This is a genomic window from Neoroseomonas lacus (genome assembly GCF_014644535.1).
GTDB classification, from domain to species: domain Bacteria; phylum Pseudomonadota; class Alphaproteobacteria; order Acetobacterales; family Acetobacteraceae; genus Neoroseomonas; species Neoroseomonas lacus.
Genome location: NZ_BMKW01000005.1, coordinates 279,836 through 333,753, shown reverse-complemented (window position 1 = coordinate 333,753; position 53,918 = coordinate 279,836). Strand labels below are relative to the sequence as shown.

Genomic DNA, 53,918 nt, shown 5'->3' with positions numbered 1-53,918 from the left:
CGGATCGAGCGGATCATCTCCGGCCCGAAGCGCTCATAATCGCCAATTACCCGCAGACGGATGCCTTCCTTGACGAGGCTCGCCACCTCGGAACGCAGGTACAGGCGCAGCAGCCCGGTCAGGGCCGAGACCTCCTCGAGCGGCCGGCGCCAGTTCTCGGAGGAAAATGCGAAGAGGGTGAGCCAGGTGATGCCCTGGTCGGCCGCCGCCTCGATGGTGCGGCGCGCCGCTTCGGCGCCGGCCTTGTGGCCAAGCGCGGCCGGCAGACCCCGTGCCTGCGCCCAGCGGCGGTTGCCGTCCATGATGATGGCGACATGGGCAGGCGTCTCGGCCGGCCCGGTGGCCGCGCGCAGAGGTCCCGAGGCAGCGCTCACGCCCGCCCTTCCCTATGGCGACGGGCCTTGACGGGGCTCAACCGCACTTCGCCTCCCTTCAGACGCTTGCTCGCGACGATCCTCACACCGTGCGGATGTCTTTTTCCTTCTCGACCAGCGAGGCATCAACCTGCTTCACATACTGGTCGGTCAGCTTCTGGATCTCTTCCTCGGCCCGCTTGGCATCATCCTCGCTGACCTCGTGCTTCTTGTCCCAGCCCTTGACCTGCTCCATGCCGTCGCGGCGCACGCCGCGGATGGCGACGCGGGTGCCTTCGGCATAACGCGCGGCTGCCTTGGCGAGTTCGTTGCGGCGCTCGGTGGTCAGCGGCGGCAGCGGCACGCGGATGACCTGGCCTTCGGCCTGCGGATTGAGGCCGAGATTGGCCTCGCGGATCGCCGATTCGACAGCCTTGGCGAGGCCCTTGTCCCATACCTGGACCGAGAGCAGGCCCGGCCCGGCCACGGAGATATTGGCCACCTGGTTCAGCGGCGTGACCGAGCCATACGCCTCGACGCGCACGGGTTCGAGCAGGGCGGGGCTGGCCCGGCCGGTCCGCAGGCCCTGGAATTCCTTCCTCAGCGTCTCGATCGCGCCATCCATGCGGCGCGTCAGGTCCTGCTTCAGGGCGTTGAAGTCAGCAGCCATGGGCCCGTCTCCTCAGGTCTGATGCTCATGCACGGTGGTGAAGCGGCCCTCGCCCTTCATCACCGCGGTGAAGGCGCTGGGCTCGTGGATGTTGAAGACGATGATCGGCAGGTGGTTCTCGCGCGCCAGGCTGATCGCCGCCGCGTCCATCACGGCGAGGTCCCGAGCCAGCATGTCGAGATAGGTCAGCGAGACGTAGCGCTCCGCCTTCGGGTTCTTGCGCGGGTCGGCGGAATAGACGCCATCGACCTGCGTGCCCTTGAGCAGCGCGTCGCAGCCCATTTCGGCCGCCCGCAGCGCGGCAGCGGTGTCGGTCGTGAAGAACGGGTTGCCGGTGCCGGCGGCGAAGATCACCACGCGGCCCTTCTCCATGTGCCGCACGGCGCGGCGGCGGATGAAGGGTTCGCAGACCGACTGCATCGGGATGGCGGACTGCACCCGGGTCTCGACCCCGGCCTTCTCCAGCGCGGACTGCATGGCGAGAGCATTCATCACGGTGGCCAGCATGCCGATCGAATCGGCCTGGGCGCGGTCCATCCCGCTCGCCGCGCCGGCGACACCGCGGAAGATGTTGCCGCCGCCGATCACCAGGCACACCTCGACGCCAAGTTCGATCACGCCGCGGACATCCTCGGCGATGCGCCGGCAGACGGCGGTGTCGAGGCCATAATCCCGGTCGCCCATCAGGGCTTCACCGGACACCTTGAGCAGGACGCGCTTGTAGCTTGGCTTGTCGCTCATGATGCGGGATTCGACGTTCCGGTGAATGTGGACGGGCGCGGCATCATACTCGCCGCGCCGGGGAGGCAACAATATGGCGCCGGGCGGGGCCGAGACCCCGCCGCGACAGGCTTCAGCCCTGGCCGGCCGCGGCCGCGACCTCGGCCGCAAAGTCGGAGGACTGCTTCTCGATGCCTTCCCCAAGCTGGAAGCGTGCGAAGCCGGCCAGCGTCATGCCGGCCTTCTTCACCACTTCCTTCACGCGGCTCTCACCGTCATGCACCCAGACCTGCTCGAGCAGCACCACTTCCTCGTAGTACTTGCGGATGCGGCCCTCGACCATCTTCTGGATCACGGCCTCGGGCTTGCCCGACGCCATGGCCTGCTCGGTCAGTACTGCCTTCTCGCGCTCGAGCGCGGAGGGCTCGACGAAGGAGACGTCCAGCGCCTCGGGGCGCGTGGCGGCGACATGCATGCCGATCTGGCGGCCGAGCGATTCCATCACGGTCTGCTCGGAGACGCCTTCCAGCGCCACCAGCACGCCGATCTTGCCCATGCCCGGCTTCACCGCCGAGTGGACATAGGTCGCGACGGTGCCGTCCGACACATGCAAGCGCTTGGCGCGGCGGATCGACATGTTCTCGCCGATCGTGGCGATCAGATGCGTCAGCTGCTCGCCCACCGTGCGGAAGGACTGGCCGCCCTCGACGAGGTCCACCGAGCCTGGCCAGCGCGCGGCCTTGATCGCCTCGATGTCGTCGCCGACCGTCAGCACCAGCTCCGCCACCGTGGCGACGAAGGTCTGAAAATGCTCGTTGCGGGCAACGAAATCGGTCTCGGCATTGACCTCGACCATCGCGGCGGTGCGCGGGGCGGAGGCAACGCCGACCAGCCCTTCGGCGGCGACGCGGCCGGACTTCTTGGCCGCAGCCGAGAGGCCCTTCTTGCGCAGCCAGTCGACCGCGGCCTCCATGTCGCCGTCGGCTTCGACCAGCGCCTTCTTGCAGTCCATCATACCAGCGCCGGTCTTTTCGCGCAGATCGCGCACCATCGCCGCAGTGATCTCGGCCATCGGAATGCTCCGTGGTTGCCAGGTGGAAGAGAAGGAACCGGGGCCACTGGGGCCCCGGAAAGTCAGAGTCAGGCCTGCGGCTGCGCCTCGGCAGGCGCTTCGGGCGCGGCTTCCGCCAGCACCTCGGGGATCGTCTCGGCCAGGGCTTCGGGCAGATCCTCGGGGGCGAGGTCCTCGGCACCGCCGATATCGACGCCCGACGCCTGCATCTCGGCCGAGATGCCATCCAGAACCGCGGAAGCGATCATGTCGCAATACAGGGTGATCGCGCGGATCGCGTCGTCATTGCCCGGGATCGGGTAGGTCACGCCCTCGGGGTCGGCGTTGGAGTCGACCACGGCGATGACCGGGATGCCGAGCTTGTTGGCCTCCTCGATCGCCAGCTTCTCCTTCACGGTGTCGATCACGAAGATGATGTCGGGCAGGCCGCCCATCTCCTTGATGCCGCCCAGCGCACGCTCGAGCTTTTCCTTGTCGCGCGTCAGCATGAGGACTTCTTTTTTCGTCAGGCCGCTGGTGTCGTTGCCCAGACGGTCGTCCATCTGCTTCAGGCGCTTGATCGAGCCCGTGATGGTCTTCCAGTTGGTCAGCATGCCGCCGAGCCAACGATGGTTGACGTAGTACTGGCCGCAACGCGCGGCGGATTCGGCGACGTAGTCGGCCGCGGCCTTCTTGGTGCCGACGAACAGCACGCGGCCACCGGCGGCGACGGTGTCGCGCACTGCCTTCAGGGCGCGCTCCATCATCGGGACGGTCTGCTGCAGGTCCAGGATGTGGACCTGGTTGCGGATGCCGAAAATATACGGCGCCATCCGCGGGTTCCAGCGCCGCGTGTGGTGGCCGAAATGAACGCCTGCTTCGAGCAGGGCGCGCAGAGAAACTTCGCGCATCGCCATGGGGCGAGCCTCCTTCATAAGTCCGGTTGAGCCTCCGCGGTGCATCCCCCGTTGCCGGGGACCGGACCCTGCCTGGTATGGGAAGGGCGCGCCGCGTGCGGATTTGCCGGGCGGGGCGAACCCCGTCCGGCGCGCAGGGATATGGCCGAAACCTCCGCCCGCGGCAAGCCCCGGCGCCTATTCAGGCCGGATGCCGGCGCGTTCGGCGGTGGCCTTGATCGCCGCCCTTTCCTGCGTCAGCCAGGCCGCGAAGCCCTCCGGGGTCTGTTCGGTGGCGGCGACGATCTCGGCCCCGAGCTCGGCCTGCCGGGCGCGGTAGCCCGGGTCGGCGAGGCCATGCCGCGCCGCTTCCGCCAGCGCGGCGACCGCCGAAGCGGGGGTGCCGGCCGCGGCCACCAGCCCCGCCCAGGACCCGCCGGTCATGTTCAGCCCGCTTTCGATCAGCGTCGCTACCTCCGGGGCGATCGGCATGCGCGCGGCCGAGGACATGGCGAGGATGCGCACCCGCCCGCCTCGCCAGATCGGCAGCACGGTCGAAATCTCGGCCATCACCAGGGGGATGTTGCCGGCGATCACGTCCGGCACCGACATCGACGACCCGCGATAGGGCACATGGTTCATCTGGATTCCGGCCGCGGCCATGACCTGCTCGATCAGGAAATGCGTGGCGCTGCCCTGCCCGGACGAGCCGATCGCGATGGTCCCCGGCCGTGCCCGCGCGGCTGCCAGCACATCGGCGACGGTCTGCCACGGGCTGTCGGCACCCACGGTCAGCGTGAGTGGGCTGCGGCTCAGCATCGCGACCGGCGCGAAATCCTTCGCCGGGTCGTAGGCGAGGCGCGCCTGCAGCACCGGGGCATTGGTCAGCGGCCCGTTCGAGCCGAGCAGCAGCGTGTGGCCGTCGGGCGGCGATTTCGCCACTACGTCGGCGCCGAGGGTGCCGCCCGCCCCTGCCCGGTTCTCGACGACCACCGGCTGGCCGAGCACAGGGGCCATGCGCTCTCCGATCATGCGCGCCTGGAGGTCGGACGAGGTCCCGGCGGCGAAGGGCACAACGATGCGTACCGGGCGTTCGGGGAAGGCGGCGCGGGCGGCGCGCGGGGCGAACAGCACGGCAGGCGCGGCGAGCGCCGCGCGGCGGGTGGCTTTCATGGCTTCGTTCCTCCGTCAGGACGGCCAGTGTGGGCAGGTTGTGCCGGTCCCTGGAAGTCCGGGATTGACCGCTCTCCGCGCCCGGGCTTCATCTGCGATCGCCGCGACGGATCGCCCGTAGCAGGCAGGGACATGCCTCATGGACAGCGTCGCTCGAGACATCCTCGACCTGTCGCGCCGGGGGCTGTTGCGCGGGGCGGCGGGGCTGGCGGCGCTCGGCGCCATCGCGCCGGGCATGGCCTCCGGCCAAGTGACGGCGGCCTTTCGCGCCGATCCCTTCACGCTGGGCGTGGCGAGCGGCGACCCGGCGCCGGATGGCTTCGTGATCTGGACGCGGCTCGCACTGGAACCCCTCGCCCCCGATGGCGGCATGCCACGCGCCGCCATGATCGTGAGTTGGGAGGTCGCCGAGGATGAGCGCTTCACGCGCATCGCGGCGAGCGGGACCGCCATCGCCCGGCCGGAACTGGCCCATGCCGTTCATGTCGAGGTCGGCGGCCTCTCCCCCGGACGCCCCTTCTTCTACCGATTTCGCGCCGGAGCGGCGGTAAGCCGCAGCGGCCGTGCACGCACCGCCCCGGCACCTGGCGCCACCCCGGCGCGGCTGCGCTTCGCCTTCGCCGGCTGCCAGCATTACGAACACGGGTATTTCACCGCCTGGGCCCACATCGCACAGGAGCCGGATCTCGACTTCGTCTTCCATTATGGCGACTACATCTACGAGTATCGCGGCCGGGCGCCGGGCCAGCCTGGCTGGGGCCCGCTGGTGCGCCCCCATCTGGGCGAGGAGATCATGACGCTGACGGAGTACCGCCAGCGCTACGCCCAATACCGCACCGATGCCGATTTGCAGGCGGCGCATGCCGCCCACCCCTTCCTGCCGAGCTATGACGACCACGAGGTCGACAACAACTGGGCCGGCACGCATAGCGAGGAGGATGGCGGCCGCCACTATCCCATCGCCGTGCCGCCGGAGGTCTTCGCCCTGCGCAAGGCTGCCGCCTTCCAGGCCTGGTACGAACACATGCCGGTGCGCGCCGCCGCCCTGCCGCGCGGGCCGGACATCACCGCGTATCGACGGCTCGATTTCGGCACGATGGCGCGGGTGCATGTGCTCGATACTCGCCAGTTCCGCGACGACCAGCCCTGTAGCGACCGCAACGGCCGGCCCTGCGCCGAGGTGTCGCGCGCCGACGCGCAGATGCTCGGCCCAGTGCAGGAGCGCTGGCTGCTCGACGGGCTGACGCAGTCGCCCGGGCAATGGAACATCCTCGCCCAGCAGGTGCCGATGATGCGTCGGCTGCTGAGCCATGGCGGCATCGCCATGGACAAATGGGACGCCTACCCGGCGGCGCGTCAGCGCATCCTCGATGGCATCGTCGAGCGAGGCACGCGCAACCCGGTGGTGCTGTCGGGGGATGTGCATGTGGCACTCGCGGCGACGATCGGGCAGTGGCCGGAGGACCCCGAGAGCAAGCCGCTCGCCGTGGAATTCACGGCGACGTCGGCGACCAGCGAAGGGGACGGCGTGGCAACCAGACCGGCAGGCGACGCGCTGCTGCAACGCAATCCACAGATCGCGCTGTATCACGCCCAGCGCGGCTATTGCGTGAGCGAGGCGACGGCCACGCGGATGACGACGGAATTCGTGTCGATGCCCTTCGTGACGCGGGAGCGTGCGCCACGGGAGAGTGCCGCACGGTTGGTGGTGGAAGACGGGCGTGCGGCGATAGAGCGTGGTTAGAGCATCCTCGGCGCTGTCGCCTGAACAAGGATCGCGACGTGATCAGGATGGCGGCGTCCGTCGCCTGACACGAAAAGGCGCAGTCCGCGGATGGTCAGGCCGGGTTGGCCTCCTCGCCCTCGGCGATCGCCGCCACTTCCGAGACGCCAATTCCCGATTTACATTGAAACAGAAACAGGCTCCCGGCCGATTGGATCGGCTCAAGAAAATTGAACAATTTCTGGTACCCGACACGCTCGGCCACGATGTCGTGCACCAATATTCTGGCGCCGCCGCCTCGCGATTTTCGCATGAAGAACTCGGCAGCACGCGCTGCACAGGCGACCCGAAACCGACCATCGACCAACACCAGATCCGGGTCGCATTGAAGGCTTTCCCATAGAGGCCACGGGGCTCTGGCGTAGGTGCACCATTGGTCAAATTTCTCGCGCGTCGCCGGGTAACCCCAGGGCTTAACCGGCCCGAGATCGACATGCTGCAGGTGAAGACGCCCCGCTTCGAGCGCTGCCAGCACATCGGGGTCGGAACGCATCAACTCGATCCATGCCTGGTCGGTCTCCACCGACACGAGTTTCTCGACGCCGGACCTCAGGAACAATGCGGTCGAACCGCCTATGCCAAATTCCGAGACACGCCGGCTGACACGAACGACGTCCCGCAAGAGCGCAATCTCATCTCGGCTCATGCGAGGAAGGCGACGACGGCCATCTCGAGCCACAGCTTTGGTGCTGTCGGTTTCAGCCACTTGAATCTCTGCCCTTTCCCGCACATTCCTGCCAATTCACACGGAATGCGAGCCGATTGCCGTATTTGGGATTGCCTCCTGTGGCGCATTCCCAAACAGACACTCGGGCCAAAGCAGCACCATACCATCGCACATCACGCGCCGGCACGACCCGATGCCGTGACCGCTCTAACCTCTTGTTTGAGCGAGCCTCTTTATGCGCCTGACTGAGCACAGTCAGGCGCGATCTGCTCTAGGACCCCACCTTCAGGGTGCTCGTCAGCCCGCGAAGACACGCCACGATCGACAGCGGCGTGATCTTGCCGGTGCGGGGGTTTTCCTCACTCGGCACATTCTCGATCGTCATGGTCAGCCGTGCGGCGGCGGCTTCCACGCGGATGGTGTGGGTGTTGCGGGTCACGCCGGGGTCGGCCCAGATCTCGACCATGGTGCGCTCCGGCCCGATGCCGGCCAGCGCCAGGGCGGCGGCGACATTCACATTGGCCGGGAAGCCCTGCGCCGCGTCGAAGGCATTGCCCTTGAAGACGAGGGTCGCGGTGGTGATGGCCGACACGTCGATGGCGTGCAACTTCAGATAGGGCGCACCTTCGAGACCGCGCGGCGGCTTGCGGGTTTCGATGGTGACGCTCTCGACATCACCCTCGGCGGCGGCGCGGACGGCATCGAGGCCAAGCAGTGCGCCGGTCGGCACGATGATGCGCGCGCCGGTCTGCCGGGCGCGCTCGACGAGGTGCATGCGCGGCAGCAGCGCGCCGACGGAGGAGGGGACGAAGATCCTGCCGGCCTCGATGGCTGCGGTGGCGATCTCCTCGAAGGCGATGGCGGGGGCGGCTTCCACGACGATGTCGCAGGCGGCGAGTTCGGCATTGGCCACGACCATCGGCGGCGTGGCGAAGCCCTCGATCAGTCGGCGCGCCTTGTTGAGGTCGCGGGCGGACACGGCGGCGAGGCGCAGCCCCTGCACGCCGGCATCCAGCGCCCGCGCCAGATGGAGGCCGATCGCACCCAGTCCCGCGATGCCGACCGTCAATTGCTGCGCCATGTGACCCTCCGTGACCAAGGGCAGCGCGTTAGCACGGCTCGCAGCGAGCCCGAAGGGGTGGTGATCCTGCCGCCGGATCGCGAGGCGTCAGCGCTGGGCCGTTTCGTCAGGCGCCGCCTTCCCAGCCCCGGCGTGGAAGAGCCGCGTCCCACAAGGCATCCCGGCCGGTCGGGCCTGGATCGCCTCGTTCTGCGCCTCGCCAAGACAGCGCGCCAGGTTTCCGCCGATGCCGCACAGGCGACGCTTGCCCCGGCACGGCTGCATCGGCGACAAACCGCCCCGCATGTCCGATACCGCACCGCTCGCCCCGCGCGACAGCCTCCCCGACCGCATCCGCGACCTCGCGCCCAACGAGATCGCCGAGGTCGCCTATCTCGGCTTCGAGGATCCGGAGGTCATCAAGCTCTGGGTGGGTGAAGGCGACCTGCCGACACCGGCCTTCATCACCGAGGCCGCGCACAAGGCGATGGTGGAGGGGCACACGCGCTACACTTGGTCCACCGGCCTGCCGCGGCTGCGCCAGGCGCTCGCCGACTACCACCGTCGCCATTGGGGCGTGGAGGTGGCGCCCGACCGCTTCACCGTGACCGCCGGCGGCATCAATGCGCTGATGCAGGCGATGCAGGCGATCCTCAGCCCGGGCGAGGAGGTGATCTATCCCGCGCCGCATTGGCCGAACCTCGATGCCATCATCCGGCTGCTCGGCGGTGTGCCGGTGCCGGTGCCGCTGCATATGCGGGCGGATGGGCGCTTCGAGCTCGACCTCGATGAGGTGGCGGCGGCGATCACGCCGCGCACGCGGGCGATCGCCATCAACTCGCCCTCCAACCCCACTGGCTGGGTGATGCCGCGGGCGCAGATGACGGCGCTGCGCGACCTGGTGCGGGCGCGCGGGCTGTGGCTGGTCTCCGACGAAGTCTACAACCACTTCACCTACGGCAATGCGATCGCGCCCTCTTTCCTTGAGGTGTGCGAGCCGTCCGACCGACTGCTGGTGGCGAACACCTTCTCGAAGAACTGGGCGATGACGGGCTGGCGCGCCGGCTGGCTGATCTTCCCCGAGGGGTTGGCGCAGGTCTTCGACAATCTCGGGCAGTACAACACCACCTCGATCCCGACTTTCCTGCAGCATGCCTGCATCGCGGCACTCGACCAGGGCGACGATTTCATCCGCACCATGGTCACGCGCTGCCGCGCGGCGCGGGACATCTTCGTCGAGGGGCTGTCGGCCATCCCCGGCATCCGCATCGCGGCACCGGAAGGGTCGTTCTACCTGTTCCTGTCGGTGGAGGGGGAGACCGACGCCAAGGCGCTGGCGATCCGCATCCTGCGGCAGGCGAAGGTCGGCCTCGCGCCCGGGACGGCTTTCGGCCCGGATGGACAGGGCCATCTGCGGCTGTGCTTCGCGGTGGATACAGCGCTGGCGCGTGAGGCGACGCGGCGGCTGCAGGCGTTCTTCGCGCGCTGAAGCGCCGTGCGTCAGGTCGGGCAACTCGGCGCGGGGATGGTCGGGTTGGGGGCGTAGTCCTGCACGACGCCGTCGGGGCCCCACAGCATCACGTGCCCCTCGAAATCGTCGATCTGCAGGGGCGGGATGCGGGCAAGCCGCCAGTTCCAGTCGAAGGCGAATTCCCGGTCCGCCCCGCCGACGCTCTGCGGGTCAGAACTCGCCACCACCTCGGCGCCCGTCACCACGGCAAGGGACTGGCAGAAGCGCTGGCCGTCCAGCGTGTCGGCCACCTGACAGGCACACATCCAGATGCGTTCGATCAGCCCGTGGACGGCGCCCCAAAGATGCACATTGCCCAGATGCAGGCCGGTGCCGAGCGCGACGCCGTCGGGTCCCGCCATGCCATGGGCATTGATGATGACGGCGTGGAGCCTGCCTGAGCGCGCCGCCGCGCTGACCATGTCGACGATGGCCTCCGGGCGGATGATGCGCCGGACCAACACCTCATGCTCCATCGTGTAGTGGCTGGAGGTAGGGAAGTCGCTGGAGTTCAACGCAAGGGCCGGTTGCGGGATCGGGATCATGGCGGAGTTCCTCCTGCTCGGGGATCCCCACCATGACGCGGCCACCGTCGCGAGGAACCGTTTCACATCCGGTCCATCGTGTCCGGGGTCATACCAGCGGCCGAATGCTTCGACCGCCGGTATTCGATTTTTCGCGCCCTCGGATGGCGAGCGCAAACCTCCGGTTGTCTTGGCTTCGAGCCGGAGGCACGCCTCCGGCGTCACGCAGGTCTTCCGGCGGGCCGCATTCGCGGCCTCGGTATGAGGCAAAGACTCATGCCATTCGCATCACACCACCGGCGAGGACCCGCCATCCACATTGATCGCCGTGCCGGTCACATACCCGCCCATGTCGGAGGCGAGCAGCAGCGCCATGGCCGCGAATTCCTCCGCCTTGCCGATGCGCCCGAGCGGGACGGGCTTGCCCTGCTCGGCCTTCCATTCCTCCCAGGTGATGTTGCGCTTGTCGGCGGCATGGCGGCGGACCCACTGGTCGCTCTCGATGATGCCGACGAGCATGGCGTTCACCAGCACGTTGTGGGGCGCGAATTCGTTGGCCAGCGCCTTGGTCAGCGCCATGCCCGCGGCGCGCGAGACGGAGGTCGGCGTGCTGGTCGCCTTGGGCGCCTTCGCCCCGATGTTCAGCACGTTGATGATGCGGCCCCACTGGCGGTCCTTCATCCCCGGCAGCACCAGGCGGGACAGGCGGATCGCGGCGAACAGCTTGAGGTCGAGGTCGTCTTGCCACAGCGCGTCGCTGACCTCGAGGAATGGCCCGCGCTGCGAGGTGCCGGCATTGTTGACCAGGATGTCCACCTGGCCGAGTGCACGGACAGCACCGGCATAGGCCTGCTCGCAGCCTTCCACCGTGCGGATGTCGCAGGCAATCGAGGTGATCCTGGCGGTCGGCGCGGCGTCGCGCAGTTCGGCCTCGGCACTGGCCAGGGCATCCGCCCCGCGCGCCACCAGCGCGACATGGCCACCGGCCTCGACAAACGCCTTGGCCATCGCAAGTCCGAGACCCTTCGAGCCACCCGTGACGATGGCCGCGCGTCCGTTCAATGAAAGCTGCATGGAAATTCCCCCTTCGGTTGCCGGCATCCTGACCGGAACCGCGCGACACGCAAGCGAGGGGGGGGTGGGGCGACCAACGGGACTCGAACCCGTGACATCCAAGACCACAACCTGGCGCTCTACCAACTGAGCTATGGCCGCCACCGAGGGGGCGGGAGATACGGCCGCAGCCCCTGTCCCGTCAACCGGGCGTGTGATCGGCGCGCATCGGGGCCCGAGTTCGCGGCTCCTATCGCGCGCCGCCCGCTTGCCGCAACCCCACCGGACAGGCCATACCGCCAGTCCCGCGCCGGAAGGAGCATGCCTATGCGACATATTGCCCGCTGCCTGATCCTCGCCGCCCCGCTGCTCGCCACCAGCGCGGTGGCGCAACGGGCCCCGGCGCCTGCCCAGCCGCCCGCCACGGCCGCGGCGCCGGCCCCTGCGCAATCCGCAACGCCGCATGAATGGCTGTTCGGATCGTGGACCGGCGGGCTGTACCCGCCCGGCGAGACCGAAGGGTCGCGCTGCTTTGCACAGCCCACCGTGATCTTCACGCGCGAAGTGGTGATGCGCAGCGGTATCCTGGACCCCGCCTATCGCCAGCGTTTCCTGGAGACGGCGGCGACGCGGCCGGGCGCGACCAGCTTCCGCTTCATCCCCGCGGCCCCGGCCGGCAGCCGCCTGCCGCCCGAGATCGGCTTCGGCTGCCCCGGCGGCCCCGATACGCTTGAGGTGGAGCAGGTCGGGCCGGATGAGATCGTCTTCCCGAACTGCCGTGAAATGCCCTCCCCGCTGCGCCGCTGCGGGAGCCCGAATCGGTGAGCCAGCCGAAGCGCATCGCGCTGATCCACGCGCTGCGGCACTCGCCGCCCCCGATCGAGGCGGCTTTCGCGCGGCTCTGGCCCGGCCAGATCCTGATGAACCTGCTGGATGACAGCCTCTCGGCCGACCTGGCGCGGGAGGGGGCGCTGACGCCGCGCATGACCGAGCGTTTCCTGGCCCTGGGGCGCTACGCCGCCGGGACCGGGGCGGATGCCATCTTGTTCACCTGCTCCGCCTTCGGTCCCTGCATCGAGGCCGTCGCGGCCGACCTCGCGCCCCTGCCGGTGCTCAAGCCGAATGAGGCGATGATCGAGGAAGCGGTGACCATGGGGCGCCGCATCGGTCTGCTGGTGACCTTCCAGGGCACCATCCCGTCGATGACACCGGAGTTCCCGGCCAGCATCACCGTAGTGCCGAAGGTGGCCGAGGGCGGGCTGGCGGCGCTCGATGCCGGCGATACCGCCACGCATGACCGGCTGGCCGCCGAGGCATCGAAGGCGCTGGCCGATTGCGACGCCATCGCCCTCGGGCAGTTCAGCCTGGCGCGGGCGAAGGCCATGGTGGAGCAGGCGACCGGCAAGCCGGTGCTGACCACGCCCGACAGTGCCGTACTGAAGCTGAAGCGGTTGCTCGGGGCCTGAAGCGGACATCGTTCGGCCCGGCTCCCGGGCTCCGCCTGGGAGCGTTTTCGGACCAGGCGGCAGCGGCCCGCATCCCCATCCGGTCCAGTTCTTCCACCCGGGCGGGATATGCCTTGAGCGTCACGCGTACCGCGGCGCAGCGCGAGAACACCGTCCGGTGAGCCGGGTTCAGGGCGGCCGGCGCCGGCCCCATATGCCTCCCTGGCCGCGACCCAGCGACCGCACAGGAAGGAGGCTCGCATGAGCAAAGTCCTTTATTGCGGCTCGGTATTCCCGGGCTGCCCGCATGTGATCCACGCCGATGGCGAGGATGAATTGATGGCCAAGGCCATGTCACATGCCCGCGCCGAGCACGAGGCGACGATCATCTCGGACAGGCTGAAGGCCCGCATCCGCCTAGCGATGCGAGAAGATCAACCAGCAACGGCGGCTGGCGCCTGACGGCCACGGCGCGGTCAGCGCGGCTCCCAGGGCGACCGGCTACCGCGATCGCCCTGCGCTGGCCCCTGCCACCACGGTGACACGGCGGGCGCGACGCGGACCGTCTCATCTGTCGCATCCTGTTGGGCCCAGGCGGGCGTCTGCAGGTCCGCGACGGCCGCGGTTTCGATCGGCCCGGGATCGCGCCCACCGGCGAACTTCACCAGCGCCGCGACGCGATCGCCGATCGGCGGGTGGGTCGCCATTAGCGAGGAGAGCGCGTTGTCCGACGCATCCTCGAGGAACAGGGCGCGCACCTGAGGCGATACCTCGGGCATGGCGGCATGGCCTTCGACCTTGCGCAGGGCGGTGATCATCGCATCCGGGTCCGCAGTCAGTTCCACCGCTCCCGCATCGGCGAGGAATTCGCGGTTGCGCGACAACGCCATGCGCAACGCTGTCGCCAGCAGCCAAGCGAGCGAGATCATCAACACGCCAATCACTGCGGCCCAGCCGGCGTTGCGCGAATTGCCCTCGACCCGCCATCCGCCGCGACGCTCGGCCCGGGCGACACGGCTGGAGCGGGTCATCATGTCGAAGCCGAGCGAGATGACACCGACGAAGACCGCCGCGATCAGCCCCAGCCGCGCATCGCCATTGCGGATATGGCTGAGTTCGTGCGCCAGCACCGCCGCCAGTTCCCGGTCGTCCAGCGCATCGATCAGCCCGCGCGTGACGGTAACCGCCCCGGTCTCGCGGGACAGCCCGGCGGCGTAGGCGTTCAGCATCGCCGTCTCGATCACCGCCAGGCGCGGCATGCGCATGCCGCGCGAGATGCACAGATTCTCGAGAAGATTCCACAGCCGCGGTTCCTCGGCGCGGGTGACCGGATGCGCACCGGTCGCCCAGTCGAGGATGCGGTTATGCGCCGCCCAGGCGATGGCGAACCAGATGATCGCCACGCCGCAACACGCCACATAGATGCCGGGCAGGTTGCGCAGGGCGTTGGCGAGGGCGCGGCCGAGATCGCGTTGCTCGCCGCCGAAGATCATGCCGAGGCCGAGCGCGACCACCGCCAACAGCAGCGGGAAGCCGGCCAGCAGCAGCATCGACCGCCAAGCGGTGTTCCAGGCGTGGGTGCGCAGGCCGAAGGCCTGCATGGCGGCCTCCTAGAACTTCACCTGGGGCGCCGCCTGGACGACGGCGCGCTCGGCCTCGGGAACCTCAAAGAAGCCGCGTTGCTGGAAACCCATGGAACGGGCGAAAAACACGGCCGGAACACTCTCGGTCATCGCATTGTATTCGGCGACGGATGAATTGTAGAAGCGGCGCGAGGCCGCGATCTTGTTCTCGACATCCGAGAGTTCGGATTGCAGCGACAGGAAGTTCTGGTTGGCCTTGAGGTCCGGATAGGCCTCCGACAGGGCGAACAACCTTCCCAGGGCGGCACCAAGGGCGCCTTCGGCCGGCCCCGCCGCGGCCGGGCCCTGCGCCTGGGCCGAGACGGCGGCGTTGCGCGCCTGGATCACCGCATCGAGCGTCGTCTTCTCGTGCGCGGCATAGCCTTTCACCGTCTCGACTAGGTTGGGGATCAGGTCGTGCCGCTGCTTGAGCTGGACGTCGACATCCGACCAGGACTGGCCGGTCACCTGCCGCAGCGTGACAAGCCGATTATAGACGATCACCAGCCACATGATGATGACGGCGATGATGCCGAGGACAATCCAGCCCATGCCTTGCGGCTCCTTCCTCTGCGGCGCCGGGGCCGCCCGGGGGAACCCTGCCGGCGCCGGCGCATCCTGGCCAGAGGCTATTCGCCCCGCGCGCCAATGCCAGCCGCATGGCGTTACCTGACGCACAGCGTCGCCAAGTGTTCAAATGTTTGTGTTTACTTGAAACGGATCATTTATTGGAATTTACGTCATGTTATCAAATTAACAAAACATCCCTCTCTCGTCGAACCCAAAACGGCCCTGTCATCATGTTCGCCGAAGGCCTGATCAACCGACCGCCCATCCGCGGAAGGATTGTCCGTCGCTTCTGCAAGCCGCTCGGCCGCCGCGGGGTGGCGGCCACCGAATTCGCGCTGATTTCGATCCCGTTCTTCATCATTGTCATCGGCTGCATGGAAGTGGCCTGGCAGTTGGCGACCGGGGCCGCGCTCGACCACGCGGCGCTGCGGGCGAGCCGCTATGGCATCACCGGCAGCAACACGCCGCCATCGTGGCAGACCACCGGGCAGGAGAACGTGCCCACCTGCCGGTCGCAGAACATCATCTGGCTGGTGACGCAGTCCACCGGCGGCATGCTGAAGGTTGCCAATCTCACGGTCACCACCGCGGCCTGGCCGAATGTCTCAGGCGCCGGCACCGGGACCGGGACACAGGGCGCCGGGTCGGGCGGCCAAATCATCGCCTATACCCTCACCTACCGGCAGCCCTTCATCACTGGCTTGGTCGCGGCCTCCTTGTTCGGTGGCGATTCCTTCACGCACCAAGCCTTCCTGATGGTCAAGAACGAGCCCTTCGAAAATGCTGCCTGCTAGAGCGTTATCCGGCCTGCCGGATGCGGGCCGGTGCCGGCCGGTTGGACGGCGCGCCAGCCGCCGCACGCTCCACCGCGAGGGGCTCGTAGCCTCGGAATTCGCGCTGCTCGTGCCGTTCTTCTTCCTGATCGCTCTGGCCGGCGCGGATCTGATCCGCGTCTTCCGCGCCCAACTGAGGACGGAGACGATCGCCGTGCAGATCGGCCAGATCGTGTCCCAGTGCCGGGCCATCACCACCCCCGGCGACCGCGACAATTTCTGGGCTCAGGCGCAGCGTATCGCCGGCAGCGTCATCGACGTGAACAGCGGTACCGGCGGTTCCGTGACGATCAGTGCCGTGCGCCGCAATACCGCCGGCACGGGCAACGTGTTGTCCTGGCAGATGCGCACGGGCAGCACCTCGCAGGTCAGCCGCCTGGGCACGACGGTGGGCGGAACCGCGTCCGTTTCCAACAGCTTCGTCGTCCCGGCCAACCAGACGCTGTTGGTCACCGAGGTCTATGCCATCGTCCAGCCCTTCGCGCTGAGTGCGGGCCTGATCGGCCCGGTGCTGCCATCGGTCATCTATGGGACGACCCTGTTCCTCTCGCGTGCGCCAGACGCCACCACGCTGCAAACCGCGCCCACGACCAGCGCAACTCCGGATTGCACAGCATGAAAGCCAAGATCGACCGCCGCGGTGCCATCGCGGCCGTCAGTGCGGTCGTCATGGTGCCCGTCATCGGCTGTGCCGGGCTGGCCATCGACCTGACCCGGATCTGGCTGCTGAACGCCCGGCTCAAGACCGCGGTCGATGCCGCGAGCCTCGTCGCCGCGCGCACCATGACGACGACGGTCGACGAAGCCGCCACGCGGGCGCTGTTCTGGGCCAATTTCAACCAGAATGGCCGATCACCGAGCTACCTCGGCTCAACCGTGGCGACCACGCCGGTCCAGCCGGTGATCGCTCGGATCAGCGATACGCAGGTGCGGGTGACCGCAACCGCCACCATCGGTACGACGCTGTTCAGCATCATCGACCGGTCGAACACCTCGGTCCAGGAGACGACTCTCGCCCAGCGCGAAGCCTCAGGGCTTGAACTGGCGATCGTGCTCGACCAGACCTCGTCGATGCGCGGCGCCAAGCTCGCGGCGGCGCAGGCGGCCGTACGCACCATGCTCGACACGCTCTACGGCACTGCCGACACCAAACGGAACTTCTATGTATCGGTGGTGCCCTTCGCGCGAACCATCAACGTCGGCCCGGGCAACAGCAACTTCCTGAACACCGCGAACATGCCGCCGGGTTGGGACCTGGCGCGCTGGAATGGCTGCGTCGAAGCGCGGCGCGGTGGCCAGGACATCACGGATATCAGCCCGGCGACCACCGCCGGCCAGTTCCGGCCCTACTTCTACGCCAGCACCTTCCGCCAGGTGGGTTGGGCGCGGACCACCACGGGCAACGGCCGCAATGTGGTCCAGACCTCACCGACCGATGCCATCGTGCAGCTGGCGCGCAATGCGACGGCCTGGCAGATGGCGACCGGCACCCTGCCCTATGCCGGCGACGCCAATCTCTGCACGACGGCAAATGCGTATGGCTCGATCACGGTCAACATGTACGATTCGGCGAGCGCGACCACGACCACCGCCTATCCCGTGCGCTTCTGCCGCGGCGACAATGACTGGAACTCGGTCGTCGGCGCTGCGTTGGTCACGACCCCCACCAGCAACGCCAACTACAATGCCGAATACGCCACCCGCATCAGCAACGGCCTGACCGCGGGCATGAGCAATGATTCGACCGAGGCTGCGGCCGGGCGCAACACCCTGTGCGCACAGAGCCCCATCCTGCCGCTCACGGCCAGCCGCGCGACGGTCCAGAGCGCCGTCGATGCCATCACCGCCCCGGTCAAGAGCGGCGGCACCACCATCGTGACCGGCCTGCAGGGTGCCTGGTACACGCTAAGCCCGAACTGGCAGACCTGGTGGCCGAACAGCCCGACAAGCGAAGAATTCGGCACGCTGCCGCTCGCCTACAATACGCGCAACATGGTCAAGGCGGTGGTCATCCTGACTGACGGCGACAACAACTGGCAGGCACCCTATGCCGGCGCCTCCGTCCGCGCATCGCCGACAGCGACCGACCTCCTCTACAACGCCTATGGCCGCGTCACGAACAACGCGATGCCGCCCCATGACGTCACGAACTGGAACACCGACTTCACCGGCGTGACGGCGATGACGAGCGCGACGCAGACCACCGCCGATACACGCCTGGACACCCGCCTTGCCGATGTCTGCGCGGCGATGAAGAATCCAACGCGCTCCGTTGCCGACAGCAACACGCCGGCGAGCCACCGCATCAGGATCTATGTGATCGGCTTCGAAGTTGGCAGTACCGCCCAGCAGACCATGCTGCAGAATTGCGCGAGCACGCCGCAATCGCCCTACTACCTGGAGGCTCCATCCGCCTCGGATCTGCAGGGTGCGTTCAGCGAAATCGCCAATTCCCTGAGCAGCCTGCGCCTGGTCGAATAGTCGGGGCGGGGCGGCAGGCAGCCTGGGCGGAGGAAACCACCCCCAGCGGGTATCGGGCCGCGCCCGTTCAGCCGGAGTCAACTGAACGGATTTCGGTATGCCAGATACGGCATCGGCAGCGGCTCATCGCCGCTGAGCGGACCCGAACGGCGGTTCCACGCGAACTGACGCGGCTTTACGCCAGCCCCTTCCCTCGCACGTTGCGCCGCACCTGCTTGCGCGCCGGGCGCAGGGCGGCCGCCATCACAACCTCCGGCGAGGCGCCGCTCACGGCGGCCAAGCCGGCCGCCGCAACGCCCTCGGAGAAGGCGATGTGCTTCTCCACCGCCATCATCATTAATGCCGGGCCAGCCTGATGGGGCTCCGCCGCCAGCAGCGCCAAGCTGCGGCGGAGCATCACTGTGTGCGCTTCGGTCATGAAGCGCCAGGCGTCGAACGGGTTCAAAGCACCGCCAGCACGGCCTCGGCCTTGCTCACCTCGAAGGCGCCAGGGGCTTCGATGGCGATGTGGGTCACCTTGCCGTCCTTCGCCACCAAGGCGAAGCGCTGCGCGCGCACGCCCAGGCCACGGGCCGTCAGGTCGAATTCCAGGCCCATCGCCTTGGTGAAGGCGGCCGAACCGTCGGCGATCATCGCCACCTGGTCGGTGATGCCCTGGTCCTTGGCCCAGGCGCCCATGACGAAGGCGTCGTTCACCGCCATGCAGGCGATCACGTCCACGCCCTTGGCCTTCAAGGCGTCCGCCTGCTGGACGAAGCCCGGCAGGTGCTTGGCCGAACAGGTCGGCGTGAAGGCGCCGGGCACGCCGAACAGCGCGACGGTGCGGCCCTTGAAGAATTCGCCGGTATCCACTTCCTTGGGGCCCTCGGCCGTGGCCTGCATCACCTTCACGGCCGGAATCGCATCACCCACGCTGATCGGCATGTCGTCCTCCTCGTTACCGCATCGGATGTAGCCCGGCGCGGGCGGGCTGTCATCGGGCGACAAAGCCTTGCGCCATCGGCCGGTGCGCGCCAGATGAGATTTATGGCTTCCTTCTCCGGACCGTCGGCCGGCACCGATGGCACTTATCTGACCGGGCACCTGCTGATCGCGATGCCGGGTATGCAGGACCCGCGCTTCGACCATTCGGTCGTGTGCCTGTGCGCCCATTCGGCCGATGGCGCGATGGGGCTGGTGGTCAATCGCCCGCTGCCCGGCATGGTGTTCGATGACCTGCTGCGGCAGCTGGCCGTGGAACCGCTGCCGCCACTGCGGCGCATCCGCATGCTCGATGGCGGCCCGGTCGAGAATGGCCGCGGCTTCGTGCTGCACACGGATGACTGGTCGACCGATGGCAGCATGGCCGTGGTGACGGGGCTGATGCTCACCGCCAACGTCGATATCCTCAAGGCGGTCGCCGAGGGTGGCGGGCCGAAGGATTGCGTCCTTGCCCTCGGCTATGCCGGCTGGGCACCCGGCCAGCTGGAGGACGAGATCCAGCGCAATGCCTGGCTCAATGTCCCGGCCGATGGGTCCCTGGTGTTCCGCGACGATACGAGCGAAACCTGGGATGCCGCGCTCGCCAAGCTGCGCGTCGACCCCGCTTTATTGTCCGGCACCGCCGGTCACGCCTGAGGACCCTGCCCGATGCAGATGGCCGCCATCCCCTTCGACACCACCGACTGGTCGGCGGTGGAGCCGACCCGCCATGCCGGTGAAACCGGCGAGGCCCTGTGGCGCACCCGCCATGTCGGCCCGGCCGAGAACCCCATCCGCGTCCGTATCGTCGAATATTCGCCGGGCTATGTCTCAGACCACTGGTGCCAGAAGGGCCATGTGCTGCTGGTGCTGGAGGGCGAGTTGGAAACCACGCTCGCCGATGGCCGCGTCTTCACCCTGAAGCCGGGCATGTCCTACCAGGTGGCGGATGGCGCCGAGGCGCATCGGTCGCGCACCGAGGCCGGCGCGAAGCTGTTCATCGTCGACTGAGAGTCTTTTTGGTGCCTCAGGCGCCGGCGCACGCTTCCGCGTGCTTGGCTTGCGCGCCGTGCGCTCGCGGCCCGAGGCACCGCCTCGGACCGATAGGGGCGATGGGTTGGCGCTATTCCAATGCCTCAGGCGCCGGCGCAAGCATCCGCGTGCTTGGCTTGCGCGCCGTGCCCTGTTGCTCTCGCGGCTGCTGTCGGTCTGGGCGCGGTCGCGCTGTGTGCTCGCGGCCCGAGGCACCGCCTCGGGCCGATAGGGGCGATGGGTTGGCGCTTTTCCAATGCCTCAGGCGCCGACGCACACATCCGCGTGCCTGGCTTGCGCGCCCTGCACTGGTGCTCTCGCGGCTGCTGTCGGTCTGGGCGCGGTCGCGCTGTGCGCTCGCGGCCCGAGGCACCGCCTCGGGCCGATAGGGGCGATGGATTGGCGTCAGGCGGACGGCGCGTCGTCTTCCGGTAGCGTCGCGGCCAGCCGCTTGCCCGCTGTCATGCGCCAGGACCGGCGAACCAGCGCCGCCACTTCGTCCCAATCGACCCGCCCGGTCAGAAGCAGCCCGATCCAGCCCTTCGGCCCGACATAGGGCGGGCGGAAGAAGCGCTTCGGGTCGGCTTCCACCAGCATCTCCTGCACGCCGCGCGGTGCCTTGCACCACAGCGCGGCCGAGCCGTCATCCATCGGTCGCCACATGCAGAAGATGCGGCCGCGCAGCCGCCAGGTCGGGTGGTCCCAGGTCTCCTGCTCGGCAGCTTCCGGCAGGGCAAGGCAAATGGCGCGCAGACGGGTCTGCGCGCGGGCGCTCACCAGCGCAGGCTCCTGACCGCGGCGATCGGGCGGACGCCTTCCTCATGCGCGACGGCGGCGAGGTGTTCCGGGGACGGGTCGTCGCCATGCGCCTCGGCGGCGAGGCCGGTCAATGCCCACAACGCGTCGAGCCCGGCCGCCTGCGCACCGGCGAGGTCGGTATGCGGCGTGTCGCCGATCGCCACCACCCGATGCCGCGGCGGGTTGCCGAGCAATTCCAGCACCGGCTCATAGACCGCGGGGTCCGGCTTGCCGATCTCGCGCACCGCCCCACCGAGGTCGAGATAGATGTCGGCCAGCGCCCCGGCGCAGATCACCTTGCGCCCGGCCACCATCACCGCGCGGTCCGGGTTCACGCAGACCATCGGCAGTTTCGCGGCGGCGCAGGCTTCCAGCATCGGTCGATAGGGTTCCGCGCTGGTCGGCCCACGCTGGTCGTCCGGGCCGGTATTGAGCAGGAAATCGGCCTGCTTCGGGTCGCTGACGATCTCCGCGGCACCTTCCTCGACCACCGAGAGGTCGCGTTCCGGCCCGATATGCACGCAGCGACGCCCGAGTGCGGCGAACCAGGGGTCGCGCCGATCCGTCAGCAGCCGCCAGGACGCCTCGCCGGAGGACATGATCCCGTCATACAGCGCGCGATCGAGCCCCATGCGATCGAGCATCCCCGCCACCACCCAGGCGCGGCGCGGGGCGTTGGTCAGGAAGCAGATCGCCTTGCCGCGCGCCTTGAGTTCGGCGAGCGCCTCCGGCACGCCGGGATAGGGCTTGCGCCCGTCATGCACCACGCCCCAGAGGTCAAGCACATAGCCATCATAGCGGTCGGCGATCGTGCCGATGCCGTCGAGGATTTCCATCACGCATCCTTGCCGACGGCGTCGGCGACTGAAGTGAAACCGTCGCGCCTGAGCAGCGCGGCCAGGCCATCGGCGATACGCCGCGGCAGCACCGGCCCGGCATAGGCGAAGCCGGTATACATCTGCACCAGCGAGGCGCCGGCGCGGATCTTCGCATAGGCCTGCTCGGGCGTGGCGATGCCACCGACGCCGACCAGCGTCAGCCGCCCGCGCGCGATACGGTACACCTTGCGCAGCACCTCGGTGGAGGGTGCGAAGAGCGGCGCACCGGACAGCCCGCCGGCTTCCGTCGCATGTGCCGAACGCAGCGGCGGCCGCGCGATGGTGGTGTTGGAGATGATCAGCCCCGCCACGCCGCGCGTCAGGCAGGCCTGCACGATCGGCCCCAGCGCGTCATCGGCCAGGTCGGGCGCGATCTTCACCAGCAGCGGCGGCGTGCGCGGCAGGCCGGCGCGCGTCACGGCGATGGCATCGAGGATGGCCGCGAGCCGTTCCTCACCCTGCAGGTCGCGCAGCCCCGGCGTGTTCGGGGACGAGACATTCACCGTGACGTAGTCGGCAAACGGCGCGACGGCGGCGTAGAGCGCGGGGTAATCGCGCTCGGGATCCGCGCCTTCCTTGTTGATGCCGATATTGGCGCCGAACACGGCCGGCAGCGGCCTGGGCAGCGCGCGCAGCCGCGCGACATAGCCATCCAGGCCGCCATTGTTGAAGCCCATGCGGTTGATCACCGCCGCGTCCTCGGTCAGGCGGAACAGCCGCGGGCGCGGATTGCCCGGCTGCGGGCGCGGCGTGACCGTGCCGGCCTCGACGAAGCCGAAGCCGAGCCGCATCAGTGGCACCACCGCCACCGCATCCTTGTCGAAGCCGGCGGCGAGGCCGATCGGGTTGCGCAGGCGCAGGCCGAAGGCTTCGGTTGCCAGCGCCGGGTCTTCGCGGCCGGTATCGCGCCCCGCCAGCCCGGCGGCCAGCGCCTTGAGCGCCAATCCATGCGCGGTTTCGGCGTCGAGGCCGCGCATCAGCGGCATGAGGGCGGAGGCGATGGCTGGGGTCATGTCGAGGCGTCTTGTGCCCCGGTCCGCCGCCCGGGGAAAGCCCGGTTGACGCCTCACCTGCTGGCCGGCCAGAAGCGGTCGGTCACACGAAGAAAGTCCGCCGGTGCTGCCAGCGCCCATCGCCATGGACCTTCGGTCCGATGCCCCGCATCGGGCCGGGAGCGCGCAGCGCGACCGCGCCCGGACGGTCCGACGCCCTCCATGCGACAGTGCGCGGCACACAAGCCAAGCCACCGGACGGCGGCGCCGGCGCCTGAGGCACACATGAAGGGCCCGGTCTTCATCATCGCGGCGATGGCACTGTTTTCGCTGCTCGACGCCAATTCAAAACTGCTGTCGGGGCGTTATGCGGCGGAGCAGGTCATCGTCCTGCGCTACGCGACGCTGTTGCTGGCACTGTTCGCCGGCCGCGCCGTGGTGCCTGGCCTTGGCGGCCGCCTGACCACCGCGCATCCCTGGCTGCACCTCACGCGCGCGGCGATGATGATCGGTTCGGGATTCGGCTTCTTCCTGGCCTTGCGGGATATCCCGATGGCTGAGGCCTACCTCGTCTACTTCACCGCACCTTTCATGACGCTGGGCCTATCGGCGCTGGTGCTGAAGGAACGCACAGGGCCGGCGGTCTGGGGGTGGTCGCTGCTCGGCTTCGCCGGGGTGATGCTGGCGATGTGGCCGGGCCTCGCCGCCGGCGGGCCGGTGCGCGCCTATCTCTGGGCGTTTTTCGCGACGGTCTGCTACGCCTGGGTGCTGACCATCAACCGGCTGTTGCGGCACGAAACCGGCGCGGCGGTGCTGATCCTGTGGTCATCCCTGCCCGGGCTTATCCTGGTCGCCCCCTTCGCGGCGCTGTCCTGGGTGGCACCCTCCCCGCTCGACCTCGCGGCGCTGGCGGTGAACGGGCTGCTGGCGGGGTCGGCGACGCTCTGCCTGGCCATCGCCTTCCGCCATGATTCGGCGTCGCGCCTCGCACCGTTGGAATTCAGCGCCCTGGTCTTCGCCATCGGCTTCGACCTCGCCATCTGGCATGTCTGGCCGAGCGCCTGGACCATGGGCGGGGCGGTCATCGTGGTCTTCGCCTGCCTGATGAGCCAGCAGGCGGCAAGCCGCCATCAGGCGAAGCCGTCGGGAAAGACGTGACGGCCATCCGCATCGAGCGACAGCGCCACCGCGCGCGTCACCGCCGATAGCGGCAACGCGCCATACAGATGCGGGAACAGGCCGGGCCGCGTGCCGCCCGCCGCGGGTTCCCAACGGAGCGCCGCGCCGAGCGCCGCCGCATCGGCCTCGACCATCACCAGGTCCGGCACGCCGGCACGATGCTTCGCGGCGCTCGCGCGCAGTTGCGCCGCGGTCGAGAAATGCAGGAAGCCGTCGCGCGCATCGTCGGCACTGCCGGCATAGGTGCCCGCCGCCTTCGCCAAACGCCACTCGGCGTCCCGCACCAGGGTGTAGATGAATGCGTCCATGGCGCGCGGTGTAGCGCGCCTGGCCAGGTTCAGGCGAGGTCCTCGGCGCGGTAGAAGCACAGCCCACCGATCTCGACCATCGCCGGCCGGCCGATCGCCCAGCCCGGCAGCGCCACGGCGTCGTGGAAATGCGTCGCGCCCTGGGTCGGGTCAGGCATGCCGCCGGCGATCGCCCGCGCCGCGATCCGCCGGCAGATGGCCAGCGCGCCATCACCCGGCGACACCTCCCGCAGCGCGGCGTGACGCGGATGGTTGCGGTTCCAGCACGGGAACTGGAATGGTGCGCGGCACACCGCAGCAACACCCCGCCCCCAATGCGCCGGCCCGCCCGGGATCGCCGCTTGGCGCGCGCGGTTCACCACCAGCGCGGCCAGCGCCTCGATGGCGCGCACGGGCCGGCCAGCCGCCTCGCCCCACAAGGTCAGGGCGAGAATCTCCGCGGCCGCTTCGCGCGGCCGATTCAGGCCTCCGCGCCCTTCGGCGCTACGCTCATCGGACGCGCTCATTCCCGTTCCTCCATCCGTCGAGCGGCCTGCGCGACGGCAATGCCGGCCCGCGAGACCTCCTCCAACTTCTCTTCGATACGGATCAGGTGATCGGAGATCCGCCGATCGAGATCGCGGATCAGCGACAGCGGCACATAGGTCCGCGCCACCTCGATCTTGAACTGCGCCAACTCGTCCCGCGTGCGCGTCAGCGCATCGGAATCGCGCTGGTCGCCACGCTCGATGCGCTCCTGCATGTCGCGCCGCAGGCCGTGGATCATCCAGAACAGCGCCGTGACGACAGGCGCCTCCACGGCCGTAATCCACCATAAGGGTTCGATCTGGATCGGCATTCTCTCGCCTGCCTTCTGCTTGAACCTTGAACGGGAAGCGGCGCCGGCCCACCCTTGAGGGGAAGACCCGCAAGGAAGATCCGACGCCGCGATGTGGAACGAGCCCTATCTCGAGACCTGCTGCCGCTCGGCACTCCACCGGCTGACACTGGTGGGGCCGCACGGCCGCCCGCCCGGTCTCAAGGACGGGCCCTGCCTCAACCGGCTGACCGGCATGGGGCTTGCCCAGCCGCGCGCGGATGGGCGCTTCGAGATCACCGATGCCGGGCGGGCCCGGCATGAACTCGAAATTCTGAAGCGGCGCGCGGCCTGAGGAAGGCCGGGGGAGCGAACTTCCCCGGTCCCCCTCCTTTTTTTGTCTGTCACCAAGGCGCTAGGACGCGGCGGTTGTGACCCAGCTACCCACGCCAGTCGGGGCGCGGCCTGGGGCGCGTGCCGTGAACAAGGCGGACGGGCTCGGACAACAGGCAGCCGGACACCGCATCCAACGCATCGTCGCGCGCCCCGGCAGCGCCTGGTCGCCATTCCGACATCTCGCCGGGAAACGACGTGCGGAACACGCTCTCATGCGCGTGCAGGCGACGTGCGGCCAAGGCAGGTTCCAGCGCACCGAGAATGCGGTCCGCCTTCGCCCGCGTGCTGGCATGTTCGACCACCGCGCAGGCCACACCGGCCCGCGCCAATTCCCGCCGCAGCAACGCAGGCAGGAAACGACCCAGGCCATTCGTCTCCACCCGCACCGACGGCAGCAGCAACTCCCCGGCAATCGCCGCAACAACACGGCATTGCTGCGTCGCCGGATCGTCCGCCGCCTCCGGGTCATGCGTCAGATAGGCGAGGCGATGAAGGAAGTGATGCCCCTCCCCATCACCATACGTGCAGGCCAGCACCGACGCATCGCCCGTCCCCGGCCGCCCATAGGCTGGATCCCAGAAGGCGCCGCCCGACACCAACCGGCGCCCCAACAGGGTCAACACACCCCTGCCCTGCGCCTCCCGATACTCGGGCTCCTCGGCGTATCGCACCATCGCCAGGGGATCGAGCCGCACGGCACTCGACGCCACCGGCTGCAACATCATCTGACGCTGGAACTGCAGAGGTCCCACACGCTCACGCAACGCCGTCACCGCCTCGCGCGAGAACCGCTCGGGCCAGGCCGACGCGCCCGCCGCATTCATCACCGGCACGGCTAGCCGGCGATAGCCCCGCAGAAAGGCGCCTTCCTCCATCGGCGAACGATAGAGGCTGTCCTCGCAATGCGGCGTACCGACGAACAGGATCGTGCCATCAGGCACCAGGATGAACTCGGCCTCCGCCAGGCGTTCGCGCAACTCCGCGCGCTTGCCCGGCGTGTCGCAATTGCCGGCGACCTCGACGTCATCGCAGATGATCACCTCGGCACGACTGCCGGTGACGTTGCCGCCAATTCCCTGCGCCATCATCGACGGATCGCGCAGCGCGCCGTCACGCGCCACGGTGAAGCGATCCGACGCCCAGACCTCCGCCGTATCCGGTAACAGATGCCGGCACAGCGGATGCCGTTCGATGATCCGCCGCACACTGGCGACCATCTTCACCGCCAATGACGCATCGGCGGCGAGCACCAGGATGCGCGTCCGCGGCCGGCGCGCGAGCAGCCAGGCGCACCACAGGCCAACCAGCGTGGATTTGCCGCAGCCACGAAACGCCATCAGCAGTAGGCGACGTTCCCCGGCCACCTCGCGTGCCTCGAGCCAGCGCGCGATGCGGCGATGGACCGACGGCGTGTCGTTGTGCAGCCGCCGGTTCCACACCCAGGTGAATTCGAGGAAGCCTGCGTCAGCAATACTCCTCCTCGCCATGCAGATCCTCCTCCTCGAAAGCCGAAAGCGCCTGGCGGGCCTCGACGAGGAAGGTCGTCACTTCCTCGATGCCGCTATTCGGTTCGCCCATGCTGCGCGCGAGCTTGGCCAGGTGCTCGAGATGCGCGAGCGCGGCCCGGCACGCCGCGTGATGCGCGGTGAATGCCTTGGTGTCGTCACCCGTACCTGGGTCCGGCCCGTCATGCAGGAAGCGGAGATACTCCTCCGTCACGACGTCCATGGCTGCGCGCAGATCAGGCCCGCGCGGCGCGACCTCGCGAGGGCCGCTCACGCCTTCACCACCCGCGCCCGCACCGTGCCGGCGTTCAGGTCGATCGCCGCCGCGCTGCGGTTCCACGCGGTGACGCTCACCACATCCGTGGCTCCGACCTGCGCCATGAAGACGACGCCCGAGGTCGACAGCGAGAAGGCGGCGGAGGCGAAATCCCCCGGTCGCGCACCCACCAGCGGCACGTTGATCTGCGCCGAGCCGCCGGCGGCGATCGAAGCCGGATCCCAGCTCGCTTCCGCCACAAGTTCGCGCGCGCCATGCGGCAGGCCAGGCAGGCCGAACAGCAGCGGCGGGCTGAACAGCGGGTCGCAGCCGAGGCGCATCGCGCGCACCTCGTAATCCACGCCGATGCGCACCAGACCGATGATGGCGTAGGCCACCTGCGGTTCGAGGTGCACGACCTGCGGGCGCGTCAGCGTCGCATCCGCCATGTCGGCCGAACCTTGCCACCATCGCGCCGCCGCATTCCACGCCAGCGACTGGCCCGACGCGCGCACCAGCGGCGTGCCCGTGTCGGAAAGCAGGTTCCGATTGGCGTCGAAGCACATTACCGCAAGCCGCGGCGCGTCTGCCTCGACGGCCATGGCAAAGTCCCGACATGTCCGCGCATCGACGACGAAGCCGAGGCCCCGGCCGCCAGTCAGGATCACCCCGCTGTCGCTGAAGCCGTAGGAATCGAGCGCGGGGAAGGCGAAGTCCGCGAGCGTCGAGGGCGAGCCCACCACGTTGGAGGACAGGCAGGCGAGCTTCTCGAATCCCCATTCCGTATTCGACCAGCGGATGCGGGCAGCACGCAGATTGCCGACGCCGCCGACCTCACGCGTGGACTCGCGAAACGCCGCCGCCTGGTGATAGGCGCGCACCACCGCGCCGGTGCGCGTCGCCGTCGCCGTATAATCCACGCCGACGAGATAGGCTTGGCTCGCCCAGGCCACTTCGTAGATGTGGTCCTGCGCGCCGCCGGTGTGGCGTGCGACGAAGGGGCTGCACCCCTCCATGCGCATGCCGCGCACCCAGATGGACCGGCTGTTCACCTCGCACAGCACCGGAATGCCGCTGATCGCCGGCCGGCTTTCCGCCTGCAGCTCGAAGCCGGGCCCGTCGAACAGATGCCGGTTATGCGCGACATAGGCGCCAGGTGCCGCGGAGAGGCGGATGCCGAAGCGATCCTTGTCCGGATAGACGCTGCTGCCGATGGCGAAGTGGCCGCCATAATAGCGCACGGAGGTGTTCCACGCGCCCGCCGTCTCGGTCCGCACATCGAGACCGATCTTGTTGTTCACGATGCGCCCGAGGATCAGCGTCGTATCCTCGAAGCCGCGTTCGACGCCCTGCGTGCGGATGCCGATGGTGAAGCCCTCGACTTGGCGTATCTCGACCAGCGAGGCATCGAGATTACGCATGACGATGCCGATATCGGCCTCGTTCTCCCAATCCGACAGCGTTGCGCGCACCACGCGCAGCCCTTCGTAGTGCTTGGCCGCATTGCGCACCGCGGCACCATCGCCGAGCGTCAGCGCCGCCTGTCCGGCGGGGCCGGCATAGAGGATTGAACCCCGCATGCTCAGCCCCGCCGCGCCACCACCAAGCAACAATGGCTGCGTGGTGCGGTAGGTGCCCTCGCCGATCTCGAGCAGATGGCCCGAGGCGGCGGCGGCAGCCATGGCGGCGGCAAGCGCCGGCCCGTCATCGTTCACGCCGTCGCCGGTCGCGCCGAAGTCGCGCGCGGTCAGCCGCTCGGCGAGCTTGTCCTCGACGCTGCGCGGCACGCTGCCGACATAGGGCACGCCAAGCAGCCCGGTGTCGCGGTCGAACAACGCGAGGTCGCCCGATCCGTCGAAGCCGAGCACGCGATTGGCCCGCGCGCCACGCAGCGGCAGCACGACATTGCCGGCATCGGTGGGGTCGAGCCGCACGCTGCCGGCGACATCATCCGCCACCTGCTGGATGGCCGCGACCTGGTAGTCGAGCTCGTCATTCAGGCTACGCGCGCGCAGGATTCCGTTGTCCTGGAAATCCGTCGCACGGGCGATCTTGAGCCGGCGGCGCAGCGTGATGCGCGTGCCATTCGCCGGCGTTTCGGTGAAGCTCACCGTGCCGCCATTCGAAGCGCCGGCGCCGGTGATGGTCACGCCACCCGTCAGCACTGCGCCATCGAGGCGGATGTCGAGATCCGCTTCCTCGAAAATCGGGAAGGGATAGGTGAAGTCGGCCAGCACGCCGTCCGCGACATACTGCACGCGCGGCGCGACATCGCCGATCGTGATGTGTTCGGCCATGGGTGGTCCTCGGTGTCCTGGGGGTGGGGCGGTGGTCGGCAGTTCAGCCCAGCAGGCTGCGCACGGCACCGCCGAGGGTCTGGCCGGCACGCAGGTAGCTGTTCAGGCTGCCGTCGGCGGCAAGCAACGAACGTCGTCCGGCAGCCAGCCGGGCCGACATCACCGATGCATCCGAGGCACTGTCCTTCGCCGCATCGCTGCGCAGGCCAGTGGTCAGCGCGGCGGCCGAACCGTCATCGGGTGCGATGCCACTGGCGGCCGCGCGCGCCCGGGCGGAGGCGATCGTGCGCGCCAGCTTGTCCTGCCGGTCGGCTTCACTCACCGCGGATTGCACCGCGGCCTGGTCCTGCTGGGCGGCCTGTTGCTGGCGCAGATTCTCCGCCTGCGCCTGGTTCGTCGCCTTCTGTTGCTGCCCCTGACGGACCTGGCCGTAGACGGCGAGACCGGTGCCGGCGAGCGAGGCAATGGTAGCGAGCTGAGCCATCAGTCGGTCATCCTGATCTCGGTGGTGACGGAAAGCAGCGTCATCGGCAGCGGCGCGTCGCCTTCGATGCGCCAGATCGGGCGCAGCCGGTCGCGTCGCCAGCCAAGCCCGCGCAGCGTGACGTCGCCGGTGAAGCGTGGCGGTGCCGCATCCAGCAGCGCAGTATCGAGCCGGCGGAACGGCACCGGTTCGGCGCCACGGCCGAGATCCACCGACAGCGCCGCGGTCTCGAGCAGCCGGAAGGTGACCGCGACCAGACGCAGCGGGCCGGTCGCCGCGCCGCCGGCGGCAATGAGGTCAGGCGGCAGCGGTTCGACCTCGTGGCGGAACACCAGGCCGATCTGCACCGTCGCAGCCGCTGGGTCGAGCACTACCTTGCCGCCGGACACCGTCTCGGCGGCGCGCGGCGCACCATCGGCCAGCACGCCAACCTCGCGGCCTTCAAGATGACCAAGCCCGACCCATTCATCCTGCGGCGTGGCGGCTTCGCCCGTCAGCGCCGCATCAAGCGCAAGTCCCGGTTCGAAGCGTTCCAGCGCGAAGCCGCCATTGCGTTCAACGACGGCCCAGATGGTGCCTTCAGTCTCCGCCACAGCACGAAATGCGCCGATGGTTTCCTGCCGCGTCCAAGCCGTCACCTGCTCGGCGCGATAAATCGTCAGCGTGCCGAGCGAACCATCGGCCATCGCCATGTGCAGCAACCGCGTATTCTGGTCGTAGGCCATCGAGACCGGCGTATCGACGAGGTGCCGCGCGACGATGGCGAGGTCGTTGGCCTGATAGATCTGGCTGACATCAGTGTAGGTGAACTCATACACGCCCTGCCCGTTGCGCGAGACGAAGACGGTCGACCCGTCGACATCCACTGGCGGCACCAGCCGATCGACCGGCGAGCCAACGCGAGTCTGCCGATTGAGCTGGATATTTGCCGGCGTCAGCGGATCCCCCGTCACCATCCATTCGGCGCCCGAGGTGAAGACCTGCAGATGACGTCCCGAGAACATGCCGCGGATCGCGTTCACCTGGTCGGACACCAGGCCGAATTCGATCGCCTGGTCATCGAGCCCGGTGCCGGCGTCGAAGTTGAACAGATCCCCGGTGCGCGACAGCCAGAGCCGATTCGGCAGGTCGCGCGACCCGCCGATCACCAGGCGATCCTGATGGAAGCAGCTGGTCACCGGCCAGCCATGCGCACCGCTGAAGGCGGATTCATCCCAATCCGTCGTCGCCGCGGTGCCCGACAGTGTCTCCTCCACCGCCGCGGCTACCTGTGCGCCGTTGATGACGGTGCCGATGACCAGCTTCTTGCCGCCGATGCGCAGCCGCGCGCCCTCATGCCCCGAGGCAAAGACCAGCGCATTCGCGGTGACAACGACATTGCTCGTCGTCCCGCTCGTCATCAGCGTCACCGAGGCATCGGCGAAGCGGAAGAACGGCTCGTTCACGAAGGCCCAGGGGGCGATGGTCCAACCGCTCGCGGTGCGTGTGACGCGTTGCGGCCGCATCTCGGGATGCGTCAGCAGCAACGTGTCGGCATTCTGGGTGAAGCCGATCTGCGGCAGCATCCAGTCGCCCCACGGCCCGCCAAGCACCGCCACCTCGGCATCGCCCTGATAGACGCGCAGCAACCCCGCGGTCAGCACGACGAGGTAGGTCTGCTCGGTGTTGAACTCGAAGGGGATCAGCCGCGCCGGCCCTGACAGCGGTGTCACATGGCGCAGCCCGGGCCGGCGCGTCACGCCGCCGGTCGGCTGGATGAACACGTTGCGCAGGCGCCGCGCCCCGTTCTCGAAGGCGCGCAGGTCGCCGCGCCCGAGCAGTTCGGGTGCGAGTTCACCCGCGGCGAAACTCGTCTTGGCTCGCTTGACGGCCGGCATGGCTCAGCCCCGCACGCTGATCAGGGGGAAGTTCTCGAGCACCCGTGCGCTCGCCTGCTGGCTGTCGGCCTGGCGCGCGACACGCAGTTCGGCCTCGGCCAGGCGATACAGCATCTCCGCGCGGCTGCTGTTCTCCGTCAACGGGATGCAGAATTCCGCCGCCAGACGTACCACCAGCGCGGACGCGAAGAAGGGCGGGAACGCACTCTCATCCGGGCGAAACACATAGGTCAGCGCGACCTGCTCCGCATCGGTGAACAGCCGCTCCTCCTGCAAGCGATAGACGATCCCACGCGCCCGCCCCGCCGTGCCGGCGGACAGCGCGCGCAGGAACCCCGCAGGCAGTTGGAACGCATTGGCGAAGTCGGCACGCGGCGTCGCGGCGAGGCGCGCCAGCGCGGCCTGCGCCGTCGCAAAGGACCACGGATGCGACGACAGCAGCGCATCGCGGATGCCCGGATACAGATTGGCCGCGACCTCGGCCTCGGCGGTTCCCTCGTCCAGCGAGGCAACCGGCTGCGCACCAATCTTCAGCAGCGCGCGCGAGCAGAGCGCGAGGGCGGAGAGCGCCATCGGGGATTCTCCTTGATATGTCAGGAAGCAAGGAAGGTCGGGGGAGAGAACTCCCCCGATCCCCCTCCTTTTTCTATCAATGGGAACTGACCTCGGATGTCGGTCTCCAACAGACAGAAAAAGGGTGGGGGTTTGGGGGAGGTTCCCCTCCCCCAACCATCACTCCTTCGCGCGCATCCGCACGACGCCGGTCGGGTCAATCATCACCGCACCCTGCGACATCATGTTGTTCACGAAATGCGCGGCGCGGTCGCCGTGCCAGGTGATGTCCGTCACCACCTCGGACGCCACGGCATGGCCGAGCGCGGTCTTGTGGTAGAAGTAGCAGTAGCGCAGCACACCCGCCTTGGTCAGGCCGGAATGCGGCATCCACAGCGCGCCGAGCCAGCGCTTCGCCTGCGTGCCCTTCCATGGCAGTTCAGCATCGCCGATGTAGTCGGACCGGGCGAACTCATCGATCTGCAGCAGCTCCGACCACTGCTTCCAGCCGACCACCGCGAAGCGGCCGCCGTCATCGGGAACATCGGCGGCACCCAGCATTTCGAAGGCCATCAGCACCTTCTGCTTGGTCAGGCCATCCGTATCGGTCAGGCCGGTGCCGACGCCGACCGCTTCCGACGTCGCGGTGTCGAGCGCATCGATGATCAGCTCATCGGTCTTGCGCCCCAGCGCGAAGGCGCCGGCATTGGCGATGACGGTGCGCTCGTCGATGTTCGTCTTGATCTCGTCGAGACGATCGATCCACTCGCCGGCATAGTAGTCCTGCAGGAAGCACTCGGCATTCGAGTATTCCAGGTTCATCACCGGCACGACGCCGTTGCGCGCCTTGGCCGCGGCGGTGCCCTTGCCGACGCGCGGGAAGATGGTGCTCGCCCCCTTCACACCCGTCTTGGAACGGATGGTCGGGCGCAGCTTGCTGCCCTGGCGCTGATAGGCCTCGGCGACCTCGGCCTCGAACTGCTTGACGAAGGCCTGTTCGATGGTGCCCGACATGCGGGGGACCCTTTCAATCGTGGTGTTGAGGGAATGCGCTGGAACACCCGGTTGCCCACGCGGGGCCGGGTGCCGGCGCGGCCCGCGCGCCCTGGGCGGGTTGTGCGCAGGCGAAGGACGAAGGGGCGGGCAGCGCTGCCGCCGTGCGGCGCTCCACCCGCCCCCCCGGGCCTCCGCGCGTTGCCGCGCGGGGCCGCCCGGCGGGACGAACGTCGCGAAGACGCTCAAGCCCCGCCGGAAGTCGGTATCAGCCGGCCCCGCCGACCAACCGCCGGAACCCATCCGTCACGCGCTTGACGAATTCCGGTTCCCGCGTGCGCCAGTACCGCGGGTCGCGCATCATCGCCCGCAGCTCCGTCTCATCACTCGCCGTGCTGGCCTCGGCGCGCGGCGCGAGGCCGGGCTCCTTGCCTTCCATCATCCGGTGCAGGGCGATCACACCCTCGGCGGTGGTGGACAGCGCCTCGAGCACCGGCGCGGGCAGATGCGACCGCCCCCAAGCGGTTATCTGCTGCGCCACGCGGCGGAAGCGTTCTTCGCCGCCGAAATGCTCGCGCAGCTTCTCGACCTGGCGTTCGGTCTCGAACTGTCCGGCGGCCTCGGCGATCAGTGGCAGCAGGCGCTCCGCCGCCAGGTCATAAACCAACTGCGCCTGCGGCTGACTGAAGCCGGCCTCGTGCAGGCGCTGGTTGATTCCGGCATCGGCGCAGCACAGATCGTGCTTCGGCTCGATCGCATAGCCATCCGGACTATCCGGCACGCCGATGGCGCGGCGGAAGCGCGTGCGCTCCTCCTCCGGCGCATCCGCCGCCGGCGGGCCGGTGCGCTGCGACAGCCGGCGCTCCAGCTCGCGATACGACTTCACCAGCGCATCCACGCGAATCTGGCCCGTCTCGGCATCCCAGAACTTCTCGGGTACATCCTCGGGCCGCGCGGCCGTCTGCGGCGCGGCGCCTTCGGCCAGCGCTGTCTCCAGCAGGTCGTCGGGCATCAGGGACTCACTCCTTGGTGGTTTGGGCGGGGGGAAGAAGGATCTCGGCAGGCGCGGAGAGAGTCCGGCCGAGCCATCGCGCGGCTGCCGGCAGGTCGATCTGCGCCAAGGCCTCGGGGCCCATGGCACGCACCGCCTGCAGGAACAGCAGCGTGTTCGCGGCATCCGCGCGGCCCTGCACCTGGGCGAGCGGGCTGCGATACCGCAGCACTGCCTCGCGCCCATCGAGCAGCAGCGGCGGGATCTCCCCGCGCCGCCGCAGGATGGACAGGCAGCGCGAAACCAGCGGCGTCAGCAATTCCGACTGCAGCCGGCCATAGGTCGCGCCGAGCAGCCGCGCGGTCTCGGCCGCGCGTTCCAGCACCTCGGTCGCAGTCATGTTGTCGTGGCGCTGCGGACCAAGCCGGTCGGCGAGCAGCGCGCCACGGATGCGTGCCCGCAAATCGGTCAGCACGAGCTGCGACACGTCGAAATTGCCCGGCGCGGCCAGCGGCGTGAGTCCCGCCGACCCCGGCGCCTTCGGGATGATCGCCCCCGGTTCCAGCCGCACCGTGGCCGGGTTCAGCACGCCGTCATCATCGGCCTGCCAGATGCCCGTCGCGGCGATCGAGGCGTTCTTCAACACCAGTTCCACCACCTTGTTGGCGGTGCGGATGTCGGGCAGCGCCTTGGCGACCGGGCCGCGGCCGTAGGTCTCGCCCGGCGCCTTCAGCCAACGGAAGGCAATGAAGGGGCTGTGGGCGAAGCGCCCCTCGGCCAGCACCACCGGCCCGGCATCGGTCGCCGCGATCGCCATGAAGCGGCTGCCGCTGCGGTCCGGCCAAACCGCCTCGATCACCCGGTGGCGCGGCGCCGCGGCATCCTCGTCATCCGGCAGCGGCGGCATCGGCGCGGTGGGGTAGCGCTGGCGCAGCGCCGCCTCGCTCAGTCGGGCCGCCCGATAGACGGTGTCGAGCCGACCGGACGGGCCTTCCTCCAGCACCGCCTCGCGCAGCGGCACGGCGGTGAAGCGCAGCGCCGAGGCCTCGCCGAGCGGCGCTTCCTCGACCAGCAGCACGCCGGTGCCGGCGATCACCAGGTCGAGAAAGGCCTGATGCATCTCCAACGCGAAATTCGACCGGTCGAGATGCCCCTGCAGCGTCTCCGCCGCATCTTCGAGCGCGACGGCTGCCTGGTTGTCGTCTTCGCCCGGGCGCCCCGGGGCGAGGCCGAACCAGCGCGACCAGGGCGGCGTCAGCTCGGCGAGCAGCGAGGCGGCGAGCTGTTCCGCCGCATCCGCTGCCGTGGCGTCGAAGATCGCGACGCGCTCGGCCGGCATCGCCGGCAGGACGTGGTCGTAGCAATCCCGCCACAGCGCGTCATAGGCCCGGCGCTGGTCGAGGGCGCGGAGATGCCGCGCGAGGATATCCTCCGCCGTCATGGCGTCATTCCCCCAGCAGCGACTTGCGCGTCGCGGTGAAGTCGGACCGCGTGCCAAGCAGGCCGCGGGCGGAGGTGGCGATGGTGCCGGACAGGCCCCGCGTGTTGCGCGCCCTGACCTCGGCACGCGCGGCGGCGGCCGTCTCCTCGGCGGCCTGGGCCGGATCGGTGGTGGTTGTGGTCGTGGCCGGCGCCGATGGCGGCGCAACGACGACGGGCTTCGGGGCACGGAACAGGCCACCCATGCGCGCGCGGCTCCTCTTGCGATGCGGGAAGGGTTCCCCCTCCGCCGCCCGAAAAAGCTGCGGGCCCGCCCCTCGATGAGGAGGAGCGGGCCCGCAAGAGTCTTCGGGGGGAACGGGAGGAAGGCCATCGGGCGCAATTCGCCCCTTGGCGATCGGAGAATTATCCTAGTTAACGGCCGTTGGCAAGATTTTTTTCTCATAAGGGCAAAGATTCTGCGCCAGCCGGCGAAACAGCCCCCAGGGCGTCAGCGCGCGCGGTGCACCTGCGCCCAGCACTGCGCGGCACAGCCCGACACAGGTGCAGGGCAGCAGGCTTGGCAGCCAGCCGGCCCGCGCCGGGCCGGGCGCGAAGGGCCCCACTACGGCAAGGCCCGCCCGCGTGTAGAAGCCCGGCAGGTCGAAACTCGCCGGCACCGCCAGGCGCGCGACGATCAACCGGCCGGACAGCGGTTCGAGCACCGTCCAGCCGGCTTCGTCACGCAACGCCGCGAAGCAATGACGAAAGCCGCGCCGCAGCGGGCGCAGCCAGAACTGGTCGGCCTGGCCGCCAAAGGCGATCCAGACCTGTTGCGGCGCGTCGCGCGCGACGCGCAGATGCGGCGTCATGCGCGCGAACCCTCGGCCTGAGGCCCTGCGTCATGCCCTGAACATTCGGCGCGCAGGACCGTCCGGTAACGTCGGCGCCAGGCGCACAGCCCCCGCCGCCGGACGGGGGCCCCGGCGGCGGCGGCCAGCGCGTGGCTCATGCCACGATGCCCTTCACCCGCAGCGGCCATTCGAGGCGGTTCATCGCCTCGCGCCACTGCGCCGCATCGTTGCGCTCGGACAGGTGGCGCGGGTCAGGCGCGATGCCGCGTTCGCCCCACTGGCGCATCACGCGTGCATGGATCAGGTCGATGCGGCGGTGGCGATAGAGCCGGTCAAGGCATTTGATCACATCATCCGGCTCGCAGGGGCGCACCTTGTCGCCCTTGCCGGCGGAAATGCGGGCACCCTCGTGGCGCGCGATCAGCGCTGACATGGTCCAGAACCAGGCCTCCTCGGCCGAGCAGAAAGGCTCCGCGACCGAGATGCTGGCGAAGCGGGGAGCGTGGGCACTGCGGGGGGCAGTTCGCATGGGGAGGGTCTCGCCTGTGAAGAGAACAATACAAGAACATTAACCGCCCCGGTTGCGCTCAGCAAGCCAAAATAAGGAACATCGACCTATTGATTTCCGAAACAAAACCTAGGATAGCTTGCCCAGGGCGTGGCACATCATCTGGATTCGCGCCCTCGGGATCACTCCCGCCAGCGGAATGGCACCAACCATGCGGCATGATGATATCTGGCGCGCCCTCGATGCCCTCGCGGCGGAACACGGGCTGTCCGCCTCGGGCCTGGCGCGCAAGGCAGGGCTCGACCCCACCGCCTTCAACCCGTCCAAACGCATCGGCGCCGATGGCCGCGCCCGCTGGCCCTCGACCGAGAGTGTCGCCAAGGTGCTCAACGCCACCGGGCGGGGGATCGAGGATTTCGCCTCGCTCGTCTCCGGCCTGCCGGCCCTGCCGCGCGGCGGCGGGCGTGGTGGCGTTGGTCGCCGCGTGCCGCTGATCGGCCTCGCCCAGGCCGGTGGCGAGGGGTATTTCGACGATGGCGGCTACCCGGTCGGCGGCTCCTGGGATGAGATCTCGCTGCCCGAGATCGGCGACCCCAACGCCTATGCACTGGAGATTTCCGGCGAATCCATGGAGCCGGTGTTCCGCGACGGCGATGTCGTCGTCGTCTCCCCCGCCGCCCCGGTCCGCCGCGGCGACCGCGTGGTGGTCCGCACCCAGAAGGGTGAGGTGATGGCCAAGGAGTTGCGCCGCCAATCGGCCAAGCGCATCGAACTGGCCAGCCTCAACCCGGAACACCCGAGCTACAGCTTCGAACTGCCCGAGATCACCTGGATGCACCGGATCATCTGGGCCAGTCAGTGACTGCAATGGCATGGGGCGATGCCTCATGCCGTTGATAAGAGGATGGAAAAAGCACATACCAACGGTCGCGAACAACGAGTGCTGGCACAGGCTAGCCAAGCTTGCCTTGCGAGGCGGGCAGTTTCCATCCGCCGGTTTGCGTCAGCCGATCAGAAACCAGTCCTGCGAGATCGTCCCGACATCCACCCCAATCAGTTCGACGGTGATATCAGCCGCGCTCAGCGAGGTGTAGCCGTCGTTGCCCGAAGCTGAGGCGATCAGGGCGTCACGCAGCCACGCCGCTTTGACGACGAGATGGTCGCCATCCGGCGAGGCGCCGGGGCTGAAGCCGCGGATCTCGTCGATGGCACCGCCGCTGGGCCGCAGCACGAAGGCATCAGCACCTCCGCCGCCAATGATGAGGTCATCACCGGCACCGCCATTGATTGTGTCGTCGCCACTGCCACCGTAGATCGTATCGTTGCCGTCACCCCCGACCAGGCTATCGGCGCCGCCGTCACCCCACATCCTGTCGTTGCCGGCCTGACCGGCCATTTGGTCGGCGCCGTTGCCGCCATAGAGCAGGTCATTGTCCGCGCCGCCCTTGATCGTGTCCGCATCTTCACCGCCGGCGATCGTATCGATGCCAGCATCGCCGAACAGAGCGTCGGGACCATCGTCGCCCCAGATGTGATCGTTGCCGAGCTGACCACCAAGCGTATCGCTACCGGAGCCGCCATGAATCAGATCGTTACCGGCTCCCGCACGGGCAAAATCATTGTCCTGCCCCAGATCGAGATAATCATGCCCACCACCGCTATAGAAAACGTCATCACCCGCACCGCCAATGAAGGTATCAGAATTCGTCGCATGCGAGTATGGATCTCTATTTCCAGAATAGAATACATCATTACCGTCACCACCGACCACATAATCTGAAGAATATGCCCCGTATATGGTATCGTTTCCAATTTCTCCGTACATTATGTTAAAATATCCATAGTCAATGCCAGATATGATGACGTCATCGCCTGCACCAGCAACGATGGAATCCGATCCGCCTAGGCCGACCAGGCTATCATTTCCTGACCCGCCGATAATCGTGTCAGGTCCATCCCCACCGATGATCGTAACGCCGACAGCGCCTTCAGCTAAAATATCTGCCTGCGCATCCTCAACTATCGGTGACAGGAAATTCACGCCACCGATAGTCGTCACAAAATTATCAACGTCCATCTGAACCTCCTGCCCGATTCGTTCTAAGATAAGCGGGCTACGAGACGGTCAGAGGTTCGCTTAATTGCAATTATGCGCGAGGGCCGGACAGGATCTACGCCATCGCGCCCCGCGCCGCGATCGGCCAGAGGCATTCCACCCGCCCCTTCCGCATGCCGACATACCAGTCGTAGCGATCGACCGTCGGATCGCAATGCCCCGGCACCAGCCGCAGCTTCTCTCCCAGCGCCGGCGCTGCGCCGTCCTCGATCATGATCTTGCCGTGCTCATCAGACGCGCCGGCATAGCGCAGCCCCGGCCGCTCCCACACGCCCGGCATGCCGGAATCAACCGACACGCCCTTATGCCCGCAATCCACCACGGCCACGCCCGGCGTCGCCCGGCTCATGACCTGCGACAACACGAACAAGGAATGCCGGAACGGCGGCGCGTCGTCATTCTTCGCGTAATCCACATCCATAAAGGCATAGGACCCCGCCTGGATCTCGGTATAGACGCCGCTCGCCGCCTCATGCCGGAAGGTACCGGTGCCCGCCCCGCCGACGATCGGGCAGTCGAGGCCGCGCTGCTTCAACTGTTCCACCGTCCGGCGCGACCGCGATGCGGCCTCGGCGATCGCCGTGGCCCGCTGTTCCGGCGTGCGCATGTGCTGCGCGCTGCCGTGATACGCCTGCAATCCGCCGAACATCAGCGTCTTGCTCGCCGCGATGCGTTCGGCCAACGCCACTGCCGGCGGCCCATGCTCGACCCCGGCGCGGCCCATCCCGACATCGATCTCGACCAGCACCGGGATGCGCACGCCGGCCGCCTCGGCGGCCTCTTCGACCATCGCGATCTGCGCGGCATCATCGACGCAGACGCCAATCTTGCAGATCCGCGCCAGCGCCGCGAGGCGCGCGAGCTTGCGCGGGCTCACCACCTGGTTCGTCACCAGCACGTCAGGAATGCCGCCCCAGGCGAGCTGCTCCGCCTCACCCACCTTCTGCACGCATTGGCCGACCGCGCCGCGCGCCATCTGCAGCTTCGCCACCACCGCCGACTTGTGCGTCTTGGCATGCGCGCGCAGCTTCACCCCGGTCGGCGCCAGCAGCGCCGCCATGGTGTCGAGGTTGTGCTCGAAGGCATCGAGGTCGATCAGCAGCGCCGGCGTATCGACTTCATCCTCACGCATGCCGGGTTCGGCGGGCGGCGACTGCAACATGGTTCATCCTCTGACCTGGAGCCTGTCCGGCCGGGCAACATCGCCGACAGCCGTCGCTCCGACAATGGACCGGGGCGCTGACGCACCGATGGGAAGCAAAGGCGCCCCGGCTGCGCCATGATGCGGCGATGTTGCCTTCCGATCCAGACGTGCTCGTCATCGGCGCCGGCTGCGCCGGCATCGCCGCGGCGCGCGAACTCGCCGCGCGTGGCCGCAGCTGCGTCGTACTCGAGGCCGGCCCCCGCGTCGGTGGCCGCGCCTACACCGAATCCACCAGCCTCGGCCTGCCCTTCGACCACGGCGCATCGTGGCTGCACCAGGCCGATGACAATCCCCTCACCCTGCTCGCCCGGGCACTCGGGGTCGAGCTGATCAACCACGATGCGCTGCGCCAGCGCCGGCTCGTCACGCAAGGCCGCTTCGCCACGCCCGAGGAAGACCGCGCCTTCGCCACCGCCGAGCAGGATTTCTGGGCGACCATCGAAGCCGCCGCCGCCAATGGCGCCCCCGACCGCCCTGCCTCTCACGCCGCCCCGCAGGCCGGCCCCTGGGACGCCACCATCGCGCATTGGGAAGGCGCGCAAATCTGCGCCGCCGAACTTTCCCGCATGAGCCTGCACGACTTCGCCACCACCGCGCTGGATGGGCCGAACCTCATCATGCGCGACGGCGTCGGTGGTCTCGTCGCGCGCCTCGCGGCCGGCCTGCCGATCCGCCTCGGCGCCGGCGTCGACAGTATCCGCTGGGGCGCGCGCGGCGTCACAGTGGAGGGCGCCTTCGGCAGCCTCTCGGCGCGGGCGGCGATCGTGACCGTCTCGACCGGCGTGCTGGCGGCCGGCGGCATCACCTTCGACCCACCCCTGCCCGCGGCGACGCAAGCGGCCATCCAGGCCCTGCCGCTCGGCCTGCTGACCAAGATCGCCTTCCGCGCCGACCATCCTGACGCGCCCGACCTGCCGCCCTTCACCAGCCTGCGCCGCGCGGTAACACAGGATGGCGACCGGCCGATGTCCTGGATTTCCCGCCTGTTCGGCGACCCGGTGATGATCGCGTTCTGTGGCGGCGCCCGCGCCTGGGCTTTCGCCGGCGTCCCCGCTGCCGCAGAAGCCGAGGCCCGCGCCGAGGCAGCGCAGATCTTCGGCGCCCGCGCCGCCGCAGCTCTGGGCGCCCCCGTGGTCACGCGCTGGGCGGAGGACCCGCTCTTCCGCGGCGCCTACAGCCACGCCATGCCCGGCGCGCAGGCGGCGCGAACCACGCTGGCCCGCCCCCTCGCCGATGGCCGGCTCTGCTTCGCCGGCGAGGCCTGCCACCCGCGCTTCGCCGCGACCGTCGCCGGGGCCTGGGAGAGCGGCGTCACCGCCGCCCGCGCGGTCCCGTAACGCGCCTCAGTGCCCGGCATTCTCCGCCGAGAAATCCGGCGCCTCGAGCCCGCTCGCCACCAGCTGCTTCACCAGCTGCGCCTTGAGCCGATCAAGCCCGGCTTCCGACGACGCCTCACAGCGCGCCACCAGCACTGCCTGGGTGTTAGAGGCGCGCAGCAGCCACCAGCCATCCTCGGTCAGCACGCGCACGCCATCGACGTCCTGCACCTTGGCACCATTGGCGGCCAGGCGGTCCTTGACTTCCTTCACCACGACGAACTTGCGCGCTTCCTCGCAGTTGAAGCGCAGCTCCGGCGTGTTGATCACCTGCGGCAGCGCGGCGCGCACCTCGGACAGCGTCGTGCTCATCCGCGCGACGATGCCGAGCAACCGGATCGCCGAATACGGCGCGTCATCGAAGCCGTACCATTTGTCGGCGAAGAAGATGTGCCCCGACATCTCGCCGGCGAGCGGGCTGCCGGTTTCGGCCATCTTCGCCTTGATCAGCGAATGGCCCGTCTTCCACATCAGCGGATTGCCCCCGGCCTTCGCCACCTCGTCGAACAGCACCTGGGACGCCTTCACATCCGCGATGATCGTCCCGCCCGGCTTCGACTTCAGGACGTCGCGCGCGAGCACGATCAGTAACTGGTCGCCGAACAGGATATGGCCGTCATTGTCGACCACGCCGATGCGGTCCCCATCGCCATCGAAAGCGATGCCGAGATCGGCCTTCTCGCGCGCCACCTCGGTGATGAGCTGCTCGAGGTTCTTCGCCACCGTCGGGTCGGGATGATGGTTGGGGAAGGTGCCGTCCACATCGCCATTGATGACGAAATGCGTCCCCGGCAGGCGTGCCGCCAGCGCCTTCACGATCGGCCCGGCCGAACCATTGCCGGGGTCCCACACCACCTTCAGCTTGCGCTCGCCGCCGTCCCAATCTTCCAGCACGCGCTCGGCATAACGCGGCGCTATGTCCACGGCGCGGTCGGAGCCCACCGCTTCCGGCACCACATCGCCTTCCCCGGCCATGCGCCCGATCTCCTGGATCTGCGTGCCGTAGAACGGCTTCTTGCCGATCATCATCTTGAAGCCGTTGTAGTCGGGCGGGTTATGGCTGCCCGTCACCATCACCGCGCCATCGGCCTGCTGATCGTAAGAAGCGAAGTACAGCATCGGCGTCGCGCACAGTCCGATGCGCACAACCTCCAGCCCGCAGGTCCGCAGCCCGGCCACCAGCTGGGCTTCGAGTTCCGGCGAATGCAGCCGTCCATCATAGCCGACCGCGACACGCTTGCCGCCGGCGCGCACCACAATGGAACCGAAGCAGCGGCCGATCGCGAAGGCGTCCTCCGGCTTCAGCGTCTTACCAACGATACCGCGAATGTCGTATTCGCGCAGAACAGTGGAATCGAAGCGATGGTGGAAGGCGGGCATGGTCACTCCCTGAGAGCGTTTCCCAATCGGATGGCATCACCCGGATGGGTGACGATGCTCGTGCGGTCACTATGCGGGGCCAGCGACGCCCCGCGCCGGCAGGCTACGGGCGGCCGATCGATGAATAGGTGATCCCGGCCGCGCGCATCGCCACCGGGTCCCACACATTGCGAAGGTCTAGAACAATGCCGCCCTTCATGGCGGCCTTGAGGCGATCCGGTGACAAGGCGCGGAACTCGTTCCATTCCGTCAGCACGACCACGGCATCGGCACCCTCGGCCGCGGCCAGCGCCGTTCCGGTGAAGTCGATCGCCGCCGGCAGGGCCTGCCGCGCATGGGCCGGTTGCGGGTCGTAAGCCACGACCTCGACCCCGGCAGCGACAAGCGCCGGCAGGATCACCAACGACGGCGCATCGCGCATGTCGTCCGTCTCGGGCTTGAAGGTCACGCCCAGCACGCCGACGCGCTTGCCCTTCGGGTCCGGCCCGAGTGCCGCGAGGATGCGCTCGGCCATCTCCGCCTTGCGCCCGTCATTCACCGCGATGGTGGTTTCGACCAGGCGCACCGGGCTGCCGGCATCCTGCGCGGTGCGCGCCAGCGCCAGCGTGTCCTTGGGGAAGCATGACCCACCATAACCCGGACCGGGATGCAGGAATTTGCGCCCGATCCGACCATCGAGGCCCATGCCGCGCGCGACGTCATGCACGTCGGCGCCAACCTTCTCGCACAGGTTGGCGATTTCGTTGATGAAGGTGATCTTCACCGCGAGGAAGGCATTCGCGGCGTATTTGATCAGTTCCGCACTCTCGATCGACACCGCGAGCACCGGCGTCTCGATCAGATAGAGCGGGCGATACAGCCGCTTCAGCGTCGCCAGCGCAAAGTCGTCATCAACGCCGATGACAACGCGGTCCGGCCGCATGAAGTCGCCGATCGCGCTGCCCTCGCGCAGGAATTCCGGATTGGAGGCCACCGAAATCTTCGCGTCCGGCCTGACCCGGCGGACAATCTCCTGGACCTCCCGCCCGGTGCCGACCGGGACGGTGGATTTCGTCACGATCACCAGCGGCCCCTCGGCCGCCTTCGCCACCTGTTCCGCCGCGGCGTAGACATAGGAAAGGTCGGCATGCCCATCGCCACGCCGCGTCGGCGTACCCACGGCGAGGAACACCGCATCGGCCCCCTTCACCGCGGTCGCGAGGTCGGTGGTGAAGGTTAGCCTGCCGTCGCGCACATTCTCGGCGACCAGCTTCTCCAGCCCCGGCTCATAAATCGGCATCCGACCGGCATGCAGACCGGCGATCTTGTCGGGATCGACGTCCATCACGGTTACGTCAACGCCGAATTCAGCAAAGCACGCGCCTGAGACGAGACCGACGTAACCGGCGCCGATCATTGCGATACGCATGGGGATCCCTCGTGTCTGGGCAGGGCGCTGGAATGCCGCTTTATGGCCGCTCTTGCAAGCCGATCAGGCGGCATCTTCAACCTTCGGTAGCAGCGACATCAGCGCGTCGATGTCCCGCTCGGGTCGGCAGAGCAGGTACAATCCGCCACTCGCGCCGCCGCGCAGCGGGAAGGGTGTCAGCCCGATATCGGCATAGACGCGCAGCAAGGCGGGTCCGGCCCGCCAGAAAGCCGGGTCGACGCCGGCCTGCTCGCAGATGTCGCGAAAGCGCCATATCGCCGAAACCCTGTCCTTCTCCTCGCCCGCCGGATCGCCCAGGGCGAGCCAGACGCCATCCCGCTTCACAAAGGCGCAACCGGCCCGGCCCGCCTGCCCGAAGACGGCACCATCGGCCGCGCCGACCGCGGGCGCGACCGCGCCAAGCGCCATCAGGCGCTGCCGGACAGCCTCGTCATACGGCACCGCCGCACTGCGGGCAGGCCGCAACAGCCCCGCCGCCGCACCGAGCAGCAGCACGCCGGCAAGACCCACGGCGAAGCGCAGCGTGCGCGGCGCTTCATCCGACAGCACCACGCCCCACCAGGACATGCCGCCATAGGGGCCGGCATAGGCGATGCGCGCCAAGGTCAGCGCACTCAGCGCCAGCGCGGCGAGCGCGGCCACTGTCTCCGCCGACAGCGGTTCGGTGGTCAGCCAGGCACGGCGGTAGAATGCCGGCCGCACCGTGGTCAGCAGCAGCGCCAGCAACACGAAGCCACCGATCAGCCACCAGGGCTCGCCGCGCAGCCACACCACCGCCGCACCGTTCATCAGCAGCACCAGCGTCGCCCACCAGGCGATCGCCAGCCGACGCATCAGCCCATAGGCGGCGACGAGCAGCAGGCAGCCGACGACGGAAGCGGCGAAATGGCTCGCCGCATCGTCCAGCACGTCGAAGATGCCATCAAGCATGTTCGGCTTGGGCGGCAGCGCGCCGATGATGATCATGGTCATCGCCGCGAGGCCGGTCAGCGCCGCCATCGCCGGCACCTCGAAGGACACGGCAACGCCGCGTTCGAACGAGAAGCGGTCCATCAGGTGGCGACGTTGGCTCACCTCGAAGGCGGCGAACATCAGCCCGGCGATGAACAGCGGCACGATGTAGTAGAACATGCGGAATAGCAGCAGCGCGCCGATCACCACCGGCGCCGGCAGATACCCCGACAGCCCGATCAGGATCGCGCCGTCGAAGACGCCGATGCCGCCCGGCACATTGGCGATGATCCCGGCCGACAGCGCCAGCACATAGACGCCGAGGAAATGCAGGAAGGTCAGCCCTTCGACCGGTGGCAGCAGGGTCCAGAAGATCAGCGCCGTCACCGCGACATCGGCGGAGGCGAGCGCGGTCTGCGCCACCGCCATGCGGAATCCCGGCAGGTCGATCTGGTGCCCGAACAGGCGGAAATGCGGCACGAACCGCGCGAGCAGGATGTAGCTCGAGACGATCACCCACATGACCAGCCCGGCCGCCTGCATGACCCAGCGAGGCGTGCCGCCGCCGAAGAAGGGCAGCACCTCCGGCTCGGCGACCAGCACGAGCCCACCCAGCGCGAAGCCGCCCAACCCGAAGGTCAGAGAGGTGAAGGCCACCACCTTGGCGATGGCGAGCGGCGGCAACCCCCAGGCGGCGTAGAAGCGAAAGCGGATCGCCGCCCCCGATACCGTGGCGAAGCCGAGATTGTTGGCCAGCGCGTAGGCCACGAAGGACGCCAGCGAGGTCCGCGAATAGGACACCGGATGGCCGGCATAGACCGACCCCAACCGGTCATAGGCCGTGAGCACGATATAGGCGGCCAGGGTAAAGCCGGCCGCGGCCCAGAGCGAGGCGGCGGACGTGCTGTCCAGCGCGCCCTTGATGTCCGCCCAGGACAGGGTGCGGAATTCCCGCTGCACGACATAGAGCGCGCCGCCCAGCAGCAGCAGCCCGAACACAGTCGCCCCATGCCGTTTTGCCCAGGCGAGGGCGCGCGCGCCGATGGTCACGCGGCCGGGCTCTCCTGCCGCGCCAGCGCCGTCTCGATCAACCCGATCGTGCCGGCGATGCCGTAGAGCGCGACGAAGCCGCCGAAGCGTGGGCCTTCCTCCTGTCCGAGCAACACCTGGTACAGCGCGTTGAACCAGGCGCGCGACACGCCCATCGAGCCGTCCTTGTTCGCCTGCAAGAAGGGCTCGCGACGACCGGCGTCATAGACCAGGTCCTGGATCGCCTTCGCACGATCCTCGGGCGGCATGGCTTCGAGGTCGGCCACGCGGTCGCGCAGCATGGCCATCAGCGCCGTCAGCGCCTCGCGTTCCGCATCACTGGGGAGGCGATAGCGCTTCGTCGGCGCCACGAAATCCCGATAGTAATGGACCGCGTGCTCGACCAGCTTCGCCAGCATCGGCTGGGTCGCCGGCGTCGCGCCGGGCGCGTAGCGCGCAAGGAAGCCCCACAGGATCTCCGGGTCGTCCGCATTCACCACGGAGGCCAGGTTCAGCAGCATGGCGAAAGGAACCGGCGGTTCCGGGTCGTTCGGCACGCTGCCGCCATGGATGTGCCAGGCGGGGTTGGTCGGGTCGGGTGCGGCGCGCAGCCGGACGCGATGCTGCAGGTATTCGTCCACCGCGCGCGGGATCTGGTCGAAGAACAGCCGCTTGGCCCGCTGGGGCTGATTGTACATGTATTGCGACAGGCTCTCGGCCGGCGCGTAGCGCAGCCATTCGTCGATGGTCAGCCCATTGCCCTTCGACTTGCTGATCTTCTGGCCCTGTTCGTCGAGGAAATGCTCGTAGGTGAAGGCCTCCGGCGCTTCCGCCCCCATCACGCGGCAGATCGCCGAGGATAGCCGCACGGAATCAATCAGATCCTTGCCCGACATCTCGTAATCGACGCCCAGCGCGTACCAGCGCAGTGCCCAATCGGCCTTCCACTGCGCCTTGCAATGACCGCCGGTGATGCGCGTCGCGTGGCGCTCGCCATTCTCGGGGTCACGCCAGATCAGCAGGTCCTCGGAGGGGCGGACCTCGTCCATCGGCACCTGCATGACCACGCCGGTCTTGGGATGGATCGGCAGGAAGGGCGAATAGGTGGCGCGGCGGTCCGGCCCGAGCGTCGGCAGGATGACGCTACGCACCTCCTCATGCTTCTCCGCCATGCGGATCAGTGCCTCGTCGAAGCGGCCCGAGCGGTAATAGTCGGACGACGAGGCGAATTCGTAATCGAAGCCGAAGGCGTCGAGGAACGCGCGCAGCCTCGCATTGTTGTGATGCCCGAAGCTCTCATGCGTGCCGAAAGGGTCGGGAATCGCGGTGACCGAGCGGCCGAGATGCTGCGCCAGCATCTCCTTGTTCGGCACGTTGTCGGGAACCTTGCGCAGCCCATCCATGTCGTCGCTGAAGGCGATCAGGCGCGATCGCAACCCGGTCATCAGTTCAAAGGCGCGACGTACCCAGGAGGTGCGCGCAACCTCCCCGAAGGTGCCGATATGCGGCAGGCCCGAGGGGCCGTAGCCGGTTTCGAACAGCGCCGTGTCCTTGCCCGATTTCGCCACCCGCGCGGCGACCTTGCGCGCTTCCTCGAAGGGCCAGGCCTTCACGGTGGAGAGATCGGCGGCGGGCTGGATCGTCACGATGGCGAAACTCATTTGAAAACCGGAGGGGCGTTATAGGTGGCCAAGGGTCGCGAGGCGACCCTTGGTGAGTCTTGTCATGCCCTCAAACGCCGAGCGCGGCCCATCCGGGCAGCTTGGCTTCGAGCCGTGCACTGGCGCACCGTGCGCGCGGGCGGTCTGGGCGTGGTGGCGCTTTGCGCTCCCGGATCGAGGCGTGGCCTCGATCCGAGATCCTCCCGACACCAGGCGCGGCCCATCCGGGCCGCCTGGGTTCGCGCCGTACGCTGGCGCACAGCGGGCGATGGGCAGTCCGGGCGCGGCCTCGCCGTGCGCTCCCAGGCCGAGGCATGGCCTCGATCCATGGCCTCACCATGGAGCAGGCTGCGCTCTGGCCTCGATCCTCGTCCTGGCCGTCAGCCGCCGCGCCATGTCCGGGGCCGGGGTCCGCCCTGCCCTGCCACATGGGCCGAAACAGCACTGAACCATTGGTCCGGCCGCGCCTTTGCGCTAATCATCGCGCCCCTTCAACCCTCGAAAGGACACTGAGGGACATGCGTGTCGGTATTGTCGGCGCCACCGGAGCGGTGGGTCGCGAGCTTGTGGATGTTCTGGGGCGCCGGGCCTTCCCGGTCACCTCGCTGAGGCTGTTCGCCTCCGCCCGCAGCGCCGGCACGAAAACGAAAACGCCCTTCGGCGATGTGACGATCGAGGAATTCTCCGACGCCGCCGTGCGTGACCTCGACCTCGCTCTGCTCGCCGTCTCTGGCGACTTCGCCAAGGCGCATGCCCCGAAGATGGTCGAGGCTGGCGTGACGGTGGTGGACAACTCCTCCGCCTTCCGGCTGGAGGACCACGTCCCCCTGGTGGTGCCCGAGGTGAATGCCGGCGCCATCGGCGGCGCGCGGCTGATCGCCAACCCGAACTGCACCACGGCGATCCTGGTTGTGGCACTCGAGCCGCTGCGCCAGGCCTTCGGGCTGCGCCGCGTCATCGTGTCCACCTACCAGGCGGCCTCGGGCGCCGGGGCGGAGGGCATGGCGGAACTCGAACGCGAATCCCGCCGCATGCTGGTGGAAGGCGTGAAGCCGGAGCACGACGTGTTCCGCTGGCCGCTCGCCTTCAATGTCATCCCGCAGATCGATGCCTTCCAGCCCAACGGCTACACGCGGGAGGAAATGAAGGTCGCCTGGGAAAGCCGGAAGATCATGGGCCTGCCGGACCTGCCCATCTCCTGCACCGCGGTGCGCATCCCGACCATGCGGGTGCATGCCGAAGCCGTCACCATCGAGACGGAACGCCCCGTCACGCCGGAAGCGGCGCGCGAGGTGCTGCGTCACGCCGCCGGCGTGAAGGTGGTCGATGACCCCGAGCACGGCATCTACCCGATGCCGATCAACGCGACAGGCCAGGACGACGTCGAAGCGGGGCGCATCCGCGCCAACCCGGTCTTCGGGGATCGCGGCCTCGACTTCTTCCTGTGCGGCGACCAGCTGCTGAAAGGCGCCGCCCTGAACGCGGTGCAGATCGCCGAACGGCTGCCGATGGCGGCCCGCAGGGCGGCCTGACGCCCGACCCGGAATCGCGGAGCAGGCCGTCCCTGCTCCGCGACCACGACTACCCGCCGCCGCAGCGGCGCAACACCGCGCAGAGCCGCGAAAAGGCCAACCAGAAAGCCCCGTGCTCGGGCGCCTGGTCCGGCCTGCCACCAAAGGCCGGCTCGCCGCGCCGCAACAGCGCCAACCGCGCCTCGAACCGCCCGCGCATATTCTCGACGAAACCGGCGCTGGCGCCGAGATACTGCTCCAGCATCTCGGTTGCGAGCGCCATCTCGACCCCCGCCTGTCCGTCCGTGGTGAAGCGCTTGATCGCGCGGCTCTCCTCCGCCAGCGCCAGGTGCAGCCAGTGCAGGTCCTGCAGATGGCGGGCAATGCGGGCACGGGCCTCGCGTTCCGCCTCGCCGATGGCGTGAGTATTGCTGTCCATGGACGGCCTCCGGCACCAGTCTCGCGCAGCCGCATGAAGCTTGCGTGAACGCGGAGGGGCGCCGGACTCCTCCATCTACCGGCCCCGTGCGGCCGGGCGTAATGCCGCAGTGGACAGCATCAGGAAGCGACTCATGCGGATCGAGACGGTGGAAGCGCTCGAAGCGCTCTACGGCACGCCCAACCTCGCCTCGACCGCCAAGGTCGCGGACCGCGTGACCCCCGAATACCGGCGACTGATCGAGGCATCCCCCTTCATGGTGCTGGCCACCGTCGGCCCCGAAGGCCTCGATGCCTCCCCGCGCGGCGACGCCCATGGCTTGGTCCGCCTCCCGGATGACCGCACCCTTCTGCTGCCCGACCGACGCGGCAACAACCGCGTCGACAGCCTGCGCAACATCGTCCGCGACCCGCGCGTCGGCCTGCTGTTCCTGATCCCCGGCTCCGGCACCACCCTGCGCGTCAACGGCCGCGCGCATCTGTCGGTCGCGCCCGAGTTGCTCGCCTCCTTCGCCATCGACGGCGCCGCGCCGCGCTCCGTGGTGGTGATCACGGTCGAGGAACTCTTCTTCCAATGCGCCCGCGCCGTGGTCCGCGCCGGGCTGTGGGACGCCGCACGCCACGCCGCCCCCGGCAGCCTGCCGACGCCGGGCCAGATCCTCGCGGTGATGAGCCAGGGCGAGACCGGCGGTGAGGCCTATGACCGCGAATGGCCCGCCCGCGCCGCCAAGACCATGTGGTGACTCAGGCGAAGCGCGCCGCGACGCGGGCAACCAGCGCCTCGCGTTCCGCTCGCATCGCGGCCCCCCGAGCCTTGGCCGTCGCCAGCACACCGGCCGGCGCCGTCGCCGGCGAACCCGCATCGAAGGGCGGCGCCGGCGCATATTCGATCTGCAACTGGATCGCCTGCGCCGCCTCCGGCGACAGCATCTCCGCTACCAGCGCCAGCGCGAAATCGATCCCCGCGGTCACGCCGCCGCCGGTCACCACGCGCCCGTCGCGCACCCAGCGCCCCTGCTCCGGCACCGCTCCCAGCGAGGCCAGGAAATCATGGCTCGCCCAATGCGTCGTCGCCCGCACGCCCTTGAGCAGTCCCGCCGCCCCCAGCACCAGCGCCCCCGTGCAGACCGAGGTGACGAACCGCGCCCCCGCTGCCTGCGCGCGCAGGAAGGCGAGCACCTCCTCATCCTCCATCAGCGCCGCCACGCCGGGCCCGCCGGGCACGCAGATCACATCCATCTGCGGGCAGTCGGCGAAGCTCGTATCCGGCATCATGGTCAGGCCGGTATCGGCGCTGACCGGCTCGCGATTCTTCCAGATCAGATGCACCTTGCCGCCCGGCACGCGCGACAACACCTCGAAAGGCCCGGTCATGTCGAGTTGCGTCAGGCGCGGAAACAGCAACAGGCCGAAGCGAAGCGGTGCGGTCATCGTGGCGGTCCTCCGGAGCGTGATTGGTTCACCTTCGTTCACCAACCCCGCTCAAACCCTTTGTGTGATCACGTGATTTCAGGCCTCCGATGCATTCGCAGCTGCGGCCATCACGCTCCGGCGGAAAGGCTCGCACGCCCCGGCCGGCGCCGCCAGCATGCGGCGCCACCAGCATGATGAGGACCAGGCCATGCGTCTCGCGGTGATCTCCGACATCCACGGCAACCTCCTCGCGCTGGAGGCCGTGCTCACCGACCTCGCCGAGCGCGGCGTCGATGCCATCGTCAATCTCGGCGACTGCGTCACCGGCCCGCTCTGGCCGCACGAGACCTTCGAACGCCTCGCCGGGCTCGACCTGCCCACGGTGCGCGGCAACCACGACCGCTGGATCGTCGAGAAACCCGAGGCCGAACTCTCCCCCGCCGGCCGCTTCGCGCGCGAGGCGCTGACCGCGGCCCAACGTGCCAGCCTGCACGCCCTGCCGCCGACGCTGGAAGTCGCGCCGGACATCCTCGCCGTCCACGGCACGCCGAGCGACGACAGCACCTACCTGCTGGAGGAACCAGCCAATGGCCTTCTCTCCCCGGCACCGCGCGCCACCGTCGCGGCCAGGCTCGGCGCGGCGGCGCGGCCCGGCGGGGTGGTTCTATGCGGTCACAGCCACCGCCAGGCGCTGGTGCAGGGGCCGCAAGGCTGCACCATCCTAAACCCCGGCAGTGTCGGCTGCCCGGTCTTCGCCGACAGCCCGGCCGCGCCGGGGCTCGAATACCGCTCCCCGCATGCGCGCTACGCCATCCTGACCCTGCGGCGCGGCCGCTGGGGGGCGGAATTGCTGGTCCTCGACTATGATTGGGACGCCGCGGCGCACCGTGCGTCGGAGAATGGGCGCCCCGATTGGGCAGCGGCATTGGCGACGGGGGCAGTCGGATAAAGCGGCATCGCCCGCCCAGGCGGCGCCGCTCCTGTGACGCGAGCCGCCGGCATCAAGCGACGTCGATGGGTCCCCGCGGCGGGGTGGGGTCCCGCGACGGCCGGCGCTCCTGTCCCGGCGCCCGTGACGGCACCGCCTTCAGCCCCCACCGCGTGAAGCGCGGCCACGGCCCGGCCCCCCAGGGGCTGCGCAGGTTGTTCGCCGCATAGGCCACCAGGAACAGCGTCGCGAGCCCGGGCAACAGCGGCGTCGCCAGGAAATGCCAATTGGCATTCTCGACGAAGACGACGACCGGGTTGGCCCCGGCCGGGGAATGGATGGTCCGCGTCACTGCCATGGCCGCCAGCGCAGTGCCCACGGCGAAGGCGAGCCAGACGCCGATCGGTCCTCCGAAGCGCACATAGCCATCGTGGAACAGCATGCCGACCACGGTCGCGATCAGGTGCCCGCCGATAAAGGATCGCGGCTGCGCCATGATGCCACGCGGCATGCCGAACAGAATGACGCAGGACCCGCCGAGCGAGGGCAGCAGCCAGGGATGCTCGGTGAAGGACAAGGCCGCATTGGCGAGCAGCAGCGCCGCGGCCGTCCCGAAGATCTGCACCAAGATGCGCCGCGGCGGCGGCGGCTTCATGACCGGGCCTTCAAGCAGGCAAGATCCTCGGCAGTGTCCACGTCGTGCAGCCTCCGCAACAGCGCGACCCGGCGGCCGCGAAAATTCGCCCCGGTATCGGCCAAGGCATGCTCGCTCGACCAGCGCACCCGCGCGAAGGGGCGCGCCGGCCGCCTTGGGCCCAGGCCAATCAGCCAATACCCCCCATCCGTCGCTGGGCCAAAGACGGCATCCGCACGCCCCAGCGCACGAAAGGCGGCGGCAATGTCAGCGGGACAAAGCTCGGGGATATCGCTGCCGACCAGCACCGCGCGCGGATAGCGCCGCAGGCACCCTTCCATGCGGGCGCCAAGGTCGCCCTT

59 protein-coding genes and 1 tRNA gene (2 of these 60 running past the window's edge) are annotated in these 53,918 nt (G+C 68.7%); 17 read left to right on the top strand and 43 right to left on the bottom strand.

The window, feature by feature from the left end; all coding sequences use genetic code 11:
• The 6 genes from uppS to IEY36_RS12205 all read right to left on the bottom strand — a co-directional run.
• Positions 1-374 carry the 5' portion of a polyprenyl diphosphate synthase gene (gene uppS, locus IEY36_RS12230; protein WP_188967344.1) on the bottom strand. Its footprint begins 370 nt before the window's first position, so only the first 374 of its 744 coding nucleotides appear in the window; its start codon is at positions 372-374; the stop codon falls past the left edge of the window.
• An 82-nt stretch (positions 375-456) separates the two neighbouring features.
• Positions 457-1,023 carry a ribosome recycling factor gene (frr, locus tag IEY36_RS12225; protein WP_188967343.1) on the bottom strand — a complete coding sequence of 189 codons (567 nt, stop codon included), beginning with the start codon at positions 1,021-1,023 and terminating at the stop codon, positions 457-459.
• A gap of 12 nt (positions 1,024-1,035) precedes the next feature.
• Positions 1,036-1,764 (bottom strand): UMP kinase, encoded by a 729-nt coding sequence (gene pyrH / locus IEY36_RS12220; RefSeq protein ID WP_188967342.1) that lies wholly within the window; start codon positions 1,762-1,764, stop codon positions 1,036-1,038.
• Between the two features lie 112 nt (positions 1,765-1,876).
• A complete protein-coding gene (tsf, locus tag IEY36_RS12215) occupies positions 1,877-2,815 on the bottom strand; it encodes a translation elongation factor Ts (RefSeq protein WP_188967341.1) in 939 nt (312 codons plus the stop codon).
• 68 nt (positions 2,816-2,883) lie between these two features.
• Positions 2,884-3,711: a 30S ribosomal protein S2 gene (rpsB, locus tag IEY36_RS12210; RefSeq protein WP_188967340.1), complete on the bottom strand. Its 828-nt coding sequence runs from the start codon at positions 3,709-3,711 to the stop codon at positions 2,884-2,886.
• A 177-nt stretch (positions 3,712-3,888) separates the two neighbouring features.
• Positions 3,889-4,863, bottom strand: coding sequence for a Bug family tripartite tricarboxylate transporter substrate binding protein (locus IEY36_RS12205; RefSeq protein WP_188967339.1), 975 nt, complete (start codon positions 4,861-4,863; stop codon positions 3,889-3,891).
• 139 nt (positions 4,864-5,002) lie between these two features.
• Between IEY36_RS12205 and IEY36_RS12200 the strand changes: the two genes are divergently transcribed.
• Positions 5,003-6,607, top strand: a complete 1,605-nt coding sequence (locus tag IEY36_RS12200) for an alkaline phosphatase D family protein (RefSeq protein ID WP_188967338.1) — start codon at positions 5,003-5,005, stop codon at positions 6,605-6,607.
• Between the two features lie 94 nt (positions 6,608-6,701).
• On the opposite strand, the gene IEY36_RS12195 is transcribed toward IEY36_RS12200, so the two are convergent.
• Positions 6,702-7,352 (bottom strand): hypothetical protein, encoded by a 651-nt coding sequence (locus IEY36_RS12195; protein WP_188967337.1) that lies wholly within the window; start codon positions 7,350-7,352, stop codon positions 6,702-6,704.
• A 232-nt stretch (positions 7,353-7,584) separates the two neighbouring features.
• On the bottom strand, positions 7,585-8,394 hold the full coding sequence (locus IEY36_RS12190) for an aspartate dehydrogenase (protein WP_188967336.1): 810 nt from the start codon (positions 8,392-8,394) through the stop codon (positions 7,585-7,587).
• A gap of 283 nt (positions 8,395-8,677) precedes the next feature.
• Between IEY36_RS12190 and IEY36_RS12185 the strand changes: the two genes are divergently transcribed.
• Positions 8,678-9,862 (top strand): pyridoxal phosphate-dependent aminotransferase, encoded by a 1,185-nt coding sequence (locus tag IEY36_RS12185; RefSeq protein ID WP_188967335.1) that lies wholly within the window; start codon positions 8,678-8,680, stop codon positions 9,860-9,862.
• 11 nt (positions 9,863-9,873) lie between these two features.
• Here IEY36_RS12185 and IEY36_RS12180 read toward each other — a convergent pair whose 3' ends face one another.
• The 3 genes from IEY36_RS12180 to IEY36_RS12170 all read right to left on the bottom strand — a co-directional run bounded on the left by IEY36_RS12180 (position 9,874) and on the right by IEY36_RS12170 (position 11,622).
• Positions 9,874-10,428 carry a DUF4347 domain-containing protein gene (locus IEY36_RS12180; RefSeq protein WP_188967334.1) on the bottom strand — a complete coding sequence of 185 codons (555 nt, stop codon included), beginning with the start codon at positions 10,426-10,428 and terminating at the stop codon, positions 9,874-9,876.
• 267 nt (positions 10,429-10,695) lie between these two features.
• Positions 10,696-11,481: an SDR family NAD(P)-dependent oxidoreductase gene (locus IEY36_RS12175; protein WP_188967333.1), complete on the bottom strand. Its 786-nt coding sequence runs from the start codon at positions 11,479-11,481 to the stop codon at positions 10,696-10,698.
• A gap of 65 nt (positions 11,482-11,546) precedes the next feature.
• Positions 11,547-11,622 (bottom strand) — tRNA-His (locus tag IEY36_RS12170).
• A 165-nt stretch (positions 11,623-11,787) separates the two neighbouring features.
• On the opposite strand from IEY36_RS12170, the gene IEY36_RS12165 reads away from it, so the two are divergent.
• From IEY36_RS12165 to IEY36_RS12155, 3 genes are all read left to right on the top strand, one after another.
• Positions 11,788-12,285, top strand: coding sequence for a hypothetical protein (locus IEY36_RS12165; protein ID WP_188967332.1), 498 nt, complete (start codon positions 11,788-11,790; stop codon positions 12,283-12,285).
• Complete coding sequence (locus IEY36_RS12160; RefSeq protein ID WP_188967331.1) at positions 12,282-12,926, top strand: aspartate/glutamate racemase family protein; 645 nt, start codon at positions 12,282-12,284, stop codon at positions 12,924-12,926. Before IEY36_RS12165 ends, IEY36_RS12160 begins: the two co-directional genes overlap by 4 nt.
• Before the next feature lie 240 nt (positions 12,927-13,166).
• Entirely contained in the window at positions 13,167-13,367 is a 201-nt protein-coding gene (locus IEY36_RS12155; protein WP_188967330.1) for a DUF1059 domain-containing protein, read from the top strand.
• Between the two features lie 14 nt (positions 13,368-13,381).
• Here IEY36_RS12155 and IEY36_RS12150 read toward each other — a convergent pair whose 3' ends face one another.
• Positions 13,382-14,506, bottom strand: coding sequence for a M48 family metallopeptidase (locus IEY36_RS12150; RefSeq protein WP_188967329.1), 1,125 nt, complete (start codon positions 14,504-14,506; stop codon positions 13,382-13,384).
• Between the two features lie 9 nt (positions 14,507-14,515).
• Positions 14,516-15,079: a LemA family protein gene (locus IEY36_RS12145; RefSeq protein WP_188967328.1), complete on the bottom strand. Its 564-nt coding sequence runs from the start codon at positions 15,077-15,079 to the stop codon at positions 14,516-14,518.
• A 107-nt stretch (positions 15,080-15,186) separates the two neighbouring features.
• On the opposite strand from IEY36_RS12145, the gene IEY36_RS12140 reads away from it, so the two are divergent.
• The 3 genes from IEY36_RS12140 (at position 15,187) to IEY36_RS12130 (ending at position 18,411) form a co-directional block, all read left to right on the top strand.
• Positions 15,187-15,891 (top strand): TadE/TadG family type IV pilus assembly protein, encoded by a 705-nt coding sequence (locus tag IEY36_RS12140; protein WP_188967327.1) that lies wholly within the window; start codon positions 15,187-15,189, stop codon positions 15,889-15,891.
• Positions 15,892-16,000: 109 nt separating this feature from the next.
• Entirely contained in the window at positions 16,001-16,549 is a 549-nt protein-coding gene (locus IEY36_RS12135) for a hypothetical protein (protein ID WP_229681269.1), read from the top strand.
• The gene (locus IEY36_RS12130; protein ID WP_188967325.1) at positions 16,546-18,411 is read left to right on the top strand and encodes a pilus assembly protein TadG-related protein; all 1,866 of its coding nucleotides are present in this window, start codon (positions 16,546-16,548) and stop codon (positions 18,409-18,411) included. Before IEY36_RS12135 ends, IEY36_RS12130 begins: the two co-directional genes overlap by 4 nt.
• A gap of 175 nt (positions 18,412-18,586) precedes the next feature.
• Here IEY36_RS12130 and IEY36_RS12125 read toward each other — a convergent pair whose 3' ends face one another.
• On the bottom strand, positions 18,587-18,829 hold the full coding sequence (locus IEY36_RS12125; protein WP_188967324.1) for a hypothetical protein: 243 nt from the start codon (positions 18,827-18,829) through the stop codon (positions 18,587-18,589).
• A 23-nt stretch (positions 18,830-18,852) separates the two neighbouring features.
• Complete coding sequence (locus IEY36_RS12120; RefSeq protein WP_188967323.1) at positions 18,853-19,335, bottom strand: peroxiredoxin; 483 nt, start codon at positions 19,333-19,335, stop codon at positions 18,853-18,855.
• Positions 19,336-19,437: 102 nt separating this feature from the next.
• Between IEY36_RS12120 and IEY36_RS12115 the strand changes: the two genes are divergently transcribed.
• Both IEY36_RS12115 and IEY36_RS12110 read left to right on the top strand, forming a co-directional pair.
• Positions 19,438-20,028 carry a YqgE/AlgH family protein gene (locus IEY36_RS12115; protein ID WP_188967322.1) on the top strand — a complete coding sequence of 197 codons (591 nt, stop codon included), beginning with the start codon at positions 19,438-19,440 and terminating at the stop codon, positions 20,026-20,028.
• 12 nt (positions 20,029-20,040) lie between these two features.
• On the top strand, positions 20,041-20,382 hold the full coding sequence (locus IEY36_RS12110) for a DHCW motif cupin fold protein (protein ID WP_188967321.1): 342 nt from the start codon (positions 20,041-20,043) through the stop codon (positions 20,380-20,382).
• 426 nt (positions 20,383-20,808) lie between these two features.
• Here the strand turns inward: IEY36_RS12110 and IEY36_RS12105 are convergent, their stop codons facing one another.
• The 3 genes from IEY36_RS12105 to IEY36_RS12095 are packed head-to-tail and all read right to left on the bottom strand — an operon-like array spanning position 20,809 to position 23,092.
• Positions 20,809-21,180 (bottom strand): MmcQ/YjbR family DNA-binding protein, encoded by a 372-nt coding sequence (locus IEY36_RS12105; RefSeq protein WP_188967320.1) that lies wholly within the window; start codon positions 21,178-21,180, stop codon positions 20,809-20,811.
• Entirely contained in the window at positions 21,177-22,037 is an 861-nt protein-coding gene (locus IEY36_RS12100) for a TIGR01459 family HAD-type hydrolase (RefSeq protein ID WP_188967319.1), read from the bottom strand. Before IEY36_RS12100 ends, IEY36_RS12105 begins: the two co-directional genes overlap by 4 nt.
• The gene (locus IEY36_RS12095; RefSeq protein ID WP_188967318.1) at positions 22,037-23,092 is read right to left on the bottom strand and encodes a quinone-dependent dihydroorotate dehydrogenase; all 1,056 of its coding nucleotides are present in this window, start codon (positions 23,090-23,092) and stop codon (positions 22,037-22,039) included. Before IEY36_RS12095 ends, IEY36_RS12100 begins: the two co-directional genes overlap by 1 nt.
• 264 nt (positions 23,093-23,356) lie before the next feature.
• Between IEY36_RS12095 and IEY36_RS12090 the strand changes: the two genes are divergently transcribed.
• Positions 23,357-24,229, top strand: a complete 873-nt coding sequence (locus tag IEY36_RS12090; protein ID WP_229681268.1) for a DMT family transporter — start codon at positions 23,357-23,359, stop codon at positions 24,227-24,229.
• On the opposite strand, the gene IEY36_RS12085 is transcribed toward IEY36_RS12090, so the two are convergent.
• From IEY36_RS12085 to IEY36_RS12075, 3 genes are read right to left on the bottom strand one after another with little or no spacing between them, the layout of a single operon-like run.
• Positions 24,202-24,558 (bottom strand): DUF952 domain-containing protein, encoded by a 357-nt coding sequence (locus IEY36_RS12085; RefSeq protein ID WP_188967317.1) that lies wholly within the window; start codon positions 24,556-24,558, stop codon positions 24,202-24,204. The genes IEY36_RS12090 and IEY36_RS12085 overlap by 28 nt on opposite strands.
• A gap of 29 nt (positions 24,559-24,587) precedes the next feature.
• On the bottom strand, positions 24,588-25,064 hold the full coding sequence (locus IEY36_RS12080) for a cell wall hydrolase (protein WP_188967316.1): 477 nt from the start codon (positions 25,062-25,064) through the stop codon (positions 24,588-24,590).
• A complete protein-coding gene (locus tag IEY36_RS12075) occupies positions 25,061-25,396 on the bottom strand; it encodes a hypothetical protein (protein WP_188967315.1) in 336 nt (111 codons plus the stop codon). Before IEY36_RS12075 ends, IEY36_RS12080 begins: the two co-directional genes overlap by 4 nt.
• A 91-nt stretch (positions 25,397-25,487) precedes the next feature.
• On the opposite strand from IEY36_RS12075, the gene IEY36_RS12070 reads away from it, so the two are divergent.
• Positions 25,488-25,709 carry a hypothetical protein gene (locus tag IEY36_RS12070; protein WP_188967314.1) on the top strand — a complete coding sequence of 74 codons (222 nt, stop codon included), beginning with the start codon at positions 25,488-25,490 and terminating at the stop codon, positions 25,707-25,709.
• An 85-nt stretch (positions 25,710-25,794) separates the two neighbouring features.
• On the opposite strand, the gene terL is transcribed toward IEY36_RS12070, so the two are convergent.
• The 12 genes from terL to IEY36_RS12010 form a co-directional block, all read right to left on the bottom strand.
• A complete protein-coding gene (gene terL, locus IEY36_RS12065; RefSeq protein ID WP_188967313.1) occupies positions 25,795-27,237 on the bottom strand; it encodes a phage terminase large subunit in 1,443 nt (480 codons plus the stop codon).
• Entirely contained in the window at positions 27,215-27,529 is a 315-nt protein-coding gene (locus IEY36_RS12060; protein ID WP_229681267.1) for a hypothetical protein, read from the bottom strand. Before IEY36_RS12060 ends, terL begins: the two co-directional genes overlap by 23 nt.
• Positions 27,526-29,808, bottom strand: a complete 2,283-nt coding sequence (locus IEY36_RS12055; RefSeq protein WP_188967312.1) for a phage tail fiber domain-containing protein — start codon at positions 29,806-29,808, stop codon at positions 27,526-27,528. The genes IEY36_RS12060 and IEY36_RS12055 overlap by 4 nt, the downstream gene beginning before the upstream one ends.
• Positions 29,809-29,851: 43 nt before the next feature.
• Positions 29,852-30,292: a hypothetical protein gene (locus tag IEY36_RS12050; RefSeq protein WP_188967311.1), complete on the bottom strand. Its 441-nt coding sequence runs from the start codon at positions 30,290-30,292 to the stop codon at positions 29,852-29,854.
• A complete protein-coding gene (locus IEY36_RS12045) occupies positions 30,292-32,169 on the bottom strand; it encodes a hypothetical protein (protein ID WP_188967310.1) in 1,878 nt (625 codons plus the stop codon). Before IEY36_RS12045 ends, IEY36_RS12050 begins: the two co-directional genes overlap by 1 nt.
• 3 nt (positions 32,170-32,172) lie before the next feature.
• On the bottom strand, positions 32,173-32,742 hold the full coding sequence (locus IEY36_RS12040; protein WP_188967309.1) for a hypothetical protein: 570 nt from the start codon (positions 32,740-32,742) through the stop codon (positions 32,173-32,175).
• A gap of 159 nt (positions 32,743-32,901) precedes the next feature.
• The gene (locus IEY36_RS12035) at positions 32,902-33,735 is read right to left on the bottom strand and encodes a phage capsid protein (protein ID WP_188967308.1); all 834 of its coding nucleotides are present in this window, start codon (positions 33,733-33,735) and stop codon (positions 32,902-32,904) included.
• 247 nt (positions 33,736-33,982) lie between these two features.
• A complete protein-coding gene (locus IEY36_RS12030; RefSeq protein ID WP_188967307.1) occupies positions 33,983-34,726 on the bottom strand; it encodes a capsid assembly protein in 744 nt (247 codons plus the stop codon).
• A 7-nt stretch (positions 34,727-34,733) separates the two neighbouring features.
• Positions 34,734-36,146, bottom strand: coding sequence for a portal protein (locus IEY36_RS12025; protein ID WP_188967306.1), 1,413 nt, complete (start codon positions 36,144-36,146; stop codon positions 34,734-34,736).
• Between the two features lie 4 nt (positions 36,147-36,150).
• On the bottom strand, positions 36,151-36,390 hold the full coding sequence (locus IEY36_RS12020) for a hypothetical protein (RefSeq protein ID WP_188967305.1): 240 nt from the start codon (positions 36,388-36,390) through the stop codon (positions 36,151-36,153).
• A gap of 165 nt (positions 36,391-36,555) precedes the next feature.
• Positions 36,556-36,996, bottom strand: a complete 441-nt coding sequence (locus IEY36_RS12015; RefSeq protein ID WP_188967304.1) for a hypothetical protein — start codon at positions 36,994-36,996, stop codon at positions 36,556-36,558.
• A 136-nt stretch (positions 36,997-37,132) separates the two neighbouring features.
• The gene (locus tag IEY36_RS12010) at positions 37,133-37,507 is read right to left on the bottom strand and encodes a hypothetical protein (protein ID WP_188967303.1); all 375 of its coding nucleotides are present in this window, start codon (positions 37,505-37,507) and stop codon (positions 37,133-37,135) included.
• Positions 37,508-37,697: 190 nt separating this feature from the next.
• Here IEY36_RS12010 and IEY36_RS12005 point away from each other — a divergent pair, with 190 nt between their 5' ends.
• Entirely contained in the window at positions 37,698-38,348 is a 651-nt protein-coding gene (locus tag IEY36_RS12005) for a S24 family peptidase (RefSeq protein ID WP_188967302.1), read from the top strand.
• A 141-nt stretch (positions 38,349-38,489) separates the two neighbouring features.
• Here IEY36_RS12005 and IEY36_RS12000 read toward each other — a convergent pair whose 3' ends face one another.
• Positions 38,490-39,563, bottom strand: coding sequence for a calcium-binding protein (locus IEY36_RS12000; RefSeq protein ID WP_188967301.1), 1,074 nt, complete (start codon positions 39,561-39,563; stop codon positions 38,490-38,492).
• Positions 39,564-39,657: 94 nt separating this feature from the next.
• On the bottom strand, positions 39,658-40,764 hold the full coding sequence (locus tag IEY36_RS11995; protein WP_188967300.1) for a DSD1 family PLP-dependent enzyme: 1,107 nt from the start codon (positions 40,762-40,764) through the stop codon (positions 39,658-39,660).
• A gap of 128 nt (positions 40,765-40,892) precedes the next feature.
• On the opposite strand from IEY36_RS11995, the gene IEY36_RS11990 reads away from it, so the two are divergent.
• Positions 40,893-42,143, top strand: a complete 1,251-nt coding sequence (locus tag IEY36_RS11990; protein WP_188967299.1) for a flavin monoamine oxidase family protein — start codon at positions 40,893-40,895, stop codon at positions 42,141-42,143.
• Between the two features lie 6 nt (positions 42,144-42,149).
• On the opposite strand, the gene pgmG is transcribed toward IEY36_RS11990, so the two are convergent.
• The 4 genes from pgmG to IEY36_RS11970 form a co-directional block, all read right to left on the bottom strand.
• The gene (gene pgmG, locus IEY36_RS11985; RefSeq protein WP_188967298.1) at positions 42,150-43,562 is read right to left on the bottom strand and encodes a phosphoglucomutase/phosphomannomutase PgmG; all 1,413 of its coding nucleotides are present in this window, start codon (positions 43,560-43,562) and stop codon (positions 42,150-42,152) included.
• A gap of 103 nt (positions 43,563-43,665) precedes the next feature.
• On the bottom strand, positions 43,666-44,970 hold the full coding sequence (locus IEY36_RS11980) for a UDP-glucose dehydrogenase family protein (protein ID WP_188967297.1): 1,305 nt from the start codon (positions 44,968-44,970) through the stop codon (positions 43,666-43,668).
• Positions 44,971-45,033: 63 nt separating this feature from the next.
• Entirely contained in the window at positions 45,034-46,992 is a 1,959-nt protein-coding gene (locus IEY36_RS11975) for a phosphatidylglycerol lysyltransferase domain-containing protein (RefSeq protein ID WP_229681266.1), read from the bottom strand.
• The gene (locus tag IEY36_RS11970) at positions 46,989-48,632 is read right to left on the bottom strand and encodes a lysine--tRNA ligase (protein WP_188967296.1); all 1,644 of its coding nucleotides are present in this window, start codon (positions 48,630-48,632) and stop codon (positions 46,989-46,991) included. Before IEY36_RS11970 ends, IEY36_RS11975 begins: the two co-directional genes overlap by 4 nt.
• 518 nt (positions 48,633-49,150) lie before the next feature.
• Between IEY36_RS11970 and IEY36_RS11965 the strand changes: the two genes are divergently transcribed.
• A complete protein-coding gene (locus tag IEY36_RS11965; RefSeq protein WP_188967295.1) occupies positions 49,151-50,164 on the top strand; it encodes an aspartate-semialdehyde dehydrogenase in 1,014 nt (337 codons plus the stop codon).
• 49 nt (positions 50,165-50,213) lie between these two features.
• Here the strand turns inward: IEY36_RS11965 and IEY36_RS11960 are convergent, their stop codons facing one another.
• A complete protein-coding gene (locus IEY36_RS11960) occupies positions 50,214-50,582 on the bottom strand; it encodes a hypothetical protein (protein WP_188967294.1) in 369 nt (122 codons plus the stop codon).
• Between the two features lie 133 nt (positions 50,583-50,715).
• On the opposite strand from IEY36_RS11960, the gene IEY36_RS11955 reads away from it, so the two are divergent.
• Positions 50,716-51,324 carry a pyridoxamine 5'-phosphate oxidase family protein gene (locus IEY36_RS11955; RefSeq protein ID WP_188967293.1) on the top strand — a complete coding sequence of 203 codons (609 nt, stop codon included), beginning with the start codon at positions 50,716-50,718 and terminating at the stop codon, positions 51,322-51,324.
• Between the two features lies 1 nt (position 51,325).
• Here IEY36_RS11955 and IEY36_RS11950 read toward each other — a convergent pair whose 3' ends face one another.
• A complete protein-coding gene (locus IEY36_RS11950) occupies positions 51,326-52,012 on the bottom strand; it encodes a DJ-1/PfpI family protein (protein WP_188967292.1) in 687 nt (228 codons plus the stop codon).
• A gap of 190 nt (positions 52,013-52,202) precedes the next feature.
• On the opposite strand from IEY36_RS11950, the gene IEY36_RS11945 reads away from it, so the two are divergent.
• Positions 52,203-52,943 carry a metallophosphoesterase family protein gene (locus IEY36_RS11945; RefSeq protein ID WP_188967291.1) on the top strand — a complete coding sequence of 247 codons (741 nt, stop codon included), beginning with the start codon at positions 52,203-52,205 and terminating at the stop codon, positions 52,941-52,943.
• A 52-nt stretch (positions 52,944-52,995) separates the two neighbouring features.
• Here the strand turns inward: IEY36_RS11945 and IEY36_RS11940 are convergent, their stop codons facing one another.
• Both IEY36_RS11940 and IEY36_RS11935 read right to left on the bottom strand, forming a co-directional pair.
• Complete coding sequence (locus IEY36_RS11940; protein ID WP_188967290.1) at positions 52,996-53,577, bottom strand: HPP family protein; 582 nt, start codon at positions 53,575-53,577, stop codon at positions 52,996-52,998.
• Positions 53,574-53,918: the 3' portion of a TIGR04282 family arsenosugar biosynthesis glycosyltransferase gene (locus IEY36_RS11935; protein WP_188967289.1), read on the bottom strand. The gene runs 243 nt beyond the window's last position; only the last 345 of its 588 coding nucleotides appear in the window; its start codon lies beyond the right edge, outside the window — the gene reads right to left on this strand; its stop codon occupies positions 53,574-53,576. Before IEY36_RS11935 ends, IEY36_RS11940 begins: the two co-directional genes overlap by 4 nt.

Excerpts from the sequence above, each read along its gene's own strand:
- IEY36_RS12175 (WP_188967333.1), bottom strand. The coding sequence starts at position 11,481 with ATGCAGCTTTCATTGAACGGACGCGCGGCCATCGTCACGGGTGGCTCG.
- IEY36_RS11940 (WP_188967290.1), bottom strand. The coding sequence starts at position 53,577 with ATGAAGCCGCCGCCGCCGCGGCGCATCTTGGTGCAGATCTTCGGGACG.
- IEY36_RS11995 (WP_188967300.1), bottom strand. The coding sequence starts at position 40,764 with ATGTTGCAGTCGCCGCCCGCCGAACCCGGCATGCGTGAGGATGAAGTC.
- IEY36_RS12115 (WP_188967322.1), top strand. The coding sequence starts at position 19,438 with ATGGCTTCCTTCTCCGGACCGTCGGCCGGCACCGATGGCACTTATCTG.
- IEY36_RS12025 (WP_188967306.1), bottom strand. The coding sequence starts at position 36,146 with ATGACGGCGGAGGATATCCTCGCGCGGCATCTCCGCGCCCTCGACCAG.
- IEY36_RS12125 (WP_188967324.1), bottom strand. The coding sequence starts at position 18,829 with ATGACCGAAGCGCACACAGTGATGCTCCGCCGCAGCTTGGCGCTGCTG.
- rpsB (WP_188967340.1), bottom strand. The coding sequence starts at position 3,711 with ATGGCGATGCGCGAAGTTTCTCTGCGCGCCCTGCTCGAAGCAGGCGTT.
- IEY36_RS12000 (WP_188967301.1), bottom strand. The coding sequence starts at position 39,563 with ATGGACGTTGATAATTTTGTGACGACTATCGGTGGCGTGAATTTCCTG.
- IEY36_RS12090 (WP_229681268.1), top strand. The coding sequence starts at position 23,357 with ATGAAGGGCCCGGTCTTCATCATCGCGGCGATGGCACTGTTTTCGCTG.
- IEY36_RS12030 (WP_188967307.1), bottom strand. The coding sequence starts at position 34,726 with ATGCCCGACGACCTGCTGGAGACAGCGCTGGCCGAAGGCGCCGCGCCG.
- IEY36_RS12080 (WP_188967316.1), bottom strand. The coding sequence starts at position 25,064 with ATGAGCGCGTCCGATGAGCGTAGCGCCGAAGGGCGCGGAGGCCTGAAT.
- IEY36_RS12020 (WP_188967305.1), bottom strand. The coding sequence starts at position 36,390 with ATGGGTGGCCTGTTCCGTGCCCCGAAGCCCGTCGTCGTTGCGCCGCCA.
- IEY36_RS12140 (WP_188967327.1), top strand. The coding sequence starts at position 15,187 with ATGGCGTTACCTGACGCACAGCGTCGCCAAGTGTTCAAATGTTTGTGT.
- frr (WP_188967343.1), bottom strand. The coding sequence starts at position 1,023 with ATGGCTGCTGACTTCAACGCCCTGAAGCAGGACCTGACGCGCCGCATG.
- pgmG (WP_188967298.1), bottom strand. The coding sequence starts at position 43,562 with ATGCCCGCCTTCCACCATCGCTTCGATTCCACTGTTCTGCGCGAATAC.
- IEY36_RS11950 (WP_188967292.1), bottom strand. The coding sequence starts at position 52,012 with ATGACCGCACCGCTTCGCTTCGGCCTGTTGCTGTTTCCGCGCCTGACG.
- IEY36_RS12070 (WP_188967314.1), top strand. The coding sequence starts at position 25,488 with ATGTGGAACGAGCCCTATCTCGAGACCTGCTGCCGCTCGGCACTCCAC.
- IEY36_RS12095 (WP_188967318.1), bottom strand. The coding sequence starts at position 23,092 with ATGACCCCAGCCATCGCCTCCGCCCTCATGCCGCTGATGCGCGGCCTC.
- IEY36_RS11980 (WP_188967297.1), bottom strand. The coding sequence starts at position 44,970 with ATGCGTATCGCAATGATCGGCGCCGGTTACGTCGGTCTCGTCTCAGGC.
- IEY36_RS12110 (WP_188967321.1), top strand. The coding sequence starts at position 20,041 with ATGCAGATGGCCGCCATCCCCTTCGACACCACCGACTGGTCGGCGGTG.
- terL (WP_188967313.1), bottom strand. The coding sequence starts at position 27,237 with ATGGCGAGGAGGAGTATTGCTGACGCAGGCTTCCTCGAATTCACCTGG.
- IEY36_RS12200 (WP_188967338.1), top strand. The coding sequence starts at position 5,003 with ATGGACAGCGTCGCTCGAGACATCCTCGACCTGTCGCGCCGGGGGCTG.
- IEY36_RS12015 (WP_188967304.1), bottom strand. The coding sequence starts at position 36,996 with ATGACGCCGCATCTGCGCGTCGCGCGCGACGCGCCGCAACAGGTCTGG.
- IEY36_RS12155 (WP_188967330.1), top strand. The coding sequence starts at position 13,167 with ATGAGCAAAGTCCTTTATTGCGGCTCGGTATTCCCGGGCTGCCCGCAT.
- IEY36_RS12075 (WP_188967315.1), bottom strand. The coding sequence starts at position 25,396 with ATGCCGATCCAGATCGAACCCTTATGGTGGATTACGGCCGTGGAGGCG.
- IEY36_RS12190 (WP_188967336.1), bottom strand. The coding sequence starts at position 8,394 with ATGGCGCAGCAATTGACGGTCGGCATCGCGGGACTGGGTGCGATCGGC.
- IEY36_RS11990 (WP_188967299.1), top strand. The coding sequence starts at position 40,893 with ATGTTGCCTTCCGATCCAGACGTGCTCGTCATCGGCGCCGGCTGCGCC.
- IEY36_RS12185 (WP_188967335.1), top strand. The coding sequence starts at position 8,678 with ATGTCCGATACCGCACCGCTCGCCCCGCGCGACAGCCTCCCCGACCGC.
- IEY36_RS12100 (WP_188967319.1), bottom strand. The coding sequence starts at position 22,037 with ATGGAAATCCTCGACGGCATCGGCACGATCGCCGACCGCTATGATGGC.
- IEY36_RS12205 (WP_188967339.1), bottom strand. The coding sequence starts at position 4,863 with ATGAAAGCCACCCGCCGCGCGGCGCTCGCCGCGCCTGCCGTGCTGTTC.
- IEY36_RS11955 (WP_188967293.1), top strand. The coding sequence starts at position 50,716 with ATGCGGATCGAGACGGTGGAAGCGCTCGAAGCGCTCTACGGCACGCCC.
- IEY36_RS12045 (WP_188967310.1), bottom strand. The coding sequence starts at position 32,169 with ATGCCGGCCGTCAAGCGAGCCAAGACGAGTTTCGCCGCGGGTGAACTC.
- IEY36_RS11945 (WP_188967291.1), top strand. The coding sequence starts at position 52,203 with ATGCGTCTCGCGGTGATCTCCGACATCCACGGCAACCTCCTCGCGCTG.
- IEY36_RS12145 (WP_188967328.1), bottom strand. The coding sequence starts at position 15,079 with ATGGGCTGGATTGTCCTCGGCATCATCGCCGTCATCATCATGTGGCTG.
- IEY36_RS12120 (WP_188967323.1), bottom strand. The coding sequence starts at position 19,335 with ATGCCGATCAGCGTGGGTGATGCGATTCCGGCCGTGAAGGTGATGCAG.
- IEY36_RS11960 (WP_188967294.1), bottom strand. The coding sequence starts at position 50,582 with ATGGACAGCAATACTCACGCCATCGGCGAGGCGGAACGCGAGGCCCGT.
- IEY36_RS12165 (WP_188967332.1), top strand. The coding sequence starts at position 11,788 with ATGCGACATATTGCCCGCTGCCTGATCCTCGCCGCCCCGCTGCTCGCC.
- IEY36_RS11970 (WP_188967296.1), bottom strand. The coding sequence starts at position 48,632 with ATGAGTTTCGCCATCGTGACGATCCAGCCCGCCGCCGATCTCTCCACC.
- IEY36_RS12130 (WP_188967325.1), top strand. The coding sequence starts at position 16,546 with ATGAAAGCCAAGATCGACCGCCGCGGTGCCATCGCGGCCGTCAGTGCG.
- IEY36_RS12180 (WP_188967334.1), bottom strand. The coding sequence starts at position 10,428 with ATGATCCCGATCCCGCAACCGGCCCTTGCGTTGAACTCCAGCGACTTC.
- IEY36_RS12050 (WP_188967311.1), bottom strand. The coding sequence starts at position 30,292 with ATGGCTCAGCTCGCTACCATTGCCTCGCTCGCCGGCACCGGTCTCGCC.
- IEY36_RS12085 (WP_188967317.1), bottom strand. The coding sequence starts at position 24,558 with ATGGACGCATTCATCTACACCCTGGTGCGGGACGCCGAGTGGCGTTTG.
- pyrH (WP_188967342.1), bottom strand. The coding sequence starts at position 1,764 with ATGAGCGACAAGCCAAGCTACAAGCGCGTCCTGCTCAAGGTGTCCGGT.
- IEY36_RS12040 (WP_188967309.1), bottom strand. The coding sequence starts at position 32,742 with ATGGCGCTCTCCGCCCTCGCGCTCTGCTCGCGCGCGCTGCTGAAGATT.
- tsf (WP_188967341.1), bottom strand. The coding sequence starts at position 2,815 with ATGGCCGAGATCACTGCGGCGATGGTGCGCGATCTGCGCGAAAAGACC.
- IEY36_RS12035 (WP_188967308.1), bottom strand. The coding sequence starts at position 33,735 with ATGTCGGGCACCATCGAACAGGCCTTCGTCAAGCAGTTCGAGGCCGAG.
- IEY36_RS12005 (WP_188967302.1), top strand. The coding sequence starts at position 37,698 with ATGCGGCATGATGATATCTGGCGCGCCCTCGATGCCCTCGCGGCGGAA.
- IEY36_RS12150 (WP_188967329.1), bottom strand. The coding sequence starts at position 14,506 with ATGCAGGCCTTCGGCCTGCGCACCCACGCCTGGAACACCGCTTGGCGG.
- IEY36_RS11965 (WP_188967295.1), top strand. The coding sequence starts at position 49,151 with ATGCGTGTCGGTATTGTCGGCGCCACCGGAGCGGTGGGTCGCGAGCTT.
- IEY36_RS12010 (WP_188967303.1), bottom strand. The coding sequence starts at position 37,507 with ATGCGAACTGCCCCCCGCAGTGCCCACGCTCCCCGCTTCGCCAGCATC.
- IEY36_RS12055 (WP_188967312.1), bottom strand. The coding sequence starts at position 29,808 with ATGGCCGAACACATCACGATCGGCGATGTCGCGCCGCGCGTGCAGTAT.